The sequence below is a fragment of the Bradyrhizobium retamae genome (assembly GCF_001440415.1).
Lineage (GTDB): Bacteria > Pseudomonadota > Alphaproteobacteria > Rhizobiales > Xanthobacteraceae > Bradyrhizobium > Bradyrhizobium retamae.
Genome location: NZ_LLYA01000159.1, coordinates 1 through 56,034, shown reverse-complemented (window position 1 = coordinate 56,034; position 56,034 = coordinate 1). Strand labels below are relative to the sequence as shown.

Below are 56,034 nucleotides of genomic sequence, written 5' to 3'. Positions count from 1 at the left end.
ATCAGGTGCTCGTCCACGGTATAATGATGGTACATGTTGAACTGCATCATCGACACGATCTTGCCGAAGGCGCGGATGAAGTGACCGAGCACGCCAGTCTCGTTCATCCGCCGCAGCACGGTCTCGGCGTCGTTCGACGTCAGGATCTCCATGAACAGCCGGTTGGCTTCCGGGTTTTCACGGAGCTGGCTGTTCACCAGTTTCAGCGAGCGCGTCACCGTCCGCATCGCGTCGGGGTGGAAGGCGAGGTTGTTCTTCTGCGCCAGATGGAAGATGCGGATCAGGTTGACCGGGTCGTGCTTGAAGACGTCGGGCGCGGCGAGGTTGATGCGGTTGTTGTCGATGATGAAGTCGTCGCTGTCGGGCACCCGCCGCCGCTTGGCGGCCGGCCGCAGCCGCGCCACCATCCGGCTCAAGACCGGCGCGGGCTTGGCCTGCTCCTCTTCCAGCTTGGCGCACAGGATCGCGGTGAGGTCACCGACGTCCTTGGCGACCAGGAAGTAGTGCTTCATGAAGCGTTCGACATCCTGCATGCCGGGGTGCGAGGTGTAGCCGAGGCGGACTGCGATCTCGCGCTGCATGTCGAACGACAATCGCTCCTCGGCGCGACCGGAAACAAAATGCAAATTGCAGCGCACCGACCACAGGAAATCGGCGCAGCGGCGGAAGGTGCGGTATTCCTGCGCGTCGAACACGCCGCGCTCGACCAACTCCCCGGTCTCGCGCACGCGGTAGACGTATTTGGCGATCCAGAACAGCGTGTGCAGGTCGCGCAGTCCGCCCTTGCCGTCCTTGACGTTGGGCTCGACCAGATAGCGCGATTGCCCGGCGCGGCGGTGGCGCTCCTCGCGCTCGGCGAGCTTGGCGGTGACGAATTCGGCAGCCGTGCCCTGCACGACGTTCTTATCGAACCGGGCCACCAGCTCGTCATAGAGCGGCCGGTCGCCGGTCAAGAACCGCGTCTCCAGGATCGCGGTGCGGATCGTCATGTCGCCGCGCGCCTGGCGGATACACTCATCGACCGAGCGCGTGGCGTGGCCGACCTTCAATCCCATGTCCCACAGGCAATAGAGAATGGCTTCGGCGACCTGCTCCCCCCAGGCGGTCTGCTTGTAGGGCAGGATGAACAGCAGATCGATGTCGGATTCCGGCGCCATCAGGCCGCGGCCGTAGCCGCCGGTGGCGACGACCGCCATGCGCTCAGCACCGGACGGCACATGCGAGCGATAGAGGTGCCGCGTCGCGGCCGCATAGAGAATGCGGATGATTTCGTCCTGCATGAAGCAGAGCCGCTCCGCACAGCGGCGGCCATGGCGATCCTTCAAGAGCACGGCCTGCGCGGTGGCGCGCGCGGCGATCATCTCGGCCTTGAGCAATTGCGCCAGCGCCGAGCGGAACACGTCCTCGCGGCCGGCATGTTTTTCGGCCAGCGCATCGACCGCTGCGGTGATCCGCGCGGTATCGAAACGGTCATCCGCCCCGGAGCGGTCCTCTGTCACGATGCTGTCCATGATCTCCCCGATATCGGACGGCGCAGGGGCTGTCACGGGCGATTGTACGATCAACGCAAAGCTATGCCGCCGCCTCGGCGAATGCCAGCCATAACCCGTTGGAAAAGTGGGGATTTTGGATGGGGCATGCCGGCAGCCACGACGGTGTGTGATGACAGCGCATCGATAGCCCGTTATATCCGATGCACAAAAAAATCCGGGAGTAGAAAATGGACGCCGCCGAACTCCGCGCGATGCAGGCCCCGATCAAGGAACGCTACAAGTCCGATCCCTCGGCCGCGGTCATTACCCTCAAAGCCAAAGGCTCGATCGACCGTGAAGGCATCGCCTGCAAGGTCGAGACCGGCCGCGCGCTGGCGGTTGCGGGGCTGCACCCCGCTACCGGCGGCTCCGGCCTGGAGCTCTGCTCCGGCGACATGCTGCTCGAAGCCCTGGTCGCTTGCGCCGGCGTGACGCTGAAGTCGGTCGCCACCGCCACCGATATTCCCCTGAAGACCGGCAACGTCATCGCCGAGGGCGATCTGGATTTCCGCGGCACGCTCGGCGTCGACAAGGAAGCCGCTGTCGGCTTCGAGGAGATCCGCCTGCGCTTCGAGGTCGCAACCGACGCGCCGCAGGACAAGCTCGATCTGCTGCTCAAGCTGACGGAGCGTTATTGCGTGGTCTATCAGACCATCAAGAACGGCCCGAAAGTCTCGGTGTCGATGAAGCGGGTGTGAAGCAATCTTCGGCGTCGTCCCTGCGAACGCAGGACCCATAACCTCCGAAGTCCATTGGTGCGGGAAGTATCAGCCCGCATCTCCCAAAATCGATCAGCCGCGGCGTATGGATCCCTGCGTTCGCAGGGGCGACGGATAGAGCATGTCCCCCGAACTCGCCTTCATCCTGACGCTCGGCCTGCGCATGGCGATCACTGCCGCATTCGTGGTGACGGCTTCCATCGTCACCGAACGCTCAGGCCCCGTCATCGGTGCGCTGATCGCGACGCTGCCGATCTCGGCGGGGCCGTCCTACGTATTTCTCGCGCTCGATCATGACGCAGCCTTCATCGCCGAAGGCGCGCTGGCGAGCCTGCCGATCAATGCCGCAACGATCTTCCTCGGTCTGACCTACGTCGTGTTGGCGCAGCGCCACGGCGCCCTGCTCAGTTGCCTCGTGGCGGTCGCCGTATGGCTCGCGTTCGCCGCGATCATCCGCTCGGTGCAATGGTCGCTGACCGGCGGCCTGATCGCGAACGCCATTGCGTTTGCCATCTGCGTGCCGCTGCTCGCCCGCTACCGCCACGCCAAAATGCCGCCGATCCGGCGGCGCTGGTACGACGTTCCGCTGCGGGCATCGCTGGTCGCGACGCTGGTAGCGACGGTTGTCACGACATCTAGCTGGGTCGGCCCCAAAATCAGCGGCATGATCGCGCTATTCCCGATCGTGTTCACGTCGATGATGCTGATCCTGCATCCGCGCATCGGCGGCCCGCCGACCGCGGCCGTGCTCGCCAACAGCGCCTGGGGCTTGATCGGATTGGGCATCGCCATCGCAGTGCTACATGTGGCGGCACTGCAATTCGGCTCGGCGATCGGGCTGAGCCTGGCGCTGGCGACGTGCGTGGGGTGGAATCTGAGTCTGTGGTTGCTCGGGCGAAGGAAGGCGGCGCCTTAACCGTCATTGCGAGGAGCGAGAGCGACGAAGCAATCCATCGCTCCGCACGCGAGGAGAGATGGATTGCTTCGCTGCGCTCGCGATGACGGGCAGGGAGCGTCAGCCCTTCGGCAGTTTCGCCTTCAGCGCATACAACGCCTCCAGCGCCTCGCGCGGCGACATCTCGTCGGGATGCAAGGCCTTCACCGCTGCCATCAACTGCTCCGCCTCGCTCGGCTGCGACGCTTCGGCGGCAGCGCGGGAGGGGACGGCGAACAGCGGAAGATCATCGGCGAGCGCGCGCGCGGTCTGGCCGCGGTCCTGCGCCTCGAGCTTCGCCAGCACCGACTTGGCGCGTGCGATCACGGCCGGCGGCAGGCCGGCGAGCTTGGCGACCTGGATGCCGTAGGACCGATCGGCCGAACCCGGCAGCACCTCGTGCAGGAATACGACATCGCCCTGCCACTCCTTGACGCGCACGGTGGCGTTGAACATCCGCGGCAGCTTGACGGAAAGCGCGGTCAGCTCGTGATAATGCGTGGCGAACAGCGCGCGGCAGCGATTGGCCTCGTGCAGGTGCTCGATCGCGGCCCACGCGATCGAGAGGCCGTCGAAGGTGGCGGTGCCGCGGCCGATCTCGTCGAGGATGACCAGCGAGCGCTCGCTGGCCTGGTTGAGGATGACGGCGGTCTCGACCATCTCGACCATGAAGGTCGATCGTCCCCGCGCGAGATCGTCGGCCGCGCCGACGCGGCTGAACAGCCGGTCGACGACGCCGATCCGGGCACGCGACGCCGGCACGTAGGAGCCGATCTGCGCCATCAGCGCGATCAAGGCGTTCTGGCGCAGGAACGTCGACTTACCGGCCATGTTCGGGCCGGTGATCAACCAGATCTGACCCGACTTCTGGCCCGGCCCCGGCGAGAGGTCGCAGGCATTGGCAATGAACGGCTGGCCGTCGCGCTTCAGCGCCTGTTCCACGACGGGGTGCCGGCCGCCCTCAACGGCAAAGCCGAGCGAGCCGTCGACCTCTGGCCGCACGTAATTGTCATCTATCGCAAGCTTCGCCAGCGCGGTCGCGACATCGAGCAGCGCGAACGCATGCGCCGCGGCGCGCAGATCGTCGCTGGCGGCGAGCGCCATCGCAGAGAGCCGCTCGAAGATTTCCAGTTCGAGATTGAGGGCGCGGTCGCCGGCATTGGCGATCTTGGCTTCGATCTCGCCGAGTTCGGACGTGGTGAAACGAACCTGCCCCGCCAGCGTCTGGCGGTGGATGAAAGTCGCATTCAACGGCGGCGCCATCAGTCTGTCACCGTGCTGCGCGGTGACCTCGACGAAATAGCCGAGGACGTTGTTGTGCCGGATCTTGAGGGCCTTGATGCCGGTGTCGTCGGCGTAGCGCGCCTGCATCGCGGCGACCACGAGGCGGGAGGCGTCGCGTAAGTTTCGGCTCTCGTCGAGCGCGGGCTCATAGCCCTCGCGGATGAAGCCGCCGTCGCGCTTGATCAGCGGCAGTTGCTCGGCGAGCGCGCGTTCGAATTCGCGCGCCAGATCGCGCGAGGGGCGGCGCAGCGCCTCCATCACGGCGATGATCTCAGCCGGTGCGGCTTCGAGTTGCGCGAGGTGAGCCAGCGCCTGGTCTGCCGCGAGGATGCCGTCGCGCAAAGCTGCAAGGTCGCGCGGGCCGCCGCGACCGACCGACAGCCGCGCCAGCGCGCGCGACATGTCGGGCGCGGCGCGCAGCGTGGTCCTGATATCGTCACGTGCGCGGCTATCGGCAACAAATGTCGCAATCGCATCCAGCCGCCGTGCAATCGCGGCGCTGTCGGTGAGAGGCGCGGCGAGCCGTTGCGCCAGTAGCCGGGAGCCTGCGGCGGTAACTGTGCAGTCAATCGCATCCAGCAGCGATCCGCGCCGCTCGCCAGCGAGAGTCCGGGTCAGTTCGAGATTGGCGCGGGTGGCGGGATCGATCGCCATCGTCGTGCCCGCGGCCTCGCGCGAGGGCGGCGACAGCGGCGGACGTTTGCCGACCTGGGTGCGGTCGATATAGGTGACGGCCGCGGCCGCAGCGGTCGCCTCCAGCCGCGTCATCGCGGAGAGCCCGTCCATCGTCGCCACCGCGAAATAGTCGCACAATCGCCGCTCGGCGGTGGCGCCGTCGAAGACGTCGCGGGTCAAAGGCGTCACTGAGGGCAGTTCGCGCAGCAGCGCGCCCAGATCAGGATCGCCATAGAGCGCGTCGGTAACGATCGCTTCATTCGGATTGATCCGCGCCAGCGTCGCCGCCAGTTCCGCGGTCGAGCATTCCGTGACCATGAACTCCGAGGTCGAGATATCGATCCAGGCGAGGCCAATGCGGTCGCCGCCCGAGGAGGCGCGGGCGCGCGCGATCGCCAGCAGATAATTGTTGGTGCGGGCATCCAGGAGTGTGTCTTCGGTCAGCGTCCCCGGCGTCACCAGCCGCACCACGCCGCGCGCCACCACGCTCTTGTTGCCGCGGGCGCGCGCGGCGGCCGGATTCTCGGTCTGCTCGCATACGGCAACGCGATGGCCGGCATTGATCAGGCGATGCAGATAATCCTCGGATCGTTCCACCGGCACGCCGCACATCGGGATATCCGCGCCCTGATGTTTGCCGCGCTTGGTCAGTACGATGCCGAGCGCCTTCGAGGCGATCTCGGCGTCCTCGAAGAACAGCTCGTAGAAATCGCCCATCCGGTAGAACAGCAAGAGCCCGGGATGGGCGGCCTTGATCTCCAAATATTGTTCCATCATCGGCGTGACGCGTGAAGTTGCATCAGGTGCCGGCGTGGCCTCGGGCGGTGCGGGGGCGGGGATGGACTGCTGGATCGTCATTACGGGCGGCAAACTACAAAATTTCGCCGCGCGGTCCTATTCCCATACCCGCGTTGTCAGAGTTTTCCACGCATCACGCCAGCGGTGAGGGCATGACGGACCTCCCGCGAAAGCGCCGCCCGGGACCGATGCCTCAATTGACCTGCCGCGGGAGCGCTCCTAAAACTCGCCATCAATCTGGGTCAACGCCTAAAGCACGGCATTCAGGGAGAGATTCTATGCGTGATGTATTCATTTGCGATGCCGTCCGGACCCCGATCGGCCGTTTCGGCGGATCGCTCGCCAAGGTACGTGCCGACGATCTGGCCGCAGCCCCGATCAAGGCGCTGATGGCGAAGCATCCCAATCTCGACTGGTCGCAGGTCGACGAAGTATTTTTCGGCTGCGCCAATCAGGCCGGTGAGGACAACCGCAACGTCGCGCGCATGGCGCTGTTGCTCGCGGGCATGCCGGAGCAGGTTCCCGGGCAGACCCTGAATCGCCTCTGCGCATCCGGCCTTGATGCAGTCGGCGCCGCGGGCCGGGCGATCCGCGCTGGCGAAATCGATTTCGCGATTGCCGGCGGCGTCGAATCGATGACGCGGGCGCCCTTCGTGATGGGCAAGGCGCCGGAAGCGTTTGCGCGCTCGGCCGAGATTTACGACACCACGATCGGCTGGCGCTTCATCAATCCCCTGTTGAAGGCGCAGTATGGCGTCGATGCGATGCCGGAGACCGGCGAGAACGTCGCCGAAGAATTCCAGGTATCGCGCGCCGACCAGGATGCGATGGCGATCCGCTCGCAGCAGCGCGCCGGCGCGGCGATCGCCTCGGGCTATTTCGCCGAGGAAATTACGCCGATCCAGGTGCCCGGTGGCAAGGCAGGTCCCATCACCGTTGACAAGGATGAGCATCCGCGTCCCGAAACGACGCTCGAAGGCTTGGCAAAACTGAAGCCGATCGTGCGCAATCCCGGCACGGTGACGGCGGGTAATGCATCCGGCGTCAATGACGGCGCGGCGGCAATGATCCTTGCCTCTGAGCTAGCTGTGAAGAAGCACGGGCTGACGCCGCGGGCGCGCATCCTAGGGTTAGCCTCGGCGGCGGTGCCGCCGCGCATCATGGGCATCGGCCCGGTGCCGGCGACGAAGAAGCTGATGGAGCGGCTCGGCATCAAGATCTCTGACTTCGATTTGATCGAGCTCAATGAAGCCTTCGCTTCCCAGGGCATAGCCTGCCTGCGGCAACTGGGCGTCAAGGACGACGCCGACTTCGTCAACCCGCATGGCGGCGCGATCGCGCTCGGTCATCCGCTCGGCATGAGCGGCGCGCGGCTGGCGCTGACGGCGGTGCACGGCATGGAGACGCGGGGCGGGAAGCTTGCCTTGGCAACCATGTGCGTCGGCGTCGGCCAGGGCGTCGCGGTCGCGATCGAAAAGGTGAATTAAGACAATGGTTTGGGAAGGCAATAAATCGCCCTTTCCCAAATTAGTTATGTCATATAGTGATCCGGCGGCGCGGCTCAGCGACAAAATTGCAAAGCAATTTGCGGCGCGAGTGCGATGCGAGGGAGGAATTCGTCATGACATTGGTCTATCCAGTGCAAAGTCTCGCGGCGCATCCGCCGCGGCTGTCTCCCGCCTACAAGAGCACGGTCAAGCGTTCGCCCTCCAAGCCGCTGATTCCGATGCGTCATACGCTGTCGGAATTGACCGGGCCGGTCTATGGCCACGAGACCGTGCGCGCGAACGATCACGACCTCACCGTTCATGGCAAGGGCGAGCCGATCGGCGAGCGCATCATCGTGCACGGCCATGTGCTCGATGAAGACGGCCGCGGTGTGCCGAACGCGCTGGTCGAGCTGTGGCAGGCCAATTCCTGCGGCCGCTACGTCCATGTCGTCGACCAGCATCCCGCGCCGCTCGATCCGAACTTCACCGGCGCCGGCCGCGCGCAATCCGACGCGCAAGGTTATTATCGCTTCGTCACCATCAAGCCCGGCGCCTATCCCTGGGGCAATCATCACAACGCCTGGCGGCCGGCCCATATCCACTTCTCGGTGTTCGGCCACTCCTTCGTCTCGCGCCTGGTGACGCAGATGTATTTCCCCGGCGATCCGCTGTTTCCGTTCGATCCGATCTTCAATTCGGTCACCGACAAGAAGGCACGCAACCGGATGATCTCGTCGTTCGATCTGGAGAACACAAAGCCGGATTGGGCGCTGTGCTACCGCTTCAACATTGTGCTGCGCGGGCGCAACGCCACGCCGATGGAGAACCGTTAAGTGCCCGAGAACAAACCGGACGGCATCACCCCGTCGCAAACCGTCGGTCCGTATTTCGCCTATGGCCTGACGCCGAACGGCAAATACGACTGGAACGATGCGTTCAACAACAATCTGGTGACCTCGGACACCTCGGGCGAGCGCATTCGCGTCGAGGGCACGGTGTTCGATGGCGACGGCGTGCCGGTGCCGGATTGCATGCTGGAGATCTGGCAGGCGGACACGCAGGGCAGGTTCAGCGATCCGCAGGACAAGCGCGCGCTGCCGAATACGTCGTTGAAAGGATTCGGCCGCATCGGCACCGATGCGAAAGGCGGCTACGCGTTCGATACAATCAAGCCAGGCGTGGTGCCCGATCCCGACGGCAAGCCGCAGGCGCCACATATCGTGCTTGCGGTGTTCGCACGCGGCATGCTCCTGCATAATTACTCGCGAATTTATTTCGACGGCGAGGCCGCCAATGCCTCCGATCCGGTGCTGGCGCTGGTGCCGGCCGAGCGCCGCTCCACGCTGATCGCGACGCGCCAGCCGGGCGGCGGCAATGCGGTCTATCGTTTCGACGTACATCTGCAGGGCGACAACGAGACGGTGTTCTTCGACGTGTAGCCGCGACTGCATCGCAGGGGCGGCGCGACAGGCGAGACTTCGCACATGATGACGCTTCGCCAGGTCGAGGTGATCCGCGCGGTGATGGTGACCGGCACGATCGGCGGAGCTGCGAGACTTCTGAACGTATCGCTGTTGATGTCGATGACGCCAGCACCATGGCACGCGCGGAAGCGCTGCAGGCGCGCACCTTCTATCAGCCGGTAGGGCCGGGCGAGCTTGAAATCCCGGCGGCGAGCCGCACGCTGTCGGCCCGCTTCATCCACGAATTCTTCGGCTCCGGTGTCCAGCACGTCGCGTTCTCCTGCCGCGATATCTTTGCAGCCGTGGCCGACATGCGCGCGCGGGGTGCGGATTTCCTGAAGATTCCTGACAATTACTACGACGATATCGAGGCCAAATACGGCCTCGACGTCACGACGATGGTGGCGCTCCGCGACAATCAGATTCTCTACGACGGCGAAGGCGAGGGCGAATTCTTCCAGGCCTATACCCATGCCTTCGACGAGCGGTTTTTCTTCGAGATCGTCGAGCGGCGCGACTATCACGGCTTCGGCGCTGCCAACGCCGCGATCAGGCTCGCCGCCCAGACCCGGGAATCCCGGCCGTTCACCAAGCCACGGGCCTGAGCGGCTGCGAATTCTCAGTTTGGCGGCGTCGCTTCCTCGGTTCTGAAGAACTCGACCGCCTCGGTCTGCTGATATCGAGCTGATTAGCCGCTCCGAATCCGCCACGAGCGTACGGCATGCCGGGCAGCCCCCGGTTCCTCAGTTGCAGCCAACCTTCACGATTTTCCGACTTGACATAAAAGGATTGTTATATAATAAGTTCGTTATATAACTGGTCGGAGATATTCCATGCTGAACCTCGACGCTGCCTTTTCCGCACTGGCCGACCCGACTCGCCGGGCGATCGTGGCGCGCCTTGCGCTAGGCGAGGCCACCGTCATGGAATTGGCTGAGCCGTTCGAGATGACGCAGCCCGCCATCTCCCGTCACCTCAAGGTCCTCGAAGGCGCCGGCCTTATTCTGCGCCGCGTCGAAGGCACGAAACGGCCATGCCGGCTAGCGCCCGCGGCCGTCGCCGAGATCGACCAATGGCTTGCGATGCTGCGGCAGACGCTCGCGGCAAACTACAACCGGTTGGACGACGTGCTGGCCGAAATGAAAACCAAAGAGTGAAAGGCAATCCCATGAGCAAGTTGACGCTGAAGACCGAAGGCGACACCCACGTCGTGGTTACCAGGCGGTTTGCCGCCACGCCGGAGGCGGTGTTTCGCGCGCACACCGAGCCGGCGCTGATCCAGAAGTGGCTGCTTGGTCCGGAAGGCTGGACGATGCCGGTCTGCGTCAACGAGGCACGCCGGGGCGGCAAGATCCGGTACGAATGGAGCGACGGCAAGGGCGGTGGTTTCCACCTGACCGGTGAATTTATCGAGGTGGTACCGTTCAGCCGCCTCGTACATGTCGAACGGATGCATCTGCCGGACCCGACACCGGATAATCATGTCGAAACCAACTTCGCGCCGGACGGAGCCGGCACCCTGATGACCATGCGAATGACGCTGCCAGATGCTGCGACGCGGACCACGATGCTGGCGACCGGCATGGAGCAGGGAATGGAAGCGAGCTACGCCCGGCTCGACGCGCTGTCAGTGTCGGAGCGGCCGTAACGCGGGCTCCGAATGGCAGCCCTACTCGATCACCGCGTGATCCGGCGCGGTCGACTGCGCGCGCAGCGTCGCCTTGGTCGAGCCGATCATGATGGCGAGAGGGATGGCGCAGGCGGTGAAGATCATCACGAGCTGGTAGTCATACGAGAACGCGATGATCTGCGCCTGTATCTTGACCATCATATCCGCCATGGCGCGGCCCCTGTCGGTGGCGAGATCGATCATGCCGCTCACCGCGGGCATCTGCAGGGCGTGATTGAAGGGGTTGATATGCTCCGACAGGACCGCGTAGGTGTAGCGCGTACCTTGCGTCAGTTGCGAGATCACGAGCGAGATCCCGATCGAGCTGGCGACATTGCGCATCAAGGTCAGCATCGCGGTGCCGTCGGTGCGCAGATGATTGGGTAGCGTCAGGAACGCCACCGTGGAGAGCGGCACGAATACCAGGCCGAAGCCAAAGCCCTGGACCACGCTGATGATCACGATCTCGGTCACGCCGGTCTGGTCGGTCCAGCCGGTCATGTAGAACAGCGACAGGCAGGTGATGCCGAGCCCCGAGACGATCAGCGTCCGCGCCTCGATATGGCGCATCATGCGGCCGACCAGCATCATCGCCACGAACGTGCCGCAGCCGCGGCTTGCCAGCAGAAGGCCCGCGGTAATGATCGGATAGCCGATCACGTTCTGCAGGAACGGTGATGACAGCGCCATGGTCGAGAACAGCACCAGCCCCATCACGGCCATGAATACGCAGCCGCCGACGAAATTCTTGTCCTTGAACAGCGCGAACTGGATGAACGGATGCGACGTGGTTAGCGAATGCGCCAGGAAATAATAGAAGCCGACCGCTGATATGACGAACTCTGCAATGATCTCGTTGGATTCCAGCCAGCCGAGCTGCTCGCCGCGGTCGAGCGCGAGCTGCAGCGAACCGATCGCGATTGCGAGCGCGGTGAAGCCGAACCAGTCGAACCGCAGCTCGAGGTCTTTCTTGGTCTCGTCCATGAAGATGACGAGGCCAAGCACGGTAATAATGCCGAACGGCAGGTTGACGAAGAACACCCAGTGCCAGGAATAGGTTTCCGTCAGCCAGGCGCCGAGCGACGGGCCCATGATCGGCCCCATCATCACCCCCATGCCCCAGATCGCCATCGCCTTCGCGCGCTCGTGCAGCGCGTAGGAATCGAGCATCACGGCCTGCGACAGCGGCACCAGCGCCGCGCCGAACACGCCTTGCAGCAGGCGAAACACCACCATCTGGCCGATGTCCTGCGCCAATCCGCATAACACCGAGGCGATCGTGAAGCCGGCCGAGCAGATGATGAAGACGCGCTTGCTGCCGAAGCGGTTGGCGATCCACCCGACCGGCGCGGTCATGATTGCGGCGGCGACGATATAGGAGGTCAGCACCCAGTTGATCTGGTCCTGCGACGCGGACAAACTGCCCTGCATGTAGGGCAGCGCGACGTTGGCGATCGTCGTGTCCAGCGCCTGCATGATGGTCGCCGTCATGGCGCAGATCGTCACCATGTTCCGGCGCAGGCCGGGAACGGATGCCGATGGCTGGCCCGGCGTCGCCATGGTGCTAATCGTGGTCCTGGTTCGCCGTCGCCGGCGACAGGCCGAGCAGGGCTGAGAGCGAGCGCCGATGGTTGGTGTCGATGGTGGCGTAGACGCTCATGCCGGCCTTCAGCTTGCGGACGAATTTGTCGTTCCTGTCGAAATAGATCCGCACCGGCACGCGCTGCACCACCTTGACGAAATTGCCCGACGCGTTCTGCGGCGGCAGGATCGCAAACTGCGCGCCGGTGCCGGGCGAGAGCGAGCCGACCGTGCCCTTGAACGGGTGGTTGGGGAAGGCATCGACTTCGAGCGTGACGGACTGGCCGACCGCAACATAGGTAAAATCGGATTCCTTCGGGTTGGCGTCGACCCACGGGTTCGAGGTGTCGATGATACTGAACACCGGCGTACCAGCCGTGACGAAGCGGCCGAGCTGGATCTGCTCGACCTGCGTGGCGATGCCGGCCATCGGCGCGCGCATCACGGTGTGGTCGAGATTGCGTTGGGCCTGGTCGAGCGCTGCCTTGGCCTGGGCGTAGGGCGGGAATTCCTCGAGCGGCAGATCGGAATTGCCGAGCAGTTGGGCCTTTGCGGTCGCGATCTTCTGCAGCAGCAACTGATACTGCGCGCTCGCGGTGACGAGGGCGGTCGACGCGTTATCGAGATCGAGCTGCGAGCCGAAATTGTTCTTCACCAGCGCCGACTTGCGCTCCACGTCTCGCCGCTTCAGGTTCATGCCCTGCTGCGAGAGTTCGCTCATCTGGCCATATATCTTAAGGTCGGCGATCAGATTGTCGTAGGTGACCTTGGTTTGCGCGAGATTGGCCTTGGCCTGCGCCACGGCGAGGCGGAACGGCACCGGATCGATTTCGAACAGCACGTCGCCTGGATTGACCTGCTGGCCCTCCTTCACCACGACTTTCTCGATCTTGCCGGAGATGTCGGGCGTGATCAGAACCTTCTGCGCGCCGACATAGGCGTCGTCGGTGGTCACGTATCGGCCGCCGTTGAGATAGAACGTTACGCCGGCGACCAGCGCAGCCAACGGAAACACCACCAACAGCAGAAAGCGCCGGTAGCGACGCATGCCGGCCATCAGCCGGCGGCGCGGCTCGGCCGCGAGTTTCGGCCGTGACGGCGGCGCGGGGGCGCCCTTCTGCTCCGGCGGGAATTTGAGGATGGGATCAGCCATAGCGCTGCTCCTTTCTGGGAGGTTCGCCGGCCGGATTCTGGATCGCGTTGCGAACGTTTTCCTTGATCAGATCGAGTTGGTCGAGCAGGCGGTGGGCATCGGCGGGATTGATGCCGTCGAGCGCGGTCGCCGTCAGTTCGGAGCGAAGCCCGGCGAGCTTGCCGAGCAGCGGCCGCGCGGCCTTGCGCAGATAGAGGCGGTTGACGCGGCGGTCATTCTCGTCGCCGCGGCGTTCGATCCAGCCATTGTCGCAGAGCTTGTCGATCAGTCGCGTCAGCGTGATCGGCTGCATCTCCATCTGTTCGGCAAGTTCCGACTGCTTGAGGCCCTCGGCGCGCTCGACCTTGGCCAGCACCGCCCATTGCGCACGGGTGATGCCATAGCGCGCCGCCTGCCGGTCGGCATAGGCGCGCACCATCCGTTGCACCTCGCCAAGCGTAAACAGGAAGTTCATGTCCACGGGACTGCGCATGCCCAAAACCTCCATAAGCCTGCAATACAATAAGCTTGCTTATGAATTCTGCACGCCCAGTTAATAATGGCCTGATCCGCTTCCTGCACATGGCTGCGAATCAATGCGCACGCGGGCTTTAGGATTGGCCCTCAAACTGGTACAAAGGCCTGATGAGCCTGACAAAGCCGACATTTCCTGCGCCCGATCATGATCACGGCCGCTGCACTGCGGACGCGATCGCGCATGCCGAACAGGTTTGCGCGCGGCGGGCGCAGAAATTTACCCCGATCCGGCGTCAGGTGCTGCAGGCGCTACTGTCGAGCCACCGCCCGCTCGGCGCCTATGAGGTGATCGACGAGCTCGCCAAATCGATGCCGCGGCCGGCGCCGATCACGGTCTACCGCGCGCTCGATTTCCTGATGGAAAACGGCCTCGTCCACCGCATCGAGAGCCGCAATGCGTTCCTTGCCTGCGCACATGACCATGACGAGACCTCGATGGTGGCGTTCTTGATCTGCGAGCTCTGCGGTTCCGTCGGCGAAATCCCCGCAGCCCCCGTGGCGCAAAGCCTCAATGCGGCGGCGCGCGCCTCCGGATTCGCGCCAAAACTCTCCGTCGTCGAGATCGCCGGCATCTGCGCGCATTGCCAGAAATAACGAGAACACGGCGCCAAGCCGGCCACGAGGATAGATGTCGTCCAAGCCAGTAGAACCTTCCGCCGGGCGTGCGCTCACCCCGGGCGCCATCGCCTTGATGCTGATGCTGTGCCTGAGCTGGGGCTTCAACCAGATTGCGGTCAAGCTAACGCTGCCCGATGTGCCGCCAATGCTGCAGGCCTTGATCCGCTCGGCCGGCGCGTTGCCGGTAATGCTGCTGGCCGGTTGGCTGCGCGGCGTGAAATTCTTCGAGCGCGATGGCTCGCTCGGTCCCGGCCTGTTGGCGGGCACGTTGTTCGGTATCGAATTCGTGCTGATCTTTAGCGGGCTGGTGTTCACATCGGCGTCGCGCGCCGCCGTGTTCCTCTACACCGCACCGTTCTTCGTCGCGCTCGGCTCCTACCAGTTTCTCGGCGAGCGCCTGAGCATGATGCAATGGGGCGGACTGGGCCTCAGCTTCGCCGGTGTGGCGCTGGCAATCGGCGTGCCGCAGGCAAATGTCGACGCGAAAGTGTTGCTGGGCGACCTGCTGGTGGTCGGCGGCGGCGCGCTGTGGGGCGCGACCACGCTGATCGCCAAGGGCACGAAACTTCGTAACGCGGCGCCAGAAAAGGCGCTCGGCTATCAGGTGGCCGTGTCGATTCCGATCCTGGGCTGTGCATCCCTGCTGTTCGGCGAGAAGATCACCCACATGCCGAGCGCGCTGTCGATCTCGCTGTTGGCTTATCAGGCGATCTGGGTGGTGGGCTGCACCTTTGTGCTGTGGTTCGCGCTGGTGAAGACCTATTCACCGAGCAAACTGTCGTCGTTCACCTTCGTCACGCCATTGTTCGGCGTCGTAGCCGCCTATTTCATCCTGCACGATACGCTGACCCTTGCCTTCGGTATTGCAGCGCTGCTTGTCATCGCCGGGCTCTATCTCGTCAACAAGCCCGACCCGAAGGTGGTGCCGGATCCGAACGTGCCGGCGTGATGGTTTCGCTATCTTCCCATCATTGCGAGGAGCGATAGCGGCGAAGCAATCCATATCTCCTCATTCTCGCAATGACGGGCAGAGGGTCTACCCCGTCTCGATCGGCAAAGACGCATCCTTGGCCCATTCGCCCATCGACCCATCATAAAGGGCGAGATTGTCGTAGCCGAGACGGTGCAGCAGGAATAGGTCAACCGTCGCCGAGATGCCGCCGCCGCAATAGGCGACGACGCGCTTATCCTTGGTGATGCCCTGCGCCTTGAATTTTGCTTCCGCCTCGCCAAGCGGGACGAAGGCCTTGGTCTTGGGGTCGAGCAGTGTGGCCGCCGAGACGTTGCAACTGCCGGGAACGCGGCCGGGCCGGCCATAGCGGCTGGGCTCGAGGCCCTTGTGAAATTGCGGGCCGAGCGCGTTGACGATGACGGTGCCTCGCTCGGACGTGGCGGCAAGCGTTTCGTGCTTGTCGACGAAGAAACCTGGCCTCGGATTGGCCGTGAATGTTGCCGGCTCGTATCCTTTCGCCGGCCCGGTTTCGAGCGGGCGTCCTTCGAACTTCCATTTGTCGAGGCCGCCATCGAGCAACGCGACCTTCTCGAATCCGAGCGATTTGAGCATCCACCAGAACCGAGTCGCCCACATCGGCGTGCCGATGCTGTACAGCACCACGCGGCTGCTAATGGACACGCCGTGATCACCGAACGCCAGTTCGAGCCGCGCCACATCAGGCATCATGAAGCGAAGTTCGGTATCGGGATCGGAGAACTCGCCCTGCAGGTCGAGAAAATCTGCGCCCGGAATATGGCCGGCTTCGAAGCTGTGCCGGCCGGGCACGGTGAGATAGGGCAGACTGGAGCCTTCAGGGGCGGGTTCGAGGTAGGTGGTGCAATCGAACAGGCGCAGATCGGGTTGGCTGAGAATGTCAGTGAGTTCCGCGGTCGTGATCAGCTCGTTTCGCGCCGGCATGCCCGCCTCCCATTATTTATGTTTCGGCAATGCTAGGGCTCGCATCGGCCTATGAAAAGGCGGCCCAACGCATGCTCGCCCTTTCAATTCGGCGATTCCTGTCCAATATAGCGGTTAACGAAGACTGAGGTCTTTTGCCCTGCTTTCGGCCGCTGCGACTGGCCTAAGCTGTTGAACACACAAGATAAAAATCCGCTATGTGACAGGGCGCACACTGCCTTCGCCGCCCCCTTGGTACATGTCACCAAAACCTGATATTCGAGGCCCCATGAACAAGCCCGAAATAATCCCGCAAGACGACGTCGCCGGCCCGAAGGCCCGGCACAAAACCACCCAGGTCATGGTCGGCAATGTTGCCGTCGGTGGAGGGGCGCCGATCGTCGTGCAGTCGATGACCAATACCGATACTGCCGATGTCGAAGGCACAATCGCGCAGGTCGCGGCACTGTCGCGCGCCGGATCGGAGATGGTGCGCATCACGGTCGACCGCGAGGAAGCTGCTGCCGCCGTTCCGCACATCCGCGATGGGCTGCGCAAGCGCGGCATCACCACGCCCCTGATCGGTGACTTTCATTATATCGGCCACAAGCTGCTCGCCGAATATCCGGCCTGTGCCGAGGCGCTGGACAAGTATCGCATCAATCCCGGCAATGTCGGCTTCAAGAACAAGCGCGACACGCAGTTCGCCGATATCATCGAGATCGCCAACAAGAACAACAAGCCGGTGCGTATCGGCGCCAATTGGGGCTCGCTGGATCAGGAGCTGCTGACCAAGCTGATGGACGAGAATACGGCCTCGGCCAACCCGCGCGATGCGCGCGCGGTGACGCGCGAGGCCATGGTGCAGTCGGCCTTGCTGTCGGCCGCCCGCGCCCAAGAGCTCGGCATGGCCAAGAACCGAATGATTTTGTCGGCAAAGGTTTCCGCCGTGCAGGATCTGATTGCGGTCTATCAGGAGCTGGCGCGCCGCTCGGATTACGCCATCCACCTCGGCCTGACCGAGGCCGGCATGGGATCGAAGGGCATCGTGGCTTCATCCGCCGCGCTCGGCATCCTGCTGCAGGACGGCATCGGCGACACCATCCGCATTTCGCTCACGCCCGAGCCCGGCGGCGACCGCACGCTGGAAGTTCAGGTCGCGCAGGAATTGCTGCAGACCATGGGTTTCCGCACCTTTGTGCCGCTGGTCGCGGCATGCCCGGGCTGCGGCCGCACCACCTCGACCACATTCCAGGAACTGGCGCGCTCGATCCAGGATTTCATCCGCGAGGAAATGCCGGCCTGGAAAACGCAATATCCCGGCGTCGAGCAGCTTAACGTCGCGGTGATGGGCTGCATTGTCAACGGCCCGGGCGAATCCAAGCACGCCAATATCGGCATCTCCCTGCCCGGCACCGGCGAAGCGCCGGCCGCGCCCGTGTTCGTCGACGGCAAGAAGTTCCGCACCCTGCGCGGTCCGACCATTGCCGCCGATTTCAAGGCGCTGGTGATCGACTATATCGACCAGCGCTATGGCAAGGGCAGCAAGACGCCGGTGACCGCGGCGGAGTGATCGGTCAATTTCGATCGGGCTGCTCGTAGACCTTGCACCACTCGGGATCTGCCGGCGCGGTCAAATCAACCGCGGGCGGAACGGACGTAAGACCCTCCAACGCGCTGAACAGCGGATGACGTCCGCGTCGGCTTGGTGTTGCACGGATCGAAGGGTCGTTTGACTGATCATCCTGGTCCATTGGTTTGTGTCTCCGCCAGCTCGTGTGCCTGCATAGCAGACTATACGTCCACCTGCATTGCGCGTTGCCGCATGCGGGCTACGATGGCTGAAAACTACAAGCCATCGGAGAACGCCCATGTCATCGCTGTCCGGCAAGCAGGGACCGCGCTACCGGCACGTCGCCGACGAAGCTGAACCTTACAAGACCATTGCGGTCGAGAAGCTGACGCCCATCATCGGCGCGGAAATTTCCGGCGTCGATATCGGCAAGCTCGTCTCGGACGACGCGCGCTCCAACCGGCAGATGGACGAAATCCATCGCGCGCTTGCCGAAAACCTCGTCATCTTCTTTCGCGACCAGCATATCACCCCGCAGCAACATCTCGCTTTCGGGCGCAAGTTCGGTGAACTGCATGTGCATCCGGCTGCGCCCAACGAGGGTGACCCGGCGCTGATGAAGATCTATGCCGATAAGGATTCGCCGCGCGCCAATGGCGAGGGCTGGCACACCGATGTGTCCTGCGACGTCGAGCCGCCGATGGGATCGATCCTCTACATCAAGCAATGCCCGCCGCGCGGCGGCGATACGCTGTTTGCCAACATGTACGCCGCCTATGAGGCGCTGTCGGACCGGATGAAGACCTATCTCGACGGGCTAACCGCATTGCACGACGGCGAGCAGACCTATCGCGGGCTCTACGCCAACTATGGCGTCGCCGATCGCCCGGAATATCCGCGTGCGGAACACCCCGTGGTGCGCACGCATCCCGTCACCGGCAAGAAGGCGCTCTACGTCAATCGCGGCTTCACCCGTTATATCATGGGAGTCCCGCGCGACGAGAGTGATGCGATGCTCGCCTATCTCTACCAGCACGCGGAGAACCCGCTGTTCCAATGCCGCTTCCGCTGGACGGAAAACGCCATCGCGTTCTGGGACAACCGCTGCGCCCAGCACCGAGCGATGTGGGACTACTGGCCGCATACGCGGTCAGGCACGCGGGTGACGGTGAAGGGCGAGCGGCCGGTTTAGAGACGCGTTGACCTATCGCGCCCCCTGCGCCAAGCTTGGCCAAAAGCAATAACAAATCCGGAGGACGCCCCATGCTCCGCGCCGAAGACAACAAATTCCTCACCGAGAGCGGCGCAGGCACCGGCATGGGCGAATTGCTACGCCGCTTCTGGATTCCGGTGCTGCTGTCGGAGGAGTTGCCTGAGGCCGACGGTCCGCCGAAGAAGATCGTCGTCATGGGCGAGGAACTGCTCGCCTTCCGCGATACGCGCGGCATCGTCGGCGTCATCGATCAATATTGCCCGCATCGCGGCGCCAATCTCTGGCTTGGCCGCAACGAGGAGTGCGGCATTCGCTGCGTCTATCACGGCTGGAAGTTCGATACCTCGGGCGCTTGCGTCGACATGCCGACCTCCTATCCCGATCTCAATGCCAAGAACCTGATCCGCATCAAGTCCTATCCGGTGCGCGAGTGGGGCGAGATGATCTGGGCCTATATGGGTCCCGCCGATCAGGTGCCCGAGCTGCCCGATCTGGAAATGGCGCTGGTGCCGCCCTCGCATCGCTACGTTTCGAAGAAATGGCAGGACTGCAACTGGGTGCAGGCACTGGAAGGCTCGATCGACACCGCGCATTTTACCTTCGCGCATCTCTCCTTCGAAAAGGAAGAGAATGAGATCCTCGATATCAAGAAGCACTTTGTGAATCCGCTTGTGCGCGTGGCCACCGATCACATGCGCTGGATTGCGGAAGATCCGCGCCCCGTCATCAAGATCAACCCGCATGACGCCGGGCTCACGATCGCCGGCGGGCGTCTCACCGGCAGCGATAACATCTACTGGCGCATCGCCCAGTTCCTGATGCCGGTGCATGCCTATGCGCCGAGCGCGATGCCGGGCGAGAACATTTTTGGTCAGAGCTTTGTGCCGGTCACCGATACCAATTGCTGGATCTATACTTATGCCTGGAATCCGGAACGGCCGATTACGGACGCCGAGCGTGAGGCCTACGATCGCGGCAACGGCGTCATTTCGGAAGTCGATGAAAATTATGTGCCGCTGCGCAACAAGTCGAACGATTACCTGATCGATCGCAAGCTGCAGAAGACCCAAAGCTACACCGGCATCAAGGGCGTGTCCGAGCAGGACGCCGCCGTGCAGGACAGCCAGGGCCCGATCGCCGACCGCACGCGCGAACATCTCGGCCCGACCGATCTCGGCATCATGCATTTTCGCAAGCTCGTGATGGACGCCGCCCGCGCGCTGCAGAAGGGCGAGGCTCCGCCGCATCTGAAGCATCAGGACCGCTACGCCGTGCGATCGGGCGCTTGCGTCACCAGCAAAGCCAAGGACCTCGCCGCTGTCATGATCGAGCGGTTCGGCGATGCGGCCGGCTATGTTGGCGGTCCCGGCAGGAACGCGGCGGCGGAGTAGGGGCAGGCTCGATCCATCGTCATTGCTGTCGATGTTCACGGGCGTGCGGGCTTGAGTAAATATTACTCGCGCAGATCGTAGCGGTAGGATTTCGAGACGATCTTCCAGCCGTCGCGCAGTTTCATTGCCACCAGATAATCGGTGAAATAGCGCGGCGGCAACTGGCAGCGCACCTTGATGAAGGCGGTGGATTCGTCCGAGCGGTCTATCGTGACGATGAAATCCTCGCGCGGCTTTCCTTCAGCCTTCGCCGACGGCCGCTTTCGCACGCGATCGAGCCAGTCCGGAACGCTCAGCACCTGCAACTCGCCTTTCTCCAGCCAGCGCAAATCGGCGGAGGGGTCGAAGATCGCGCCCAGCTTGTCGGCATCGCCCTCATAAAGGCCATCGAAATAGTTCTGCACCACGGCTTCGACGGTCGATCGGTCATGACTCACAGCTATTCCTCCCCGGCATTGGAAATTTGTTCGAGTTGAATTAAGCCACGAACCGGCGCATTGCGCTATGGTGAGTTCATCACAGGTGCGAGGGATTGCGGGTGGCGGGTTCAGCAAAATCGAATGCTCGCATTCTTGCCGGAGAATGCTTCTGTCGCGCGACGCGCTATGCGGTGGCGGACGAATTCGAATATGCCTTGAATTGCCACTGCTCGGATTGCCGGCGCACCACCGGTTCGGCATTCAAGCCGTTTGCCGGCATCGCACGGGACAAGTTTGATGTCACCAAAGGCAAAGACAACATCATGATCTATGGCGATGCGGCGAACCACAACGCGCATTGCCCCGAATGCGGTTCGTTGCTCTATTCCGTGGTGCGCGACGGCGCCTTCGTCCATGTTGCCATGGGCACGCTGATTGACGATCCCTCGATCCGTCCAACGGCCCACATCTTCGTCGGCTTCAAGGCGCCCTGGTTTTTGATCACGGATGACCTGCCGCAATTTCAGGAACATGTCGTGCCGCGGTGATCGCGCGGGCGGACACGTTCGCCGCCATACCCGGCCGGATCCGGCGGAAAAGGTGATTGGCGATGGCCGAACCAGCGGGACACTGGCCAGACTAAGGATGGAGAGGGTGCGATTCACGTCTGCGTGGTTCGTGACCTAACTCACAAAGCCGGCCTGATCCTTCTGATAGGCAGACCGGTGTGGTAAAAAGGTACAAGGCTCCGGAGGAGTCATGATGATGTCTGGATCGCTAAAATTGTGCCGATGGGCACTTGCAGCCGCCGCCTTCCTGCTGGTGAGCGAGCCGGCCTTTGCCGAGAAGCGCGTCGCGCTGATCCTCGGCAATTCCGCCTACCAGAATGTCGCACCGCTCAGCAACCCGGTCAACGACAGTTCCAAAATGGCGGCCACGCTGAAGAACGCCGGTTTTGACGTCGTCGATTCCCGCCGTGACTTGCCGGCGGCCGAAACCCGTCGCGCGCTGCGCGACTTCGCCGATCGTGCGCGCGATGCCGATATCGCCGTGGTCTATTACGCCGGCCACGGGATCGAAGTTGACGGCGCGAATTACCTGATTCCCGTCGATGCGCGGCTGGAACGCGATACCGACATTTATGACGAGGGCCTTTCGCTCGATCGCATCCTGATCGCAATCGAGCCCGCCAAGAAGCTGCGGCTCGTGATTCTCGACGCCTGCCGCGACAATCCGTTTGCCCGCACCATGAAGCGCACCGTCGCGTCGCGCGCGATCGGGCAAGGCCTGGCCAAGGTCGAGCCGACCAGCCCCAACGTCCTGATCGCCTATTCGGCCAAGGCCGGTTCGACGGCGGCCGATGGTGATGGCCAGAACAGCCCGTTCACGGCGGCGCTGTCGAATCATTTGACCAAGCCCGGGCTCGACGTCCGCCGCGCGTTCGGCTTTGTCCGCGACGAGGTGCTCAAGACCACCAATAATCGGCAGGAACCCTTTGTGTATGGTTCGCTCGGCGGTGAAGACGTGCCGCTGGTGCCGGCACCGCGCGCGGCGCCGGCGGCCGCTGCGCCAGCTCTGAGCGCGCAGGCCGAAGCTCGCCGCGATTACGAACTCGCGCTGCAGATCGGCAACAAGAGCGCGCTCAACGCCTTCCTCGCGCAATATCCCGACGGCTTCTATTCGAGCCTCGCAAAACTTCAGCTCGACAAGATCGCCGCCGAGGAGGCGCGGGTCGCCGCGACCGAGAAGGCGCGGCTGGCCGAGCAGGAGCGGGCGCGGCTCGCCGCCGAGGGCGCCCAGAAGTCGCAGCAGGCAAAGGCCGAAGCGGAAGCCAAAGCCGCCGAGCAGGCGCGCGTCGCGGCTGAAAAGGCCAAGCAGGTGGCGCAGGAGCAGGCGGCCGCGGCCGAGCAGAAGCGCGTCGCCGCCGAAAGCGCTGCCGCCGACAAGGCGTCCGCCCCGGCATCCGCTGACAAGGACAAGACCGTGAACGTTGCTGCCCTCACGTCAGGGCCGCCGCAGGCCGACGTCACCAAGTCGGTACAGGCCGAACTGCAACGCGTCGGCTGCCTGACCGGCAACGCCGATGGCAACTGGAATCGCGCCTCGCAGCGGTCGCTGACCCTGTTCAACCGCTACGCCGGAACCAAGCTCGACACCAAGGTCGCCAGCGTCGATACGCTCGATACGATCAAGCTGAAATCGGCGCGCGTGTGCCCGCTGGTCTGCGAGCACGGCTTCAAGGCCGAGGGCGAGCGCTGCACCAAGATCACCTGCGCGGAGGGCTCGTACCTCAACGACGACAACGAATGCGAGAAGCGTAGCGCCAGGAAGCCGGTCGCCAAGCGCGGGAAGCCCGAACCGCGGCAGGCGCTGGAAGCCAGGCCGTATCAGGCGCCGCGGGCCAGGCAGGCCACCGCCGGGCGTTATCAGGGACGGGATCCGAGCATCGGGGCCAGTGGGCGCCCGCTCACCGGCCTCGAACGCCAGCAGGGCTGCAATAGCTACCAGGCCATCATGTCGGGGGTGTGCCCGTAACGGCGGCCAGCATCAGATCAAGTCCACATTGGCGCCGCGACAGCGGGGCCAATTGCTTTTCAGATCACGCTCGCCGCGATATTCACCATCAAGGCCAGCAGCGCGGTGTTGAACACGAACGAAATGATGCCGTGCACGGTCGCGGTGCGGCGGATAATCCTGTCGGTAATGCCGACGTCAGAAACCTGCGCGGTCATGCCGATCACGAACGAAAAGTAGACGAAATCCCAGTAATCCGCATCCTTGTGTGCGTCGCCGCTTGGAAACTGCAGGCCGCCGGGCTTTTTGCCGCGATAGAAATCATGGGCGTAGTGCAGTGCAAAGGCGGTATGCACAAGCGCCCATGACAATGCGATCGTCGCCGTCGCCAGGATGAGCCCGGCCGGATTGCCTTTCGAGGCGCCGAGCTCGAACACGATCGCGCCAAGGCTTGCGAGGGCGCCGAACGCGGTCACTAACAGGATCAGGAAACGCCCGTCATCCTGCAACACCGCGCTGCGCCTAATATGGCCGACGTTGCAGCGCAGCATCATAATGTAAGCGAGTACGAGGTACAGCGCGGCGAAGACATCCCAGCCGATGATGAGACGTGTCGCCAGCCGAAGCGTGTCGGGCGCAAGGAAGAATACGGCCACGCCAACCGCGAGCGCGATAAAGGTCCGCGGCCTTCCGTAGACGACGCGGACCGGCATCGGCAGGTTCTGGAAGCGAACAAGGTGTTTCTCGAATTCCTTGTCCATCCGCTGGCCTTCGATACGCGCTAGTTCCTGCGCTCCGCGACAAATCGCGCGGCTGCCCGCAATATGTTGCCCTTCGCGCCGAAGATCGACAGCGCGGAATCGGCGCGCGCCAGGAGATCGCGCACGCGCTGCTTGGCGCCGTCGATGCCGAGCTGGGTAACGAAGGTCGTCTTGCCCAGCGCCGCATCCTGGCCGGTCTGCTTGCCGAGCGCTGCGGCGTCGCCCTCGACGTCGAGCAGGTCGTCGGCGATCTGGAACGCCTCGCCGAGCGCGCGGCCGTAATCGTCGAGCGCCTGGTATTCCTTCGGCGTGGACCGGCCGAGGATCGCGCCGGCGATGCAGCCATAGCGCAACAGCGCGCCGGTCTTCATCTGCTGCAGCCGCGCCACGTCGACCGGCTCGCGGTCGCCGAAGCGGCCTTCGCCGGCGAGGTCGAGGATCTGGCCGCCGACCATGCCGCCGATGCCGGAAGCGCGCGCCAGCGCCCGCGTCAATAGCAGGCGCACATTGGCGTCCTTGTGGATCTCGTCGCGGGTGACGATGTCGAACGCCAACGTCAATAGCCCGTCGCCGGCGAGGATCGCGGTGGCGTCGTCGGTCTTCTTGTGCAGCGTGGGCCGGCCGCGGCGCAAATCGCTGTTGTCCATCGCCGGCAAATCGTCATGGATCAGGGAATAGCAATGGATGCATTCCAGCGCCGCGCCGACCAGCAGCGCGGCCTCGCGCGGGACGCCGAACACCGCCGAGCTTTCAACCACCAGAAAGGGCCGCAGCCGCTTTCCGCCGCCAAGGCTGGAATAGCGCATCGCGTCCATCAGCCGCTTCGGCCGCGCGATCTCGTCGGGCAGCAGGGTATCGGACAATAGCTTCGCCAGCAGTGCTTCGGTGTCCTCCGCGGTCTGGTCCAGTCGTTTGGCGAAATCGGCAGTGGCGGTCGTCATTAAGAATAGCTCCAGATCAATTTGGCCCGGACAATCGTTGATGGCAGAGGCTTCGTCAATTCCATGACGCAGGTCACAAAAGCGCTGGAAAACGCTCGAAATATCATGGAGATGTCACGTGGGTGGGGCCTGTTCAGCGGTCCCGGAGGGCCCGGGGCTGAACCGGAAGCATCCAATTTGCGCATTGTCCGAATTTTAGTGCTGATCCTGCTGGCGGTGCTGTTGCTGCCCTATCTGGTGACGCCGTTCTACCGCACCGGGCATCCGGTCTCGGCCCTGATGGCCTGGCGCTGGCTCAAGGGCGCGCCGGTGTCGCGGCAATGGATCGATTTCAAAGCGATTTCGCCCTACCTGCCGCGCTCGGTGGTCGGCTCCGAAGACGCCAGATTCTGCAGCCATCGCGGGGTCGATTGGGGTGCGCTGCAGGACGCAATCGACGACGCCGAGGACGGCGAGCCCACCCGCGGCGGGTCGACAATTACCCAGCAGGTGGCGAAAAACCTGTTCCTGTGGCCGGGCCGCAGCGTGGTCCGCAAGGTGCTGGAACTACCGCTCGCGATGTGGATCGATCTGGTGCTGCCCAAGCAACGGATCCTGGAAATCTATCTCAACATCGCTGAACTCGGCCCGTCCGGGCAGTTCGGGGCGGAGGCCGGTTCCCTCTACGCCTTTGGCCGGTCGGCCGCGACCCTGTCGCCGCGCGAGGCCGCCTTGCTGGCGGCGATCCTGCCCAACCCTGTCAGGCGCAGCGCCCGCAATCCTGGCCCCGGGGTGCGCCGGCTGGCCGCCACCTACATGGCGCGGGCCAATGCCGCGGCGCTACAGCGCTGCTGGAGCGAGAATCGCGCTTTTTGAGCCAATTTTCGGCCGCTTTTACCGCAACCTGCCCTAGCTTTACGCCGGCCCATCCTCTATAAGCGCGGCCTTATCGGCATCGCAGCCCGTGCGCGAAGCGCTGGGCGGTCTGGTTTCGGACGGATGCCTCCGACAACACCCCTAGAGGACTGTTATGGCCGTTCCCAGAAGAAAAACATCGCCCTCACGGCGTGGCATGCGCCGCTCGGCGGATGCGCTGAAGAAGCCGACCTATGCCGAGGACAAGGATTCGGGCGAGCTGCGCCGTCCGCACCATCTCGACCTGAAGACCGGCATGTACAAGGGCCGGCAGGTGCTGAAGAAGAAGGAATCCTGACCGGATAAGGGGATAGGGCGCCGCTCCCAGTGGCGCCTGCCCGAATTTGGCCAACGAGTGGGCCAACGGTTCCACAGGGCGAAGCGATGCTTTGACCGGGGACATTTCCGGTTTTCCTAGTAAGGCGCGATACCCATGGTCGGTTTTCCGCTGCTTCTGATTCCGCTCGCGATCTACAACATCATCGTCTTCCTGATGCCGGAGGTATCGTTCACCGAGCCGCTGGTGAAGCTGACCTTGATGTCGGGTGCGGAATGGACCGTGACGCTGAGCGACGTGCTGCTCACGCTCAGCATCTTGCTGCTGCTCGCCGAGGTCATCAAAGGCGCGCGGCCCGGCGCGAAATATCTCACCGACCATCTGCTGTCGCTGATCGTGTTCGGAGCGGCGGCGGCTGAATTCCTGCTGTGGCCGAAGTTCGGCACCTCGACCTATTTCCTGATGACGACACTGTCGCTGGTGGATTTCGTCTCCGGCCTCGCATTGCGGACACGACGCCGTGCCGTCGTCGCAGCAGCGGCGCCTGCGCCTGCGCCTCCAGCAAAAGACGCCGAAAAAGCCGAGGCGCGGCCGGCAGCCGAGCCTCGAGCCGAGCCCATAACGGCACCGGCACCGGCATCTTCGCCTGCTGCGTCATCGGCGCCGCCGGCGGCTTCTGTTGCCGAATCGGTATTGAAAGATCGCCCCGAACCGAAACCGGTGCAGCCCGCGACAGCGCCTGAGGCGGCCTCGTCCGCAGCGGCGTCGCCGGAAGGGCCTGCACAAGAGGCCGCTTCGCCCGAAATTCCCTCGCCGGGACTGCAGCCGGGCCCAGGCTCTCCGCCGCCGGATAAGCCTGATACGTCCCAGCGTTGATCTAGATGGTTTGCCGTGTCCGGAAGCCGGTGTTGCAGCACCGGATCTGGCTGGCGCCATAGGCCGTCTGCGCATCCGCCAGCGAGGCCCGCCTCAGGCCGCGGGTTTGCGGTGTCTGATCGGCGGCCGCAATCAACTGCGCGAGGAAGGTCGGATCGGGCCGCGGCATCGCTGCTCGCTGTGACCAGTGTACGGACTGCGCGACCGGCACCAACGCGACGCAGGCCGGCTCGTCGAGGTTGACGAACTCGCCGTCCAAAATTTCGTCTGATCGATCGATATCCAGCATTGCGCACCGCAACCGGCTAAAACTGTCACGTTTCGGGACGAAACGCCCCACTGCGATCTGACCTCGCAAGGCCTATGCCGCTCCCTTCCGCTTCGTTCCCGGCCAACCCGGAAAGTCCGAGAAACATGGTTTCCGGATTATTTATCAACTTTGCCTAGCCTCTCGTCTATCCTTAAGGCCCAAGGGAATCACCCGGTGGTGTCCCGAATCGAGGCGATCTGATGCCCCCTGTCCCGGAAGCCTCCAGCATTCTTGCCTCACTAGGCCAGGCGGCTTTCGTTTGGGACCTGATAGCGGACACCATCGCCTGGAGCGACAATGCCGGCGCGGTTTTCACCGACATTCCGGCGGAAGCGCTGGCGAGTGGCGCCGGATTCGCCCGGTTGATCGAGCCCTCCGGTTCGATCCGGACGGACGCCCTCACTCGAGCGCCACCGCCGCGGGGCGGCGAAGGCGTCGCCTACCGGATCGAATATGGCGTGCGAGCCTCAAGCTCCGCGCCGGTACTCTGGATCGAGGAAACCGGTTGCTGGTTCGCAGGGTCCGACGGCAAGCCAGTGCGCGCGCAAGGCATTGTCCGCATCAACAATGAGCGCCGTGCCCGCGACGAGCAATTGCTGAAGCTCTCGATGCACGATCCGCTGACCGGTGAACTCAATCGCACGCATCTCATCGCCTCGCTGGCGGAAGCGATCGAGGAAGCCATGCGTCTCCGATCGACCTGCGCCTTCATGCTGATCGGCATCGATCATTTGGCGCGCGTCAACGATGCTTTTGGCTTCGATGTCGCGGACGCCGTGATTGCCGAAGTCGGAAAGCGCATCCGTGCCAAGCTGCGCGGCGGCGACGTGCTCGGGCGCTTCTCCGGCAACAAGTTCGGGCTGATCTTGAGGAACTGCACCATCGAAGACGCCAATATCGCGGCCGAGCGTTTCCTGGCAGGGATCCGCGACGAGGTAATCCCGACCAAATCCGGTCCCGTTTCGGTGACTGCCTCCATCGGAGCGATCAGCATCCCCCGTTACGCCCGCAATGCCGATGAGGCCGTCAACCGCGCCCAGGAAACGCTCGATGGCGCCAAGCGCCGCCGCGCCGGATCGTTCGCGCTGTGGAAGCCGAACGTCGAGCGCGACGCCCAGCGCCGCGTCAACATCCGCGTCACCGACGAGATCGTCACTGCATTGAACGAGCGGCGGATCGTCACCGCCTTTGAGCCCGTGGTCGAAGCGCGCTCGCGGCAGCCGGCGTTCTACGAGTGCCTGGTGCGAATGGAGCAGGCGGACGGCCAGGCGCTGCTGGCGCCCGATATCGTTCCTGTCGCCGAACGATTGGGCCTGATCCGGCTGGTCGATCATCGCGTGCTCGAACTCGCGGTCGCCGAACTCGCGGCGTCGCCGAACGTGCGGCTCAGCCTCAACATCTCGCCCGATACCACCATGGACCCGGACTGGTGGACCGGAATCGAATCGCTGATGCAGGCGCATCCCGGCGCCGGCGAGCGGCTGATCGTCGAGATCACCGAAACGGTTGCGATCCAGGACATCGACGATATCAGGGGCTTCATCACACGACTGAAAAGCTTCGGCAGCCAGATCGCGATCGATGATTTCGGCGCCGGCTACACCTCGTTCCGCAACCTGCGCAAGCTCGGCGTCGATATCGTGAAGATCGACGGCGCCTTCGTGCAGAACATCGCCCGCTCCGCCGACGATCGCGCCTTCGTGCACACGCTGATCGATCTTGCCAACCGCCTGCAGATCAAGACGGTAGCCGAATGGGTGCAGGACGAGGAAACCGCCGTGATGCTGCGCGAATGGGGTTGCGACTACATCCAGGGCCGCCTGATCGGACTGGCATCGCCGCAGCGGCCGTGGATGGCGGCAACGGACGCGGTGCTGCCAGCAGCGGGTTAGCTCTCTCCGCGCGTCGTCCCTGCGAACGCATGCGAAAGCAGGGATGACAGCGGAGGCTTAGGAACGAAGAGAAAGAACTACTCTTCCTTCTTCGGCTCTTTCGACATGCGCTCGAGGCGTTCCTGCATTTCCTTCATCTGGCGGCGAAGATCGTCGATATTGTCTCCGTCGGGCGCGGGCTCCGGCACCTTCTCCGGCTCGGGCGAAGTCGATCCGGCGCGCGGCGGCACGAACGGCTTGAACATCGAGAACGTCTGCTGAAACAATTCCATGTTGCGGCGGACATGTTCCTCGAGCGGCGCGAATGGTGTGCCGCTGAAGGTATTGGTGAGTTGCTTGCGGAATTTTTCCTGCTCGCGCGTCAGCGTATCGATCGACTGCTCCAGATATTTCGGCACCACCAATTGCATGCTGTCGCCGTAGAAGCGGATCAACTGCCGCAGGAAAGTGGTGGGCAACAGATTTTGTCCCGCCTTGTTTTCCTGTTCGAAGATGATCTGCGCCAGCACCTGGCGGGTAATGTCGTCGCCGGTCTTGGCGTCGTAGACGAGAAAATCCTCGCCTTCCTTCACCATCGCTGCGAGATCTTCGAGCGTCACATAGGTGCTGGTGCCGGTATTATAGAGCCGCCGGTTGGCGTATTTCTTGATCGTCGTAGGTTGGTCTGACTTTGCCATAAGCTCACACATCGACACCGAGAGCAGGGAACCCGGCGGCTTCGCCGACGGGCAGACGAGCAACGCAAACGCAGCAAAGTAAGCATTTTCAATGCGGTTCGGCTACCGTTTTGTGCGGCACGGTTAATTCCAAGGCATGGACGCTGCTATGGAAACCCCTTGGGGAGCAATTTGAATGCGCCGCGGCAGGATTTTGGGCACCGGCCGATTGACATGGGTCAATGAGGTTAACAACATAAGGTGAGAGACAGGCACGCCACCCCGGCCGCCCGCCGTCCAACAACCTCAAGCCCAAGAAACCCCATAAGGAGATGTCCATGTCAGACGATGTCGTCATCGTCAGCGCCGCCCGCACTCCGGTCGGCAGCTTCAACGGCGCGTTCGCCACCACCCCGGCCCATGACCTCGGCGCCATCGCCATCAAGGCCGCGCTGGAGCGGGCGGGTGTCGAGCCGGGCCAGGTCTCCGAAGTCATCATGGGCCAGATCCTGACCGCGGCGCAGGGCCAGAACCCGGCCCGTCAGGCCTCGATCAACGCGGGCATTCCGGTGGAGAGCCCGGCCTGGGGCGTCAACCAGCTCTGCGGCTCGGGCCTGCGCTCGGTCGCGCTCGGCTATCAGGCGCTGCTGAACGGCGATTCCTCGATCGTGGTCGCGGGCGGCCAGGAATCGATGAGCATGGCCCCGCATGCGCAATATCTGCGTGGCGGCGTGAAGATGGGCGGCCTGGAGCTGGTCGACACCATGATCAAGGACGGCCTGTGGGACGCCTTCAACGGCTATCACATGGGTAACACTGCCGAGAACGTCGCCAAGCAGTGGCAGATCACCCGCGCCCAGCAGGACGAGTTCGCCGTCAGCTCGCAGCAGAAGGCCGAAGCCGCGCAGAAGGCCGGCAAGTTCAAGGACGAGATCACCGCCGTCACCATCAAGACCCGCAAGGGCGATGTGGTGGTCGATACCGACGAATATCCCCGTCACGGCGCGACGCTGGAGTCGATGGCCAAGCTGAAGCCCGCCTTCGAGAAGGACGGCACCGTGACCGCCGGCAGCGCGTCGGGCATCAATGACGGCGCGGCCGCCGTGGTGCTGATGACCGCCAAGGAAGCGGCCAGACAGGGCAAGAAGCCGATCGCCCGCATCGTCTCCTGGGGCCAGGCCGGCGTCGATCCCAAGATCATGGGCACCGGCCCGATCCCCGCGTCGCGCACTGCGCTGAAGAAGGCCGGCTGGAACGTCGGCGACCTCGACCTGATCGAGGCCAACGAGGCGTTCGCGGCGCAGGCCTGTGCGGTGAACAAGGATCTCGGCTGGGACACCAGCAAGGTGAACGTCAATGGCGGCGCGATCGCGATCGGTCACCCGATCGGAGCGTCGGGCGCGCGCGTGCTAGTGACGCTCTTGCACGAGATGCAGAAGCGCGATGCCAAGAAGGGCCTCGCCACGCTGTGCATCGGCGGCGGCATGGGCATTGCGATGTGCGTCGCACGCGACTGAACTAAAGGCAGACTGGTCGGTTGAATGATGAAAAGATCATCTCGCAACCACGGCTCGAATTGGTAAAGATGAAATGCCCGGTCTCGCGCCGGGCATTTTCATCTTGTGCAGGCGTTTCCAAGAGCGCCTGCAAAACGGAAAATTGAAACTCGTCAAAAGACCGGGACAATTCCGGCGTACCAAGAAATTACCAAGGAGGACTACGACATGGCACGTGTTGCATTGGTTACGGGAGGTACGCGGGGCATTGGCGCTGCGATCAGCAAGGCGCTGAAAGCCGCGGGCTACAAGGTTGCGGCGAGCTACGCCGGCAACGACGCTGCCGCCGAGAAGTTCAAATCCGAGACCGGCATCCCCGTCTACAAATGGGACGTCTCTTCGTTCGACGCCTGCGCCGACGGCATCAAGAAGGTCGAGGCGGACCTCGGGCCGATCGACGTACTGGTCAACAATGCCGGCATCACCAAGGACGGCGCCTTCCACAAGATGACGCTCGAGCAATGGAACGCGGTGATCAACACCAATCTCGGCTCGCTGTTCAACATGACGCGCCCGGTGATCGAGGGCATGCGCGCCCGCAAATTCGGCCGCATCATCAACATCTCCTCGATCAACGGCCAGAAGGGACAGTTCGGCCAGGTCAACTATTCCGCCGCCAAGGCCGGCGACATCGGCTTTACCAAGGCGCTGGCGCTGGAGAATGCCAAGGCCGGCGTGACCGTGAACGCGATCTGCCCCGGCTACATCAACACCGAGATGGTGCAGGCGGTGCCGAAGGACGTGCTTGAGAAGAGCATTCTGCCGCTGATCCCGATCAATCGTCTCGGCGAGCCCGAAGAGATTGCCCGCGCAGTGGTTTTCCTGGCTGCCGACGAGGCCAGCGGCATCACCGGGTCGACCATGACGATCAACGGCGGCCAGTACTTGGTGTGACCTGAGCGTCACGATCGTGTCGTAGTTAGAACGTCTTTATGCCCGGGCAAAAGCGCGAAGCGCGTCTTCGCGCTAGATGTCCCGGGCATCCACGTCTTTAAAGCCGTCCGACGACGAAGAATGGATGGCCGGGACAAGCCCGGCCATGACGGAAAGTACCTGCATAAATGACCGCCCGTAGCGCCACACTGATCGGACTGACTGCGATCCTGATGTGGTCGCTGCTGTCGGTGTTGACCGTTGCGACCGGAAAAATTCCGGCGTTCCAGCTCGCCGCCATGACGTTTGCGATCGGCGCCCTGGTCGCTTTCGCAAGTTTCCTGTTCAGGCCCTCCGCTTTCGGCGCCTTGAAGCAGCCGCTGGTCGCCTGGGTCGTCGGCGTCGGCGGATTGTTCGGCTATCACGCGCTGTATTTCCTCGCGTTGCGGTTTGCGCCGCCGGCCGAAGCCGGCTTGCTGAATTATCTCTGGCCGCTCCTGATCGTGCTGTTCTCGTCGCTGTTGCCGGGCGAACGGCTGGCGCCACATCACATCATCGGTGCGTTGCTCGGGCTTGCCGGCACGGTGCTGCTGTTTGCCGGCAATACCGGCAGCTTTGCGGCAGGCCAGATCCCAGGGCTGGCTGCGGCCTTCGTCGCCGCCTTTGTGTGGGCCGCCTATTCGGTGATGTCGCGCAAGCTCAAGGCGGTGCCGACCGATGCGGTGGCCGGCTTCTGCCTTGCCACCGCACTGTTGGCCGCGCTTGTGCATGCCATGGTGGAGAAGACGGCGTGGCCGGAGACGATCGGGCAATGGCTTGCCGTCATCGCGCTCGGCGTCGGCCCTGTCGGCGCGGCGTTCTTCGTCTGGGACATCGGCATGAAACGCGGCGATATCCGCGTGCTAGGAGCGGCGTCCTACGCGACGCCCCTCCTATCGACCTTGTTTCTGATCCTCGCCGGCTTCGCGCAGCCGACTGCCACGATCGCCATTGCCGCGATCCTGATCGCCGGCGGCGGCCTGATCGCGGCGAAGGACATGGTGCTGAGAAAAAGATTGTAGGATGGGTAGAGCGAAGCGAAACCCATCATGCTTCGGCATGCTATGGTTGATGGGTATCGCTTCGCTCCACCCATCCTACGAAGACTGATCGCGGCGAAGAATATGATGTGGCGGAAGCAAGGGCTCAGTGCGTGCGTTAGCCTGTCACGCTTTCATGCGCAAGGAAGCAAGTGTTGCGGCACAAAACGCCAGCAACGTCACGCCCGCATTAACGGCGTGGGAATACTCCCAGTGCCGGCGCGAGGTTTGCCAGTCCTCAGGGCGCACAGTCCAGTTGTCGGTGGCGACGTTGACCGGGTTGGTCCAGGTCAGGAAAATTGCCAGATTGACAATGATGAGAGCAATTGCGGCGCCTGCAAGCCAAAGCGCCAGTTTGTCAGCTCTGACTTGGACCGCGAGAGCCAGATTGGCGATCAACGACGCCGGCAAGAACAGGCCGACCACCCACCAGCCGACATAGATGCGCTGGACCACGAAGTAGTCCTGCTCCGACATCTGCATCTTGTGGCGCAGTTCGAACAGATGCGCGGCCGGAGCGATGACGGCAAGGCCGGTGAGAATAATCGCCAGGAATCGAATGATCATCGAAGCGGCTTCCGTCGTGCAACCGAGGACGGCGCGCGCCCGTTCTCTGGCGTGCCGAGATACCGGATTGGGCCGCGGCTCGCCCGCGGGCGGCTTTCGCTACCAACATCGTCGCCCGGCCGGCGTTCCAGCGGTTGCTGGTTGGGGAGGCCGCGTGGCTGTTCGCGCGCGACCCCGGCACCTCACCGCGCAGGGAACCAGTCCGGTTTTGCCAGCTCAAACTTCGCAAATTCGAATCCGGGGGCGACGGTGCATCCCACCAGCGTCCAGTCGCCGCTGCTTTCAGCGGATTGCCAGGCGTGCGGAGGCACAACGGCTTGCGGAACCTCGCCGCCAGCGAGATCGGGCCCAAGTTTGACGCGGCGCCGGCCGCCGTCATCTGCGATCTGCAGCGTCAGCGCCGCGCCCGCGTAATAATGCCAGACCTCGACCGCATCGATACGATGCCAATGCGAGCGTTCGCCGCGTGCCAGCAGGAAATAGATCGCGGTCGATCGCGAACGCCCGGCGGTGTCCACGCTTTCGTCGCGAAACGTCTCGCGATAATGCCCGCCTTCGGGATGCGGCTTCAGGTCGAGCCGCGCGATGATCTCGGCGGCTTGTTTTGGCAGCGCCATCAGAACTTGTTCTTGCGTTCGCGCAGTTCGCCGAACACTTCGGCGGCGCTGGCGCCCTTCATGTGCAGCTTGGCCGCCACCGACGGCTCGTCGGCGCGCAGGAACACGTTGGCTTTTTTCTCCTCGCCCAACAGCACCGGGATCGTCGGCTTGTTGTCCGCGCGCAGCCGCCTGACTTCCTCGGCGCGCGCTTTCAGCGCCGGATTGTCGCCGTCGACGGTGAGCGCGAATTTAATGTTGGCGGCAGTATATTCATGGCCGCAATAGAGCTTGAAATCATCCGGCAGCGCACGGAGCTTCAACAGGGAATCCCACATCATCGGATAATTGCCCTCGAATACCCGGCCGCAGCCGATCGAGAACAGCGTGTCGGCGGCAAACACCGCCTTTTCGTTGTCGAATACGTAGGAGATATGATCGAGCGTGTGCCCCGGTGTTTCCAGCACCCGCGCCAGCAGGCTTCCCACCTTGACTACGTCGCCATGGGCGGTGCGCAGGTCGACATTGGCAATCTTGGTGGACTTGTCGTGCGGTGCAACGACGCGGCAGTTGTATTTCTGCTTCAACTCGGCAATGCCGCCAACATGGTCGTGATGGTGATGAGTGACGAGAATATCCGTGAGCGTCCAGCCTTCGCGCTCCAGCGCCTTGATGATCGGGGCGGCTTCGGGCGCGTCGACCGACGCGGTGGCCTTGGTCGCGGGATCATGGATCAAATAGCCGAAATTGTCGTTGAGGCAGGTGAAGGTACGAATTTCCGCGGCCATGACAGCTCCGTGGTTAAGGCTTTCAGCCCCGCTAATCCGAAAGAAATATGGCGTTAACGCTTGCGCGGCAATGGCATTTTCGGCGCGCCGCAATGAAACACGGTATGGTAGATTGTGCCCATGACCATCGACGTCATCGATCTCCGGGATTTCTATTCGCAGCGCCTCGGCATCGTGGCGCGGCAGTTGATCAACCGCGGCATTCGGGCGCGCTGGTCCGATGCGGCGGGGCAGCGCGTGCTCGGACTCGGCTATCCGACGCCCTATCTCGGGCTGTTTCGCGAGGATTCGGAGCGCTGCATCGCTTTCATGCCGGCGGCGCAGGGCGTCCTGAAATGGCCGACGGGACGGCCGGCGCTGGCATCTCTGATCGATGAATTCTCGATGCCGCTGCCGGACGCCGCGATGGATCGAATCTTGCTGGTTCACGCGCTGGAGATGTCGGACGATCCGGAGCGCTTGTTGCGCGAGGTGTGGCGGGTGCTGGCGCCGTCCGGCCGGCTGATTGCGGTGATCCCGAACCGGCGGGGCGTGTGGACGCGCACCGACAATACGCCGTTCGGTCACGGCCGGCCCTATTCGCGCGCGCAGATCACGCAATTGCTGCGGCAGACCTGGTTTACGCCGGCGGCGTGGGGCGAGGCGCTGTTTCTGCCGCCGGTCGGCAATGGCTGGTTTCTGCGCTCGGCGATGGCGTGGGAGCGTGTCGGCGCCGCGCTGTCGCTGCCGTTCGCCGGCGTCCATATCGTGGAAGCGACCAAACAGGTCTATCGCGCGATCCCCGCGGGCCGCGAACGTACGCGGCTGATTCCGTCGCTGGAGCCGGCGCTGGTGCCGTCATCGACGGCAACGCGGGATAAGCTGGGCGAATCGTAGGTAGGCAAAGGCGCGCATGCGCCGTGCCCACCATTTCGTGCGCAGTTTTCAAGCAAGTTGGTGGGCACGCTAGCGCTTTGCCCACGCTTACGAAATCGGACGCCTACTCATTCCCCGGATTGAAATCTTCGCTTGGCGCGGCGGGCGCGGCCATGCTGTCGGGGCGCGGGCCGTGCGGCCGGCGGCGCCGGCGCGGGAAACGCTCGCCGCGGCCCTCTTCATATCCGCCGGGCGCACCGTTCACCTGAGGCTGCGGTCCGGTGATGAAGGAGGGCAGGCGATCGACGCCGCCGGTGTCGGCAATCACCGGCTGCGGCTGGGTTTGCGGCTGATACTGCGGCTGCGGACGGTGCTCGCGTTCGCGATGGTGTTCGCGCGGCTGTTGGTCGCGCTGGTAGGGCTGGTTGTCGCCGCGCTGTTCGCGCGGATTTTCGCGCGGATTGTTGTCGCGGATATATGGCTGTGGCTGCTGAGGGACGAAGCCCGGCTCCTGGCCGAAATGCGAAAAACTCTCGCCGTCGTCGTCACCGTCTTCCGTCGGCTGCGTTTCGGTGTCGATGCGCGGCTGCGGCTGGTTCTGCCGGAACTGCTCCTGCGCAGCAGCGATCAGGCGGAAATAATGCTCGGCGTGCTGGTAGTAATTCTCGGCCGCGACCGGGTCGCCGGAAGAGCGCGCGTCGCGCGCTAGCTGAACGTATTTTTCCGCAACGTGCGAAGCGGTGCCGCGGATCTTGATGTCAGGCCCGTTGGATTCGAATACCCGGGTCATCGGGTTCTGACCGCGCCGGCCATCGTTCCGGTTACTGCCTTGGTTCCGGTTACGCATCCGCTTGTTGTTTTGACCGTTTCTCATGTCTCGCCTTTATTCCAGCCCTGATGTTTTGCAGTTGCCGTCGTAGCCTGATCCGATCGGGCGCGCACTCAGGCGCACCGAATCACGATGCCGTTCAAATTCATGTCGTCGATTTCGCCAACCCTCGCGTTCAGCAAAGACGCGTTCCCCAATCGGCGGCACATTTGCCCGCCGGATCAAATCATTCAGCCTGCCAAAACCAGTCTAACCGTCTTGCGTGACGGCTTCGCGTGACTGGCTGTTGCGTAAGTATTCAAGCGCAATATCAGGCTTTCGTTCGCTTTACGGTCGAGAGCAGCACAGCTCCAGCTATTGCGCTCAATTCGACCTGCGTTTGGAACCTTTCACCCGGCGGGCTCTCGTTTCGAGAAACTCTGGCCTCACCCGTATGATTTACGGGGCCAGCAGCCCTGGACCGATGTTGTGAACGGAACGTAGTCGCTCCGGGGGAATATTCCAAGGGGTTTTTTTGCGTTCCAGAAGGACTTTATCGGGCCATTTTGTGGCCCGCGACCGCCCTTGGAATGCCCGCCAGATCGGCCTTGGGGGCTGTCGCGGGCGTTAACCCTGCGCTTGTCATCAGGGCCTGGATTGGGCCGCTTTGGCCCTCTCCGGCCTCCACGACCAAAGCCGCCCCCGGGGCGAGGAGGCCGGCCGCCTGAGGGATCAACGCGCGATAGGCGTCCAGCCCGTCGGCGCCACCATCGAGCGCGGCGAGCGGGTCGTGGTTCCTGACCTCCTCGGCCAAGTGAGCGATGTCCGCCGAGCGAATGTAGGGCGGATTCGAAACAATCAGATCGAACGTGCCGGATAATCCGCCGGCATAATCGCAGGCGACGAACGTCGCGCGATCAGATAGCGCTGAACGCGCCGCGTTGGCGGCGGCGGTCTGCAGGGCGGCTTCCGAAATGTCGGTCCCGAATCCATGCGCCGCTGGCAGCTCCGACAAGAGCGCCAGCAGGATCGCGCCGGAGCCGGTGCCGAGGTCCGCGATGCGTAAGGGACGATTGAGGTCGCCGCCGGCGCGCAACAGTTCCAGCGCCAGTTCGACCACCGTCTCGGTATCGGGCCGCGGCACCAGCGTTGCGGCTGAGAGTCGCAAGGGCAGACCCCAAAATTCCTTTTCGCCGATGATGCGGGCGACCGGCTCGCCTGCGAGACGTCGGCGCATGAAAGCTTCGAGGCGGGCGGATTCGTCCGAGGTGAGCTCGCGCTGTGCAGCCGATATCAAGCCGGTCAGGTCGAGGCCAAGTGCATGGCCTGTCAGAATCCGTGCGTCGAGCTCGGCGGATTCCATGGCGGCGGCTTTGAGTCTCGCTGCGAGCGCGCGTCGGGCGGCCTCGACGGTCGGCGCTCTCACGCCGCCGCGCCCTGTGCGGCGAGCTGGGCGGCCTGGTGCTCGGTCGTCAACGCGTCGATCAGTTCGCCCAGCGCTTCGCCCGAAATCACCTGCGGCAATTTGTAGAGCGTCAAGTTGATGCGGTGATCGGTGACGCGGCCCTGCGGGAAATTATAGGTGCGGATGCGCTCGCTTCGGTCGCCGGAGCCGACCTTCTCCTTGCGGTCAGCGGAGCGCGCGGCATCGGCGCGCTGGCGCTCGGCGTCGTAGATGCGCGAGCGCAGGATGTTCATCGCGGAAGCGCGGTTTTTGTGCTGCGAGCGGCTGTCCTGCATCATCACCACGATGCCGGTCGGAATGTGCGTGATACGGATCGCGGATTCAGTCTTGTTGACGTGCTGGCCGCCGGCGCCTTGCGCGCGCATGGTTTCGATCCGCAGATCTTCATTCTTGATGTCGACATCGACATCCTCGACCTCGGGCAGAACCGCCACCGTTGCAGCCGAGGTGTGAATCCGCCCCTGTGTTTCCGTGTCGGGCACGCGCTGCACGCGGTGCACGCCGGATTCGAATTTCAGCTTGGCGAACGCGCCGCGGCCCTGCACCTCGGCGATGATTTCCTTGTAGCCGCCCACGGTACCTTCCGAGGCCGAGATCACCTCGACTTTCCAGCCCTGCAAGGCGGCAAACCGCTCATACATGCGGAACAGGTCGCCGGCGAACAGCGAGGCCTCGTCGCCGCCGGTGCCGGCGCGGATTTCCAGCATTACGTTGCGGTCGTCCATGGCGTCCTTGGGCAGCAGCGCCACGCGAATCTTCTGCTCGAGGTCAGCGACGCGCGCCTGCAGCGTTTCGAGCTCGGCTTCGGCCATGCTGCGGATTTCGGGATCGGTGCCGGCATCAGCCAAGAGCTGTTCGGCGCCCGCAATCTCGGCACGCGCCGTTCGATACGCCTTGACCGCATCGATCAGCGGATTGAGCTCGGCGAGCTCGCGCGTGATCTGGACGTATTTTTCGGAATTGACCTGGCCCAGCAGCGCGGCCTCGAGCGAGGCATGATGGGCGAGCAGGATATCGAGTTTGGCTTCGGGCAACATGGCGTATTTCTCAGGCAGCGGATACGGAAGGGTGGCGTTGTCGGGACAGAGCCTCGCTACAACGACAGCCCCTCGGCTTCCGCGAACTCCGTCAGCTTCTGCCGGATCGAGACGCTGCCGGACGGCGCATCGAGCAGCGGCATCAGGACAGCTTCCGCCTTTTTGGCGTCGAGGTCGAGGATCATGGCCTTGACCGGGCCGTGCGCGGTGGCCGACAGCGACAGCGAGCGGTAGCCGAGCGCGATCAGCGCCAGCGCGCCGAGCGGCTTTGAGGCCATCTCGCCGCATAGCGAGGCCATCTTCTTCGCAGCTTGCGCTCTCCGCACGATATCGCGCAGCGCACGCAGGATCGGCACCGACATGGTGTCGAACCGTTCGGAAACTTTTGCGTTGCCGCGGTCGACCGCAAACAAGAACTGGAACAGGTCGTTCGAACCGACCGAAACGAAATCGACCTTCTTCAAGAGTTCGTCGAGTTGGTAGAGCAGCGCCGGCACTTCCACCATGGTGCCGACGTCAATACGTTCCGGCAACGCGTGGCCATGCTGGCGCAGGTAGGTCAATTCGCGTTCGACGATGGCCTTGGCCTGGTCGAATTCGGCGACTTCCGAAATCATCGGAAACATGATCTTCAGCGCGCGGCCGCCGCCGGCCCGCAGCAGCGCACGAATCTGGCCGCGCAACAGTCCCGGCCGGTCGAGCCCGAGCCGGATCGCGCGCCAACCGAGCGCCGGGTTTTCCTCGATCACGGTCTCCATATAGGGCAGCGCCTTGTCGCCGCCAATATCGAGGGTGCGGAACGTGACCGGCTTGGAGCCGGCGGCGTCCAGCACGGTGCGATAGAGCGCGAGTTGGTCGGAAGCGCGCGGCAGGCTCTGGCCGACCATGAACTGCAACTCGGTGCGGAACAGCCCGATGCCCGCGCTGCCGGTGTCGTCGATATGCGGCAGGTCGACGACGAGGCCCGCGTTGATCATCAGCTCGACCGACTGGCCGTCCTTGGTCACACAGGGTTTGTCGCGCAGCGCGGCATACTGTGCCTGTCGCCGCGCGCGAAACCGCACCCGCTCGGCATAGGCCGATTCGATCTCGGCCGAGGGGCGGACATAGATCGAGCCCGAGGTGCCGTCGACGATGATGGGATCGCCGGGGTCGGCAATGCCGGGCGCGTTCGGGATTTCGCCGACCGCAGGGATTCCGAGCGCGCGCGCCACGATCGAGACGTGGGAATTCGCGGTGCCTTCCTCCAGCACCAGGCCGCGCAGCCGCTTACGATCGTAGTCGAGCAGCGCCGCCGGTCCCATCGCGCGCGCGATCAGAATGGCGTTTTCGGGAAGCTGCTCGCGCGAGGGCGCGTGATCCTGGCCGACCAGTTGCCGCATCAGGCGATGGCCGAGGTCTTCCAGGTCGTGCAGGCGGTCGCGCAGATAAGGATCGGTCGAGCGCAGCATGCGCGCGCGAGTGTCGGACTGCACGCGCTCGACCGCGGCTTCCGCGGTGAGGCCGGTAGCGACCGCCTCATGCAGCTTGTGCGACCAGCCGTGGTCGTTGGCAAACATCCGGTAGGCTTCCAGCACCTCGCGGTGCTCGCCGCCATCGGCGACGTCGCCGCGCTCCAGCATGCGGTCGAGATCGGCGCGCAGCTTGGTCAGCGCTGCATCCAGCTTCTTGACTTCCTTCGGCAGGTCTTCGGCGATGTAGTTGGTGATGACGACACGCGGCTCGTGCAGCACGACATGGCCCAGCGCGATGCCGTCGGAGAGGATCGCGCCGGTTTTGTGCAGCGAATGCCGCGCCGCCGGTTCCGCGCCGGGCTGCGCCAGCGCCGCCAGTTCGCCCGAGGCGATCATTTCCGCCAGCACCATGGCGGTGGTCTGCAGCGCCTCGACCTCTTCCTCGACATAGGTGCGCTTGGCGCGGTTCTGCACTACCAGCACGCCGAGCGTGTTGCCGGCGCGCAGGATCGGCACGCCGAGGAACGAATGGTAGATTTCTTCGCCGGTTTCCGGGCGGAACGAGAAGGCCGGATGGCTCTGCGCGTCCGAGAGGTTGAGCGGGCTGGCCTCGCTGGCGACGAGGCCGACGAGACCCTCGTGCGCGTTCAGCACCGTGCGGTGCACCGCGTCGCGGTTCAGACCCTCGGTGGCGTAAAGTTCGAGCGTGTTATCGATGCGCAGCACGTAACAGGAGCAGACCTCGGCCACCATGTTGGCCGCGATCAACACCACGATCTTGTCCAGGCGTTCCTGCGCCGAGACCTTCTCCGCCATGGTTTCGCGGAGCCGTCTCAACAAGACGCGGGGACCTCCCGACGTGCTCCGCATGTGCTGGTATCCTCCCCCGCAAGGCCAGCCCGCCGGGTGGCCGGCAGCTGGCGTGAAACGCACGAAACCGTACAATTATATTCATTCGGCGCCGCCGCTAGCCGCCTATCCAGGCCGAATCGAGATCGCCTGTGGTGCAGTTTGCGGCAACGCACCTCACAGGCCGTATAGCCAATCGAGGCTTGCTTTGCCAAGCAAAACGCCTGCCAGAAGCAATAACGTGTGGGTCAGGGCCGATGTTGCGCCGGCGAAACGCTTGATCCGGCAAACCAAGCCGGTCTGGGATCAGACCATGCGCTAAATTTGAGAGAAAATCGTTCTAAGTCTGATCGAGCCCGTAGAGCGTGTGCAGCGTGCGCACCGCAAGTTCGGTATAGGCGGCGTCGATCAGCACCGAAAACTTGATCTCGGAGGTGGTGATGGCGCGGATGTTGATGTTGCGCAGGGCTAGCGCGGTGAACGCCTGCGCGGCGACGCCGGCATGGCTGCGCATGCCGCTGCCGATCACCGAAACCTTGGCCACGTCGGTGGCGGTGTCGAGCCGGGCATAGCCGATCTTGGCCTTGGCCGAAGTGATGGTGTCGCGGGCGCGGGTATAATCGGAGGCCGGCACGGTGAAGGTGAGATCGGTGGTCTTGCCGTCCTCGGAGACGTTCTGGACGATCATGTCGACATTGATGTTGGCTTCCGCGAGCGGGCCGAAGATCGCCGCCGCAACGCCTGGCTTGTCCTCGATCTGGCGCACGGAAATCTGGGCTTCGTCCTTGGAGAAGGCGATGCCGGTGACGACGTGGCTTTCCATGATTTCCTCCTCGCTGCAGATCAGCGTGCCCGGCGGGGTGCCGTGCGGGTCGATATCCTCTGGCTTGTCGAAGCTGGAACGAACGAACACGGGCATGTTGTGCACCATGCCGAGTTCCACCGAGCGCACCTGCAGAACCTTGGCGCCCTGCGAAGCCAGTTCCAGCATGTCCTCGAAGGCGATCTTGTCGAGCCGCCGCGCCTTGGGAACCGCCCGCGGATCGGTGGTGTAGACGCCATCGACGTCGGTGTAGATGTCGCAGCGGTCGGCCCGGATGGCGGCGGCGATCGCCACCGCCGAAGTATCTGAGCCGCCGCGCCCAAGCGTGGTGATCCGGTTGGTCTGCGGGTTGATGCCCTGGAAGCCGGCAATGACGGCGACCTCCTGGCGATCCTTAAAGCGAGCGGTGATCTCGCTGCCGTCGATCTCGAGAATCCGTGCCGAGGCGTGGGCGTCCGAGGTCTTGATCGGGATCTGCCAGCCCTGCCATGAGCGGGCCTGGATGCCCATGCCCTGCAGCACGATCGCGAGCAGGCCCGAGGTCACCTGTTCGCCGGATGCCACCACGGCGTCATATTCGCGCGCATCATGCAGCGGCGAGGCGTCGCCGCACCAGTCGACCAGCTCGTTGGTCTTGCCGGCCATGGCCGACACCACGACGGCGACATCATGCCCGGCGTCGACTTCGCGCTTGACGTGGCGCGCGACGTTGCGGATTCGGTCGATGTTGGCGACGGACGTGCCGCCGAATTTCATCACGAGGCGGCCCATGACGACGCGTGCATTCCCTGTGAGGATAAGTTAGGTGACCCGCACGGAAAGTGGAGCGCCCGGGCCGAAAGCGGCGTATACATAGCGACGCGGTCCGGGGCAAGCACCCCCGGTTCCGTTTTCGACCCAAAATGACGGGAATTGCTGTGGTGGCGGGTTAATTCAGGGCGAGCGTATGGGGCGTTATATCGATGATATTCTGCAGCCCGGCGAGAGGGTGCTGTATTCGACCAATGCGCATTGGATATTTTTCTTGCCGGCGATCATCGGCTGGATTGTGGCGGGCGTATTCCTGGTGATCTCGGGTATGGTGCCAGCGGGCCCATCCGTACTGATCTGTCTGTCGCTGGCGGGGATATCAGCCATCGCTGCGTTGTACAAAACGGTCACCGCCTGGTTCCATCGATGGACCACCGAGACCGACGTCACCAATTTCCGTGTGGTCCACAAGACCGGCTTTGTTCAGCGGCAGACGTTCGAGATGAGTGTGGACAAGGTCGAGAGCGTCGACGTCAACCAGAGCATCCTCGGCCGCATCCTCAACTACGGCGACGTAACGGTCTCGGGGGTCGGCGAGGGTGGCAAGACCCTCGACACCATTGCTTCGCCACTGGCATTTCGCAATGCCATCACGGCACGACCGGCCGGTACGTAAGTCATGGCCATGCAGCAAAACGCTTCCGCCACAGGCTCTACCGTCGATCCGGCCGAGGTCGCGAAATTTTCGAAATTGTCGGATGAGTGGTGGGACCCCAAAGGCAAGATGGCCCCGCTGCACAAGATCAACCCGCTGCGGCTCGCCTATATCCGCGACGCCGCCTGCCGCAAGTTTGAGCGTAACGCCAGGAGCTTGAGTTGTCTCTCGGGCCTGCGCATCCTCGATATCGGTTGCGGCGCTGGCCTGTTGTGCGAGCCGTTGACGCGGCTGGGCGCGCAGGTGATCGGGATCGATCCGTCCGCGACCAATATTGCGGCTGCCAAGCTGCACGCCGACAAGGGGCATCTGTCGATCGATTATCGCTGCACTACCGTCGAGCAGATGGACCATCGCGAGCGGTTCGACGTCGTGCTGGCGATGGAAGTGATCGAGCATGTCACCGATGTCAGCGCGTTCCTCGCCCGCTGCGCGGCGATGGTCAAGCCGGGCGGGATGATGGTGGTCTCGACACTGAACCGCAACTGGAAGAGTTTTGCGCTAGCGATCGTCGGCGCCGAATATGTGCTGCGCTGGCTGCCGCGCGGCACCCATCAATGGGACAAGTTTGTCACTCCGGACGAACTCGCCCGCCATCTCGCCAGCAACCGCCTCACCATCACCGAGCAGGCCGGCGTGGTCTATAACCCGCTCGCCGATCGATGGAGCATCTCGTCCGACATGGACGTGAACTACATGGTGGTGGCGGAAGGGGTGTGAGTTTGATGCGGGAATCTTGACCGCATAACCAGTGTCGTCCCTGCGAACTGCATGCGAACGCAGGGACCCATAACCACATCGGTTTGTTGTCGCACGAAGGCCGTCGGCCAGCGGAATAGCTTGAGAGGCCGCGGCGTAGCGATGAGCGCACGCGCTCACGCTTGGGGTCCCTGCTTTTCGCAGGGACGACAGCGTGTTTGTGGCGCGCGCATTCCAGTCATGACGCCGCTCCGGTTGACCGCCTTCGTTGCGCCCGGCACGGTGCAGCAGCATCCCGCCGGTATTTCCCATGCTCTCCGTCGCCACGCTCTGGATTCCCTTCACCATCATCGCTGCGCTGGGACAGGTCGCGCGCAATGCGATGCAGCGGTCGTTGACGGGACCGCTCGGGACTTGGGGCGCGACCAATATCCGCTTCCTGTTCGGCTTTCCGTTTTCGATTCTGTTCCTGGCCGTGGTGCTGGCGGCGACCGGCGACAAGGTGCCGTGGCCGGCGCCCGTGTTCTGGCCGTGGCTGCTGCTCGGTGCGCTCAGCCAGATCGTCGCCACCGGCATGATGCTAGTGGCGATGAACGACCGCTCCTTCGTGGTGACCACCGCGTATCTCAAGACCGAGGCGATCCAGGCCGCGATCTTCGGCTTCATCTTCCTTGGCGATCACCTCACTTGGCTCAAGGTGATCGCGATCGTCATCGCGACGGTGGGCGTGGTGATCACGGCGCTGCGGCCTGGCGGCGAAAAGAGCTTTGCGGAGATCAGGCCGACCATCGTCGGTCTCGTCGCCGCAGGCTTCTTCGCATTGTCGGCGGTCGGCTTTCGCGGCGCCGTTATTTCCGTGCCCGGCGTGACGTTCGTAACGGCAGCGTCCTGCACGCTGGTGTTCGGCCTGTTCGTGCAGACACTGGTGCTGACGATCTATCTGCTCGCCCGCGCGCCTGACGTGCTGAAGGCAATTTTGGGATTGTGGAAGCCCTCGATGCTCGCGGGTTTCATGGGTGCGTTCGCCTCGCAGTTCTGGTTTCTGGCACTTGCACTGACGGCAGCGGCAAACGTGCGCACGCTGGCGCTGGTCGAAGTGCTGTTCGCGCAGGCCGTGTCGTATTACTCGTTCAAGCAGCCGATGTCGGCACGTGAGCTGTTCGGCATCGTGCTGATTGTGATCGGCGTGGCGCTGCTGGTGGCGGTGTAGCTCACGGAGTCATTCCGGGGCGATGCGAAAGCATCGAACCCGGAATCTCGAGATTCCGGGGTCACGCGAAGACGCGTGCCCCGAAATTACGCCTCGCGTCAATTCCGGTCGTCCGGCAGTACCGGCAGCGGGGAGACCTCGACGCCTTCGTCGATCAGCGCGCGCGCCTCATCCGGCGTGGCTTCGCCGTAGATCGGGCGATGCTCGATGTCGCCGTAATGCATCTTGCGGGCTTCGTTGGGAAAGCGCTCACCGACATTGTCGGCATTCTTGACGATGTGATCGCGCAATTCCTTCAGCTTGGCGCGCAGCTCGCGCTCCTGCGCCATCAACAGCGGCGTCGATTCCGATCCGGTTGCTTCCGCAGGCGCGGCCGGCGTAGGCGCGGCTTGCTCGCGGCCTTTCCTGCTGACGATCTGCGGAGCCATGATGGCGCGCTCGACCTTGACCGAGCCGCAATTCGGGCAGCTCACCAGCCTGCGCTTTTCCTGGGTCTCGTAAGCCGCGGAGCTTTGAAACCAGCTTTCGAAAGCATGGCCCTTCTCGCAGCGAAGGTTGTAGCGGATCATGCCGAGCCCCGGACGAGGTGCAGATGCTCGGGGCCGGCCTTGGGATCGGCAATGCCGAAGCGCCTGCCATGCTGCAGCGACGGCACGGCTCTCCGAGCCGTCTCGACCCTCGATGTGTCGATCTTGGCGAGGAACACGCCGGGCTCGACGCCGCCCTCGGCGAGGATCTCGCCCCAGGGGTCGATGATCAGTGAATGCCCGTAGGTCTCGCGCTTGTTCTCATGCATGCCAGCCTGCGCCGCGGCGAAAACGAAGCAGCCGGTCTCGATGGCGCGGGCGCGCAATAGCGTGTGCCAATGTGCCTCGCCGGTTTTCCTGGTGAAGGCCGAGGGCACGGTGAGGAACGACGCGCCGGCCTCGGCCAGCGCGCGATAGAGCGCCGGAAACCGCACGTCATAGCAGATCGTCAGTCCGATCCGCCCCCACGGCAGATCGGAAATCACGGCAGTTTCGCCCGGCTGGTAGTTGGCGGATTCGCGATAGCTTTCGCCGCCGGGCAGGTCGATATCGAACATGTGGATCTTGTCATAGCTGGCGCGCAAGTTGCCGTCGGGCCCGATCAGGAACGAGCGGTTGACGGCGCGCTCGGGCGAGAAGCGCAGCGCCAGCGAGCCGATGTGAAGATAAATCTTCAGCTCCGCCGCCAGCGCGCGATAGGCTTTCAGCGAGAGGTCGTCTGCTTCCGATGCAAGATGCTCGAACAGCGCTCTGCGATTCAGTTGCATCATGTTGCTTACTTCGGGCGTGAGCACGTAATCGGCACCTTGCGCCGCGGCCTCGCGGATCAGGTTGACGCCCTGTTCGAGGCTCGGTTCGGGCAGCAGCCCGGTGCGCATCTGCACCATGGCAGCGGTGAAGGTGGAACCAGCGCTCATGAGGGGGCCTTTTCTCCCGCCAGCAAGGCGTCGAGCTTGCCCGCGCGGTCCAGTGCATAAAGCTCGTCACAGCCGCCGACATGCGTTGTGCCGATGAAGATCTGAGGGAAGGTCGAGCCGTGGCCTGCGCGGTCATACATCTGCTCGCGATAGGCCGGGTCGGTGGCCACGTTCAGTTCGGTGAACGCGGCGCTCTTGCGCGTCAGCAGCGATTTGGCGGCGGTGCAGTAGCCGCAGCCCGGGCGGGTATAGATTTCAATGGCAGTCATAGCGCGCTCTGATTTGCAAGTCTTTGAATTACAAGTCTTTGAATTATATGGGAGCCCGGTGGCTGTCCACAACCCGCGCGAATACCAGCACGTCGACCTGCGCGGCCTTGGCGCGCAGTAACGCCCGGGCGCAAGCGTCGGTCGTGGCGCCTGACGTCAGCACGTCGTCGATCAGGATGACGCGGCGGCCCTGGATGTCGGCCACGCGGTCGGCGGCGACCTTGAAGGCGCCCTGCACATTGCTGGCGCGCTGTGGTCGGGACAGCCCGATCTGCTGCTCGGTCGCGCGAATGCGACGAAGCGCCTCAGAGGCCAGTTTGACGCCGGTTTGGCGCGAAATCACCCGCGCCAGCGCGCCGGACTGGTTGTAGCGGCGGCTCCAGCCGCGTCGCCAGTGCAGGGGAACTGGGACCAGCACGTCAGCTTCATCAAGTAATTCCTTGCCCGCCCGGGCCATCCAGCGGCCCATCGCGGGCGCCAGATCGGTGCGATCCTGGTACTTCAGCGCATGAACCAGGGTTCGCGCGACGTCGTCATAGCGCACCGCGGCGCGGGCGCGCTGGTAGGCCGGCGGATTAGCGATCGCCTCCATCGACAGCAATTCGGGGCCGGGATCGTAGACGAAGGGGATGCCGAGTCGCGGACAGAATGGTGGTGCGATGAACGACAGTTTGGCCCAGCATGCCGCGCAAACGCCCTCGCCATGAACCGGTTCGCGGCAGGAAACGCATTGCGTCGGCAGTGCGATGTCGAGCGCGAGCCGCGGCAGATGCGCGAATGCGTCGCGGCAGGCGCTCAGCGCGCCGCGAAGCTGGCTGGAAATGGAGCGTGGTGGTGATGCCTCAGCGTCCATGGCGTGAGGCTAGCGCCGTGCCGTGCGCGGCTCAAGCACGGCATTGCCAGAGATAGGCAGCCAGCGTACCAACCGGCATGGCTTCGAACCCGGCCAGCGCGCCCATCCTGTTCGACCGTGCGCTCTTGCGCGCGCGGCTTGACCGCGCGCGGCGCGGCGGGCCGGCGACATTCCTGCTCGATCGTATCAGGGAAGATTTCGAAGAGCGGCTGCAGGCGGTGACGCGAAGTTTTGCCGATGTGGCCGAGATCTGGACGCCGGGCGAGCTCCTGCAGAAGCCATTGGCCGGTCGCTTCTCATCCATCACCCGCATCGATGTCGATCAATCCGAAACGCTGCGCTTGCCGCCGCAATCGCTCGATCTTGCGGTTTCCGCGCTCGCATTCCAGTTCGTCAACGATCTACCCGGCGTTCTGGCCCAGATCCGCCGCGCGTTGAAGCCGGATGGGCTGTTGCTGGCGGCGATGATCGGGGGCGATACGTTGACGGAGCTTCGGCAGAGCTTTGCCGCGGCGGAAGCCGAATGCGAGGGCGGGGTATCGCCGCGCGTCGCGCCGTTTGCGGATTTGCGCGACATCGGCAGCCTGCTGCAGCGCGCAGGGCTTGCGCTGCCGGTCACCGACGTCGATCGCGTCGTGGTGCGCTACGACAGCGCGTTTGCGCTGATGGCTGATATCAGGCGGATGGGTGCGACCAATATCCTGATCGAGCGGCGGCGCACGCCGACCCGCCGCGCCACCATGCTGCGGATGGCGCAGATTTACAGCGAGCGTTTTGCGGATGCGGACGGCCGTATCCGCGCGACCTTCGATGTGATCTGGCTGTCAGGCTGGGCGCCGCATGAGAGCCAGCAGAAGCCGTTGAAGCCCGGCTCGGCGAAAGCAAGCCTGGAAGCGGCCGTGAAGAAAACTGCTCCCAAATAGACGACCTGAAGCGGGATGAGATTAGGTTAGGCCGTGACGACGGACCATTTTTCTTCTCGTACCCCGGACGCAAGCAGCACGCGTGCGGCGAGCCGGCCCCATTCGACTTTGCATGGGGTTGTTTTCGCGTTTTTGTGTCTGGGCTCTGCGTGCCGCCGAAGAGGCGCTGCGCTCGAAGGCTCTTTGAAGATCGATGGATGCCCGGACCGGGCATGACGGCCGAGTACGCAGCCGCTACATCAGCAAATCGATCAGATGCGGGATCAGCGGAATGTCCGCGGGCGGCATCGGGTATTCGCGCAGCCTGTTGGCGCGGACCCAGGCCAGTTGCTGGCCTTCGCGCGCCATCACCATGCCTTCCCAGCGCCGGCAGATGTAGAGCGGCATCAACAGATGAAAGCTTTCATAGGCGTGGCTCGCAAACGTCAGCGGCGCCAGGCATGGCTCGCTGACGTCGATGCCGAGCTCTTCATGCAGTTCGCGGATCAGGGTCTGCTCCGGCCGCTCGCCGGGCTCGACCTTGCCGCCGGGAAATTCCCATAAGCCTGCGAGCGCCTTTCCTTCCGGGCGCTGCGCGATCAGCACGCGCTTGTCGGCATCGACCAGGGCGCAGGCGACCACGAGGGTGAGCTTGATATCAGCCATGTGCCCCCGTCTCGCTCATGACCGGTAGTCACCATTGATCGCGACATACTCCTTGGTGAGGTCGCAGGTGAGTACGCGATCGCGTCCCTTGCCGAGGCCAAGCGCAACCTTGATCTGGATCTTCGGGTTCTTCATCACCTCGGAAACCTCCGCCTCGTTGTAGGACGGATCGCGCGCGCCGCTCTTGGCGACGCGAATGCCGTTGAACGAGATCGAAAGCTTGTCGCGGTTGGCGGGCTCGCCAGCCTTGCCGACCGCCATCACCACGCGGCCCCAATTGGCGTCTTCACCCGCAATCGCCGTCTTCACCAGCGGCGAATTCGCGATCGACATGGCGATCTTGCGCGCGGAGTTCTTGGTGGTCGCGCCTTCGACGATAACCTCGACCAGTTTGCGCGCGCCTTCGCCGTCGCGGGCCACCTGTTCGGCAAGGTCGGCCAGCACACTCTGGAAAGCCCTGGCAAACGCCTTCAGCCGCGGATCGCTGGCGCGGCTGATCTTTGGCGCGCCATCGTCGGCGGCCGCGCCGGTGGCGAAGGCCAGCAGCGTATCCGAGGTCGAGGTGTCGCTGTCGATGGTGATGGCGTTGAAAGTGTCCTCGACGCCGCTCTTGAGCAGCGACTGCAGCACGGCGGACGACAGCGGCGCATCGGTGAACACGAAGGACAGCATGGTCGCCATATCTGGCGCGATCATGCCGGCGCCCTTGGCCATGCCGTTGATCGTGACCTTGGCCTTGCCGAGCTTCACCGTGGCGGTTGCGACCTTCGGAAAGGTGTCGGTTGTCATGATGGCCTTCGCCGCATCCATCCAATGGTCGGGCGTGGCGGTATCCGCCAGCGTTGCCAGCACGCCGTCGAACTTGGTGGCGTCGAGCGGCTCGCCGATCACTCCGGTGGAGGCGAGGAACACGTCGGCGGTGGTGCAGCCAACCGCCTTTGCGGCGGTTTGCGCGGTCAGCGCCGTCGACTGCTTGCCGGTCTTGCCGGTGAATGCGTTGGCATTGCCGGAATTCACCACCAGCGCGCGGGCTTGTCCCCGGCCGAGCTTGGCGCGGCACCATTCAACCGGCGCGGACGGGCATTTCGATTTGGTGAACACGCCGGCGACCGTGGTGCCCTTGTCCATGACGGCGAGCAGCACATCGGTGCGCCCCTTGTAGCGGATGCCGGCGGCGGCGGTGGCAAGCTTCACACCCGCGATCGCGGGCATCTCCGGGACATCGGTCGGGGCGAGGGGGGAAACGGTGGTGGACATGCGAGCACCTCTTCGACCAGATCAACCATCGCCGGATCTACGCCGGCATCGACGTCTTCAGGGCCTGTCAACCGGTCCCCGGACATGGAACGGCCGGGCGCTTCGGCCCGGCCATGACGATGGTAGATACTATCGGTCTCGAAGAAGTGACAGCGATTTTTTACTTCTTCGGCGGCGCCATCTTGGAGTCCGCGGGCTTGGCGGCATCCGGCTTGGTGGCCTCGGCCGGCTTATCCATGCGCTCGACCTTGGCGGCTTCGCGCAGCTTGGCGACGTATTCGGCCTGCGCCTTGCGCGTCACATAGGTCTCGATCTGGGCCTTGACCTGCTCGAACTCGGGCGCCTTGCGGGCGCGCTTTTCCTCGACCTTGATCAGGTGCCAGCCGAATTGCGACTTGACGGGATCGGAGATCTTGCCGGGTTCGAGCGTGAAGGCGACGGCGGAGAATTCCGGCACCATCTGTTCCTTCGTGAAGAAGCCGAGATCGCCGCCATCGGAGGCGCCGGGGTCCTTGGACTTCTTCTTCGCCAGTTCGGCGAAGTCGCCGCCCTTCTTCAGCTCTTCCGCGATCGTCTTGGCCTCGTCCTCCGTCTCGACCAGGATATGGCGGGCGTGGACCTCCATTTCGCCGGTGATCTGCTTGGCGGCCTCCTCATAGACCTGCTTCATGGCCGCGTCGGTGGTCGCCGCCTTGCCCTCGGTGGCCAGCAGGCTGTCCATCAAAAGGCGGCTGCGCGTGAACGCCAGACGCTTCTTGAAGTCTTCGGAATTCTCGACCTTCTTGTCCTCGGCGGCCTTGGCGACGATTTTCAGGTCGATCAGGAACGCCAGCACGTTATCCTTCTTGGTCGCCGGGTCCATTTGCGCGAGGCTGGGGCCGAGTTCCTCTTCCGCGAGCGCGACGTCGCTCTGGCGGATCTCTGCACCGTTAACCTTGGCGAGAACGGGGTTGTCCTGGGCACGAACCGGCAGGCCGGCGGCAAGAACCGCAGCCAGACAGGCCATTACGGCCAAAGAACCCCGTGAGCAGGCCGTGCCGAAGCGCAGGCCGGTTTTCGTTTCCGGGAACGAGGTGGTCATGGAAAATCCTTGTCTTGAAGAGGGGCGCCAAAGGCGGCGGGACACTCGCCCAATCATGCGGCCTTGGCAACGCGAAAAGTCTGTCAAAATGATGAATTCCTTGACATATGGACCCACGTTGACAAGGCCCGAACCCGGCCATATCTGTGCCGGATCGTACAGCGGCGATAGCGCTTATTTTACTGCGTTTTTTGCCGTTGAACCTTGGATTGCTTAATTCCCACTCATTAGGCGGATGACGCCCCGGAACGGGTATTTGCCGACGTGCGTCACGGTGAGTTGATAGGCAACTTGGTGGTCCATTACGGCTTGCAACGCAAGTAACGGCAAAGGCAGGAATTGGCATGATCGGCGCGCTCGCCCGCAAGTTTTTCGGCTCCGCCAACGACCGGCGGGTGAAGGGATATCAATCCCGCGTCAACGCCATCAACGCGCTTGAGCCCGAGCTCGCGAAACTCTCGGATGAGGCGCTGAAAGCCCGCACCGCCGAATTCCGCCAGCAGCTCGCCGACGGCAAGACGCTCGACGACATTCTGGTTCCAGCCTTCGCGACCGTCCGCGAGGCCGCCAAGCGCACCCTCGGCCAGCGGCATTTCGACGTCCAGTTGATCGGCGGCATGGTGCTGCATGAGGGCGACATCGCCGAGATGAAGACCGGCGAAGGCAAGACGCTGGTGGCGACGCTCGCGGTCTATCTCAACGCACTGGCCAGCCGGGGCGTCCACGTCGTCACCGTCAACGACTATCTCGCCCGCCGCGACAGCGAATGGATGGGCCAGATCTACAATTTCCTCGGCTTGACCGTCGGCGTCATTGTCCATGGTCTCGATGATGGCGAGCGCAAGGAAGCCTATTCGCGCGACATCACCTACGGCACCAACAACGAATACGGTTTCGATTATCTGCGCGACAATATGAAGTACCGGCTGGAGGACATGGTCCAGCGCGGTCATTTCTACGCCATCGTCGACGAAGTCGACTCGATCCTGATCGACGAGGCGCGCACGCCGCTGATCATCTCCGGCCCGCTCGACGACCGCTCGGATTTCTACAACACCATCGACACCTTCTTCCCCAAGCTCGACAAGACCGACTACGAGGTCGACGAGAAGCAGCGCACGGTGACGCTGACAGAAGCCGGTATGGAGAAGATCGAGACGCTGCTGCGCGACGCCGGCCAGCTCAAGGGCGAGTCGCTCTACGACGTCGAGAACGTCTCGGTCGTGCACCACATCAACCAGGCGCTGCGGGCGCATTCGCTGTTCACCCGCGACAAGGACTACATCGTCCGCGACGGCGAAGTCATCATCATCGACGAGTTCACCGGCCGCATGATGCCGGGACGGCGCTATTCGGAAGGCCTGCACCAGGCGCTGGAAGCCAAGGAGCACGTTCAGGTCCAGCCGGAAAACCAGACGCTGGCCTCGATCACGTTCCAGAACTATTTCCGGATGTACGAAAAGCTCGCGGGCATGACCGGTACGGCCGCGACCGAAGCCGACGAATTGTTCGACATCTACAAGCTCGAGGTCGTGGAAATCCCGACCAATCTGCCGGTGGCGCGTCTCGACGAGGACGACGAGGTCTACCGCACCCAGACCGAGAAATACGCCGCCATCCTGGCCGAGATCGAGCGCGCCAATGCACGGCTGCAGCCGGTGCTGGTCGGCACCGCCTCGATCGAAAAGTCGGAAGTGCTGGCCGACTATCTGAAGAAGCACGGCTACAAGCAGATCGATTTCGGCAACGACGTCGCGCTGGAAAAGCTCTATGCCGCGGCGCGCGCCGGCAAGCCGGCAAAACTGTTTGCGGTGCTGAACGCGCGCTTCCACGAGCAGGAAGCCTATATCGTTGCCGAGGCCGGCGTGCCCGGTGCGATCACGATCGCGACCAACATGGCCGGCCGCGGTACCGACATCAAACTCGGCGGCTCGCTCGAGATGCGGATCCTTCAGGAGACCGCCGACATCACCGACGAGGCCGAGAAGGCCAAAAAGATCGAACAGATCAAGGCCGACATCGAGCGCTTCCGCGAGATCGTGCTGAAGGCCGAGGAAGTGGTGGAGCTCGAGCCTGCCAAGGGCTCAAAGGCGGCCAAGACCGTGACCAAGCCCGGCGGGCTCTACATCATGGGCTCGGAGCGACATGAATCCCGCCGCATCGACAACCAGCTCCGCGGCCGTTCCGGTCGCCAGGGCGATCCGGGCCGCTCAAAGTTCTTCCTGTCGCTGGAAGACGATCTGATGCGGATCTTCGGCTCCGACCGGCTCGATACCATGCTGCAGCGGCTTGGCCTGAAGGAGGGCGAGGCCATCATCCATCCGTGGATCAACAAGGCGCTGGAGAAGGCGCAGCAGAAGGTCGAGGCGCGCAACTTCGATATCCGCAAGAACTTGCTCAAGTTCGACAACGTCCAGAACGACCAGCGCAAGGTGATCTTCGACCAGCGCGTCGACTTGATGAAGAGCGACAGCGTGGCCGAAATGGTTGCGGACATGCGCCATGACTTCATCGACGACATCGTCGTCAAGCATGTGCCGGAACACGCCTATGCCGAGCAGTGGGATGTCGCCGGCCTCAAGGAGGAATTGAAGCGCGTGCTCGACATCGATCTGCCGGTCGATGAATGGGCCAAGGAGGAAGGCATTGCCGACGAGGAACTGCTGACGCGGATCGAGCAGCGCGTCGACGAGCACATGGCGGCCAAGGTCGCGCAATGGGGTCCCGACGTGATGCGCTATGTCGAGAAAACCATCCTGTTGCAGACGCTCGATCACCTCTGGCGCGAGCACCTGATCATGCTCGATCATCTGCGTCAGGTGATCGGCCTGCGCGGCTATGGCCAGCGCGATCCCTTGCAGGAATACAAGTCGGAAGCCTTCGGCCTGTATGAGGCAATGACCGCGCATCTGCGCGAGGCGGTGACGGCGCAATTGATGCGCGTCGAGATCGTGCCGCCGGAAGAGCAGCAGCCGGTGCTGCCGGCGATGGAAGCGCACAAGTTCGATCCCGATACCGGCGAAGACGAGATGGCCTTTGCCAACGCCTCGCTGGTGCCCCAGGCTCCGGCCGCCGATCGCGATCCGAAAAACCCCGTAAGCTGGGGCAAGGTCGGCCGTAACGAGGATTGCCCTTGCGGAAGCGGCAAGAAGTACAAGCACTGCCACGGCAAGTACGCGTGAGCGCAACGCAGCGCGGCTTCCGCACTTGCAAGTGTCCCGGAGTACCGGACGCTTCGCCGGAGCCTGTCATCGGGCGGCCATTCGGCCGACCCGTTGGCGGGCCATGACGATTGAATGCGTACGCGAATTTAGCTGATCGCTGCGAAGGCGCGGATCATCCTCTAAAGCGGGATGAGTTTAGGCTGAATCGATTTGGGATTCCCAAATCAGCGGGTT

General features: G+C 63.6%; 53 protein-coding genes and 1 pseudogene (1 of these 54 only partly in view). 28 read left to right on the top strand and 26 right to left on the bottom strand.

Translation table 11 applies throughout. The features are described 5' to 3' along the window. Window positions 1-1,511, bottom strand: partial view of a [protein-PII] uridylyltransferase gene (locus CQ13_RS20430; protein ID WP_057844856.1) — the 5' portion only. It extends 1,285 nt beyond the left edge of the window; the window shows 1,511 of its 2,796 coding nt (coding positions 1-1,511); its start codon is at window positions 1,509-1,511; its stop codon lies beyond the left edge, outside the window. Between the two features lie 209 nt (window positions 1,512-1,720). Between CQ13_RS20430 and CQ13_RS20425 the strand changes: the two genes are divergently transcribed. Together CQ13_RS20425 and CQ13_RS20420 are read left to right on the top strand one after the other, a co-directional pair. After that, entirely contained in the window at window positions 1,721-2,230 is a 510-nt protein-coding gene (locus tag CQ13_RS20425; RefSeq protein ID WP_057844638.1) for an OsmC family protein, read from the top strand. 142 nt (window positions 2,231-2,372) lie between these two features. Then, window positions 2,373-3,167, top strand: coding sequence for a hypothetical protein (locus CQ13_RS20420; RefSeq protein WP_057844637.1), 795 nt, complete (start codon window positions 2,373-2,375; stop codon window positions 3,165-3,167). A gap of 99 nt (window positions 3,168-3,266) precedes the next feature. Here the strand turns inward: CQ13_RS20420 and mutS are convergent, their stop codons facing one another. Beyond that, window positions 3,267-6,002, bottom strand: a complete 2,736-nt coding sequence (gene mutS / locus CQ13_RS20415; protein ID WP_057844636.1) for a DNA mismatch repair protein MutS — start codon at window positions 6,000-6,002, stop codon at window positions 3,267-3,269. Window positions 6,003-6,220: 218 nt separating this feature from the next. On the opposite strand from mutS, the gene pcaF reads away from it, so the two are divergent. The 6 genes and pseudogenes from pcaF (at window position 6,221) to CQ13_RS20385 (ending at window position 10,543) form a co-directional block, all read left to right on the top strand. After that, on the top strand, window positions 6,221-7,429 hold the full coding sequence (gene pcaF, locus CQ13_RS20410; protein WP_057844635.1) for a 3-oxoadipyl-CoA thiolase: 1,209 nt from the start codon (window positions 6,221-6,223) through the stop codon (window positions 7,427-7,429). Between the two features lie 134 nt (window positions 7,430-7,563). Beyond that, entirely contained in the window at window positions 7,564-8,265 is a 702-nt protein-coding gene (gene pcaH, locus CQ13_RS20405) for a protocatechuate 3,4-dioxygenase subunit beta (protein ID WP_057844855.1), read from the top strand. After that, window positions 8,266-8,871 carry a protocatechuate 3,4-dioxygenase subunit alpha gene (gene pcaG, locus CQ13_RS20400; protein ID WP_057844634.1) on the top strand — a complete coding sequence of 202 codons (606 nt, stop codon included), beginning with the start codon at window positions 8,266-8,268 and terminating at the stop codon, window positions 8,869-8,871. A gap of 128 nt (window positions 8,872-8,999) precedes the next feature. Further along, window positions 9,000-9,500, top strand: a pseudogene (locus tag CQ13_RS20395) (VOC family protein); the annotation flags it as partial. 228 nt (window positions 9,501-9,728) lie between these two features. Then, complete coding sequence (locus CQ13_RS20390; protein WP_057844632.1) at window positions 9,729-10,052, top strand: ArsR/SmtB family transcription factor; 324 nt, start codon at window positions 9,729-9,731, stop codon at window positions 10,050-10,052. An 11-nt stretch (window positions 10,053-10,063) separates the two neighbouring features. Beyond that, on the top strand, window positions 10,064-10,543 hold the full coding sequence (locus tag CQ13_RS20385) for an SRPBCC domain-containing protein (protein ID WP_057844631.1): 480 nt from the start codon (window positions 10,064-10,066) through the stop codon (window positions 10,541-10,543). 21 nt (window positions 10,544-10,564) lie between these two features. On the opposite strand, the gene CQ13_RS20380 is transcribed toward CQ13_RS20385, so the two are convergent. From CQ13_RS20380 to CQ13_RS20370, 3 genes are read right to left on the bottom strand one after another with little or no spacing between them, the layout of a single operon-like run. Then, window positions 10,565-12,124, bottom strand: coding sequence for an MDR family MFS transporter (locus tag CQ13_RS20380; RefSeq protein WP_057844630.1), 1,560 nt, complete (start codon window positions 12,122-12,124; stop codon window positions 10,565-10,567). Between the two features lie 4 nt (window positions 12,125-12,128). After that, window positions 12,129-13,298: an HlyD family secretion protein gene (locus CQ13_RS20375; RefSeq protein ID WP_057844629.1), complete on the bottom strand. Its 1,170-nt coding sequence runs from the start codon at window positions 13,296-13,298 to the stop codon at window positions 12,129-12,131. Then, window positions 13,291-13,770 carry a MarR family winged helix-turn-helix transcriptional regulator gene (locus CQ13_RS20370; protein WP_156433779.1) on the bottom strand — a complete coding sequence of 160 codons (480 nt, stop codon included), beginning with the start codon at window positions 13,768-13,770 and terminating at the stop codon, window positions 13,291-13,293. The genes CQ13_RS20375 and CQ13_RS20370 overlap by 8 nt, the downstream gene beginning before the upstream one ends. Before the next feature lie 152 nt (window positions 13,771-13,922). Between CQ13_RS20370 and CQ13_RS20365 the strand changes: the two genes are divergently transcribed. After that, a complete protein-coding gene (locus tag CQ13_RS20365; RefSeq protein ID WP_057844627.1) occupies window positions 13,923-14,408 on the top strand; it encodes a Fur family transcriptional regulator in 486 nt (161 codons plus the stop codon). 34 nt (window positions 14,409-14,442) lie between these two features. Then, window positions 14,443-15,381, top strand: a complete 939-nt coding sequence (locus tag CQ13_RS20360) for a DMT family transporter (RefSeq protein ID WP_057844626.1) — start codon at window positions 14,443-14,445, stop codon at window positions 15,379-15,381. Window positions 15,382-15,468: 87 nt separating this feature from the next. Here the strand turns inward: CQ13_RS20360 and CQ13_RS20355 are convergent, their stop codons facing one another. Next, on the bottom strand, window positions 15,469-16,344 hold the full coding sequence (locus tag CQ13_RS20355; protein ID WP_057844625.1) for a sulfurtransferase: 876 nt from the start codon (window positions 16,342-16,344) through the stop codon (window positions 15,469-15,471). A gap of 268 nt (window positions 16,345-16,612) precedes the next feature. Here CQ13_RS20355 and ispG point away from each other — a divergent pair, with 268 nt between their 5' ends. From ispG to CQ13_RS20340, 3 genes are all read left to right on the top strand, one after another. Beyond that, entirely contained in the window at window positions 16,613-17,896 is a 1,284-nt protein-coding gene (gene ispG / locus CQ13_RS20350) for a flavodoxin-dependent (E)-4-hydroxy-3-methylbut-2-enyl-diphosphate synthase (protein WP_057844624.1), read from the top strand. A gap of 298 nt (window positions 17,897-18,194) precedes the next feature. Continuing rightward, window positions 18,195-19,088, top strand: coding sequence for a TauD/TfdA dioxygenase family protein (locus tag CQ13_RS20345; protein ID WP_057844623.1), 894 nt, complete (start codon window positions 18,195-18,197; stop codon window positions 19,086-19,088). A gap of 71 nt (window positions 19,089-19,159) precedes the next feature. Further along, window positions 19,160-20,500, top strand: a complete 1,341-nt coding sequence (locus CQ13_RS20340; protein ID WP_057844622.1) for a Rieske 2Fe-2S domain-containing protein — start codon at window positions 19,160-19,162, stop codon at window positions 20,498-20,500. 62 nt (window positions 20,501-20,562) lie between these two features. On the opposite strand, the gene CQ13_RS20335 is transcribed toward CQ13_RS20340, so the two are convergent. Next, window positions 20,563-20,937 (bottom strand): nuclear transport factor 2 family protein, encoded by a 375-nt coding sequence (locus CQ13_RS20335; protein WP_057844621.1) that lies wholly within the window; start codon window positions 20,935-20,937, stop codon window positions 20,563-20,565. Window positions 20,938-21,038: 101 nt separating this feature from the next. Here CQ13_RS20335 and CQ13_RS20330 point away from each other — a divergent pair, with 101 nt between their 5' ends. Together CQ13_RS20330 and CQ13_RS20325 are read left to right on the top strand one after the other, a co-directional pair. After that, a complete protein-coding gene (locus CQ13_RS20330) occupies window positions 21,039-21,467 on the top strand; it encodes a GFA family protein (protein ID WP_057844620.1) in 429 nt (142 codons plus the stop codon). A 217-nt stretch (window positions 21,468-21,684) separates the two neighbouring features. Then, the gene (locus CQ13_RS20325; RefSeq protein WP_082637566.1) at window positions 21,685-23,454 is read left to right on the top strand and encodes a caspase family protein; all 1,770 of its coding nucleotides are present in this window, start codon (window positions 21,685-21,687) and stop codon (window positions 23,452-23,454) included. Window positions 23,455-23,513: 59 nt separating this feature from the next. Here CQ13_RS20325 and CQ13_RS20320 read toward each other — a convergent pair whose 3' ends face one another. Together CQ13_RS20320 and CQ13_RS20315 are read right to left on the bottom strand one after the other, a co-directional pair. Continuing rightward, entirely contained in the window at window positions 23,514-24,194 is a 681-nt protein-coding gene (locus tag CQ13_RS20320) for a DUF1345 domain-containing protein (protein ID WP_057844619.1), read from the bottom strand. A gap of 20 nt (window positions 24,195-24,214) precedes the next feature. Beyond that, a complete protein-coding gene (locus tag CQ13_RS20315) occupies window positions 24,215-25,135 on the bottom strand; it encodes a polyprenyl synthetase family protein (RefSeq protein WP_057844618.1) in 921 nt (306 codons plus the stop codon). Between the two features lie 177 nt (window positions 25,136-25,312). On the opposite strand from CQ13_RS20315, the gene mtgA reads away from it, so the two are divergent. From mtgA to CQ13_RS20300, 3 genes are all read left to right on the top strand, one after another. Next, window positions 25,313-25,990, top strand: coding sequence for a monofunctional biosynthetic peptidoglycan transglycosylase (gene mtgA, locus CQ13_RS20310; RefSeq protein ID WP_057844854.1), 678 nt, complete (start codon window positions 25,313-25,315; stop codon window positions 25,988-25,990). Window positions 25,991-26,144: 154 nt separating this feature from the next. After that, a complete protein-coding gene (rpmF, locus tag CQ13_RS20305) occupies window positions 26,145-26,327 on the top strand; it encodes a 50S ribosomal protein L32 (protein WP_028347701.1) in 183 nt (60 codons plus the stop codon). A gap of 135 nt (window positions 26,328-26,462) precedes the next feature. After that, a complete protein-coding gene (locus tag CQ13_RS20300; protein ID WP_057844617.1) occupies window positions 26,463-27,182 on the top strand; it encodes a hypothetical protein in 720 nt (239 codons plus the stop codon). 1 nt (window position 27,183) lies between these two features. On the opposite strand, the gene CQ13_RS20295 is transcribed toward CQ13_RS20300, so the two are convergent. After that, window positions 27,184-27,471 carry a hypothetical protein gene (locus CQ13_RS20295; RefSeq protein ID WP_057844616.1) on the bottom strand — a complete coding sequence of 96 codons (288 nt, stop codon included), beginning with the start codon at window positions 27,469-27,471 and terminating at the stop codon, window positions 27,184-27,186. A gap of 221 nt (window positions 27,472-27,692) precedes the next feature. Here CQ13_RS20295 and CQ13_RS20290 point away from each other — a divergent pair, with 221 nt between their 5' ends. Beyond that, complete coding sequence (locus CQ13_RS20290; RefSeq protein ID WP_156433778.1) at window positions 27,693-29,384, top strand: putative bifunctional diguanylate cyclase/phosphodiesterase; 1,692 nt, start codon at window positions 27,693-27,695, stop codon at window positions 29,382-29,384. Between the two features lie 77 nt (window positions 29,385-29,461). Here CQ13_RS20290 and phaR read toward each other — a convergent pair whose 3' ends face one another. Further along, a complete protein-coding gene (gene phaR / locus CQ13_RS20285; RefSeq protein WP_057844853.1) occupies window positions 29,462-30,061 on the bottom strand; it encodes a polyhydroxyalkanoate synthesis repressor PhaR in 600 nt (199 codons plus the stop codon). 317 nt (window positions 30,062-30,378) lie between these two features. On the opposite strand from phaR, the gene CQ13_RS20280 reads away from it, so the two are divergent. The 3 genes from CQ13_RS20280 (at window position 30,379) to yddG (ending at window position 33,530) form a co-directional block, all read left to right on the top strand. Next, window positions 30,379-31,557: an acetyl-CoA C-acetyltransferase gene (locus tag CQ13_RS20280; protein WP_057844614.1), complete on the top strand. Its 1,179-nt coding sequence runs from the start codon at window positions 30,379-30,381 to the stop codon at window positions 31,555-31,557. Between the two features lie 207 nt (window positions 31,558-31,764). Then, the gene (gene phbB, locus CQ13_RS20275) at window positions 31,765-32,490 is read left to right on the top strand and encodes an acetoacetyl-CoA reductase (protein WP_057844613.1); all 726 of its coding nucleotides are present in this window, start codon (window positions 31,765-31,767) and stop codon (window positions 32,488-32,490) included. A gap of 167 nt (window positions 32,491-32,657) precedes the next feature. After that, window positions 32,658-33,530 (top strand): aromatic amino acid exporter YddG, encoded by an 873-nt coding sequence (yddG, locus tag CQ13_RS20270; protein ID WP_057844612.1) that lies wholly within the window; start codon window positions 32,658-32,660, stop codon window positions 33,528-33,530. Between the two features lie 144 nt (window positions 33,531-33,674). On the opposite strand, the gene CQ13_RS20265 is transcribed toward yddG, so the two are convergent. The 3 genes from CQ13_RS20265 to gloB all read right to left on the bottom strand — a co-directional run bounded on the left by CQ13_RS20265 (window position 33,675) and on the right by gloB (window position 35,499). Beyond that, window positions 33,675-34,115, bottom strand: coding sequence for a hypothetical protein (locus CQ13_RS20265; protein ID WP_063800113.1), 441 nt, complete (start codon window positions 34,113-34,115; stop codon window positions 33,675-33,677). A 182-nt stretch (window positions 34,116-34,297) separates the two neighbouring features. Continuing rightward, window positions 34,298-34,732: a cupin domain-containing protein gene (locus CQ13_RS20260; protein ID WP_156433777.1), complete on the bottom strand. Its 435-nt coding sequence runs from the start codon at window positions 34,730-34,732 to the stop codon at window positions 34,298-34,300. Continuing rightward, window positions 34,732-35,499, bottom strand: coding sequence for a hydroxyacylglutathione hydrolase (gene gloB, locus CQ13_RS20255; RefSeq protein WP_057844611.1), 768 nt, complete (start codon window positions 35,497-35,499; stop codon window positions 34,732-34,734). Before gloB ends, CQ13_RS20260 begins: the two co-directional genes overlap by 1 nt. A gap of 120 nt (window positions 35,500-35,619) precedes the next feature. On the opposite strand from gloB, the gene CQ13_RS20250 reads away from it, so the two are divergent. Beyond that, on the top strand, window positions 35,620-36,375 hold the full coding sequence (locus CQ13_RS20250) for a methyltransferase domain-containing protein (RefSeq protein WP_156433776.1): 756 nt from the start codon (window positions 35,620-35,622) through the stop codon (window positions 36,373-36,375). Between the two features lie 103 nt (window positions 36,376-36,478). Here the strand turns inward: CQ13_RS20250 and CQ13_RS20245 are convergent, their stop codons facing one another. The 5 genes from CQ13_RS20245 to CQ13_RS20225 all read right to left on the bottom strand — a co-directional run bounded on the left by CQ13_RS20245 (window position 36,479) and on the right by CQ13_RS20225 (window position 43,561). Beyond that, window positions 36,479-37,228, bottom strand: coding sequence for a DUF4167 domain-containing protein (locus tag CQ13_RS20245; RefSeq protein WP_057844610.1), 750 nt, complete (start codon window positions 37,226-37,228; stop codon window positions 36,479-36,481). Between the two features lie 487 nt (window positions 37,229-37,715). Beyond that, window positions 37,716-38,588 (bottom strand): peptide chain release factor N(5)-glutamine methyltransferase, encoded by an 873-nt coding sequence (gene prmC, locus CQ13_RS20240; RefSeq protein ID WP_057844609.1) that lies wholly within the window; start codon window positions 38,586-38,588, stop codon window positions 37,716-37,718. Then, a complete protein-coding gene (gene prfA, locus CQ13_RS20235) occupies window positions 38,585-39,664 on the bottom strand; it encodes a peptide chain release factor 1 (RefSeq protein ID WP_057844608.1) in 1,080 nt (359 codons plus the stop codon). Before prfA ends, prmC begins: the two co-directional genes overlap by 4 nt. Window positions 39,665-39,720: 56 nt before the next feature. Further along, a complete protein-coding gene (gene ptsP, locus CQ13_RS20230) occupies window positions 39,721-41,988 on the bottom strand; it encodes a phosphoenolpyruvate--protein phosphotransferase (protein ID WP_057844607.1) in 2,268 nt (755 codons plus the stop codon). 319 nt (window positions 41,989-42,307) lie between these two features. Continuing rightward, window positions 42,308-43,561 carry an aspartate kinase gene (locus CQ13_RS20225; RefSeq protein WP_057844606.1) on the bottom strand — a complete coding sequence of 418 codons (1,254 nt, stop codon included), beginning with the start codon at window positions 43,559-43,561 and terminating at the stop codon, window positions 42,308-42,310. A 175-nt stretch (window positions 43,562-43,736) separates the two neighbouring features. Here CQ13_RS20225 and CQ13_RS20220 point away from each other — a divergent pair, with 175 nt between their 5' ends. From CQ13_RS20220 to CQ13_RS20210, 3 genes are all read left to right on the top strand, one after another. Further along, window positions 43,737-44,216 carry a PH domain-containing protein gene (locus CQ13_RS20220; protein WP_057844605.1) on the top strand — a complete coding sequence of 160 codons (480 nt, stop codon included), beginning with the start codon at window positions 43,737-43,739 and terminating at the stop codon, window positions 44,214-44,216. 3 nt (window positions 44,217-44,219) lie between these two features. Further along, the gene (ubiG, locus tag CQ13_RS20215) at window positions 44,220-44,975 is read left to right on the top strand and encodes a bifunctional 2-polyprenyl-6-hydroxyphenol methylase/3-demethylubiquinol 3-O-methyltransferase UbiG (RefSeq protein ID WP_057844604.1); all 756 of its coding nucleotides are present in this window, start codon (window positions 44,220-44,222) and stop codon (window positions 44,973-44,975) included. 289 nt (window positions 44,976-45,264) lie between these two features. Then, entirely contained in the window at window positions 45,265-46,164 is a 900-nt protein-coding gene (locus CQ13_RS20210) for a DMT family transporter (RefSeq protein ID WP_057844603.1), read from the top strand. A 98-nt stretch (window positions 46,165-46,262) separates the two neighbouring features. Here CQ13_RS20210 and CQ13_RS20205 read toward each other — a convergent pair whose 3' ends face one another. Genes CQ13_RS20205 through CQ13_RS20190 form a run of 4 tightly spaced genes read right to left on the bottom strand, consistent with a single transcriptional unit; the run spans window position 46,263 to window position 48,730 of the window. After that, entirely contained in the window at window positions 46,263-46,733 is a 471-nt protein-coding gene (locus tag CQ13_RS20205) for a DUF1178 family protein (protein WP_057844602.1), read from the bottom strand. Further along, complete coding sequence (locus tag CQ13_RS20200; protein WP_057844601.1) at window positions 46,730-47,608, bottom strand: carbon-nitrogen hydrolase family protein; 879 nt, start codon at window positions 47,606-47,608, stop codon at window positions 46,730-46,732. Before CQ13_RS20200 ends, CQ13_RS20205 begins: the two co-directional genes overlap by 4 nt. After that, complete coding sequence (gene grxC, locus CQ13_RS20195; RefSeq protein ID WP_057844600.1) at window positions 47,605-47,877, bottom strand: glutaredoxin 3; 273 nt, start codon at window positions 47,875-47,877, stop codon at window positions 47,605-47,607. Before grxC ends, CQ13_RS20200 begins: the two co-directional genes overlap by 4 nt. A 43-nt stretch (window positions 47,878-47,920) precedes the next feature. After that, window positions 47,921-48,730: a ComF family protein gene (locus CQ13_RS20190; protein ID WP_057844599.1), complete on the bottom strand. Its 810-nt coding sequence runs from the start codon at window positions 48,728-48,730 to the stop codon at window positions 47,921-47,923. Window positions 48,731-48,807: 77 nt separating this feature from the next. On the opposite strand from CQ13_RS20190, the gene CQ13_RS20185 reads away from it, so the two are divergent. Then, a complete protein-coding gene (locus tag CQ13_RS20185) occupies window positions 48,808-49,653 on the top strand; it encodes a methyltransferase domain-containing protein (protein WP_057844598.1) in 846 nt (281 codons plus the stop codon). 234 nt (window positions 49,654-49,887) lie between these two features. On the opposite strand, the gene CQ13_RS20180 is transcribed toward CQ13_RS20185, so the two are convergent. From CQ13_RS20180 to CQ13_RS20170, 3 genes are all read right to left on the bottom strand, one after another. Beyond that, window positions 49,888-50,298, bottom strand: a complete 411-nt coding sequence (locus tag CQ13_RS20180) for a (deoxy)nucleoside triphosphate pyrophosphohydrolase (RefSeq protein WP_057844597.1) — start codon at window positions 50,296-50,298, stop codon at window positions 49,888-49,890. A 15-nt stretch (window positions 50,299-50,313) separates the two neighbouring features. Continuing rightward, window positions 50,314-51,555: a bifunctional glutamate N-acetyltransferase/amino-acid acetyltransferase ArgJ gene (gene argJ, locus CQ13_RS20175; RefSeq protein WP_057844596.1), complete on the bottom strand. Its 1,242-nt coding sequence runs from the start codon at window positions 51,553-51,555 to the stop codon at window positions 50,314-50,316. 160 nt (window positions 51,556-51,715) lie between these two features. After that, window positions 51,716-52,636: a peptidylprolyl isomerase gene (locus CQ13_RS20170; RefSeq protein ID WP_057844595.1), complete on the bottom strand. Its 921-nt coding sequence runs from the start codon at window positions 52,634-52,636 to the stop codon at window positions 51,716-51,718. A gap of 344 nt (window positions 52,637-52,980) precedes the next feature. Here CQ13_RS20170 and secA point away from each other — a divergent pair, with 344 nt between their 5' ends. Next, window positions 52,981-55,818, top strand: a complete 2,838-nt coding sequence (gene secA / locus CQ13_RS20165) for a preprotein translocase subunit SecA (protein ID WP_057844594.1) — start codon at window positions 52,981-52,983, stop codon at window positions 55,816-55,818. Window positions 55,819-56,034: the final 216 nt, after the last annotated feature.

Coding starts and splice junctions, on each gene's coding strand:
- CQ13_RS20375 (WP_057844629.1), bottom strand. CDS start 13,298: ATGGCTGATCCCATCCTCAAATTCCCGCCGGAGCAGAAGGGCGCCCCC.
- gloB (WP_057844611.1), bottom strand. CDS start 35,499: ATGGCCGCGGAAATTCGTACCTTCACCTGCCTCAACGACAATTTCGGC.
- grxC (WP_057844600.1), bottom strand. CDS start 47,877: ATGACTGCCATTGAAATCTATACCCGCCCGGGCTGCGGCTACTGCACC.
- rpmF (WP_028347701.1), top strand. CDS start 26,145: ATGGCCGTTCCCAGAAGAAAAACATCGCCCTCACGGCGTGGCATGCGC.
- CQ13_RS20170 (WP_057844595.1), bottom strand. CDS start 52,636: ATGACCACCTCGTTCCCGGAAACGAAAACCGGCCTGCGCTTCGGCACG.
- CQ13_RS20280 (WP_057844614.1), top strand. CDS start 30,379: ATGTCAGACGATGTCGTCATCGTCAGCGCCGCCCGCACTCCGGTCGGC.
- pcaH (WP_057844855.1), top strand. CDS start 7,564: ATGACATTGGTCTATCCAGTGCAAAGTCTCGCGGCGCATCCGCCGCGG.
- CQ13_RS20200 (WP_057844601.1), bottom strand. CDS start 47,608: ATGAGCGCTGGTTCCACCTTCACCGCTGCCATGGTGCAGATGCGCACC.
- CQ13_RS20385 (WP_057844631.1), top strand. CDS start 10,064: ATGAGCAAGTTGACGCTGAAGACCGAAGGCGACACCCACGTCGTGGTT.
- phbB (WP_057844613.1), top strand. CDS start 31,765: ATGGCACGTGTTGCATTGGTTACGGGAGGTACGCGGGGCATTGGCGCT.
- ubiG (WP_057844604.1), top strand. CDS start 44,220: ATGGCCATGCAGCAAAACGCTTCCGCCACAGGCTCTACCGTCGATCCG.
- CQ13_RS20365 (WP_057844627.1), top strand. CDS start 13,923: ATGAGCCTGACAAAGCCGACATTTCCTGCGCCCGATCATGATCACGGC.
- argJ (WP_057844596.1), bottom strand. CDS start 51,555: ATGTCCACCACCGTTTCCCCCCTCGCCCCGACCGATGTCCCGGAGATG.
- CQ13_RS20315 (WP_057844618.1), bottom strand. CDS start 25,135: ATGACGACCGCCACTGCCGATTTCGCCAAACGACTGGACCAGACCGCG.
- CQ13_RS20360 (WP_057844626.1), top strand. CDS start 14,443: ATGTCGTCCAAGCCAGTAGAACCTTCCGCCGGGCGTGCGCTCACCCCG.
- prfA (WP_057844608.1), bottom strand. CDS start 39,664: ATGTTGCCCGAAGCCAAACTCGATATCCTGCTCGCCCATCATGCCTCG.
- CQ13_RS20425 (WP_057844638.1), top strand. CDS start 1,721: ATGGACGCCGCCGAACTCCGCGCGATGCAGGCCCCGATCAAGGAACGC.
- CQ13_RS20265 (WP_063800113.1), bottom strand. CDS start 34,115: ATGATCATTCGATTCCTGGCGATTATTCTCACCGGCCTTGCCGTCATC.
- CQ13_RS20295 (WP_057844616.1), bottom strand. CDS start 27,471: ATGCTGGATATCGATCGATCAGACGAAATTTTGGACGGCGAGTTCGTC.
- CQ13_RS20320 (WP_057844619.1), bottom strand. CDS start 24,194: ATGGACAAGGAATTCGAGAAACACCTTGTTCGCTTCCAGAACCTGCCG.
- phaR (WP_057844853.1), bottom strand. CDS start 30,061: ATGGCAAAGTCAGACCAACCTACGACGATCAAGAAATACGCCAACCGG.
- CQ13_RS20260 (WP_156433777.1), bottom strand. CDS start 34,732: ATGGCGCTGCCAAAACAAGCCGCCGAGATCATCGCGCGGCTCGACCTG.
- CQ13_RS20185 (WP_057844598.1), top strand. CDS start 48,808: ATGGCTTCGAACCCGGCCAGCGCGCCCATCCTGTTCGACCGTGCGCTC.
- yddG (WP_057844612.1), top strand. CDS start 32,658: ATGACCGCCCGTAGCGCCACACTGATCGGACTGACTGCGATCCTGATG.
- CQ13_RS20325 (WP_082637566.1), top strand. CDS start 21,685: ATGTCTGGATCGCTAAAATTGTGCCGATGGGCACTTGCAGCCGCCGCC.
- CQ13_RS20355 (WP_057844625.1), bottom strand. CDS start 16,344: ATGCCGGCGCGAAACGAGCTGATCACGACCGCGGAACTCACTGACATT.
- CQ13_RS20205 (WP_057844602.1), bottom strand. CDS start 46,733: ATGATCCGCTACAACCTTCGCTGCGAGAAGGGCCATGCTTTCGAAAGC.
- CQ13_RS20220 (WP_057844605.1), top strand. CDS start 43,737: ATGGGGCGTTATATCGATGATATTCTGCAGCCCGGCGAGAGGGTGCTG.
- CQ13_RS20250 (WP_156433776.1), top strand. CDS start 35,620: ATGACCATCGACGTCATCGATCTCCGGGATTTCTATTCGCAGCGCCTC.
- CQ13_RS20245 (WP_057844610.1), bottom strand. CDS start 37,228: ATGAGAAACGGTCAAAACAACAAGCGGATGCGTAACCGGAACCAAGGC.
- ispG (WP_057844624.1), top strand. CDS start 16,613: ATGAACAAGCCCGAAATAATCCCGCAAGACGACGTCGCCGGCCCGAAG.
- CQ13_RS20420 (WP_057844637.1), top strand. CDS start 2,373: ATGTCCCCCGAACTCGCCTTCATCCTGACGCTCGGCCTGCGCATGGCG.
- CQ13_RS20340 (WP_057844622.1), top strand. CDS start 19,160: ATGCTCCGCGCCGAAGACAACAAATTCCTCACCGAGAGCGGCGCAGGC.
- ptsP (WP_057844607.1), bottom strand. CDS start 41,988: ATGCGGAGCACGTCGGGAGGTCCCCGCGTCTTGTTGAGACGGCTCCGC.
- mutS (WP_057844636.1), bottom strand. CDS start 6,002: ATGACGATCCAGCAGTCCATCCCCGCCCCCGCACCGCCCGAGGCCACG.
- CQ13_RS20345 (WP_057844623.1), top strand. CDS start 18,195: ATGTCATCGCTGTCCGGCAAGCAGGGACCGCGCTACCGGCACGTCGCC.
- CQ13_RS20290 (WP_156433778.1), top strand. CDS start 27,693: ATGCCCCCTGTCCCGGAAGCCTCCAGCATTCTTGCCTCACTAGGCCAG.
- CQ13_RS20225 (WP_057844606.1), bottom strand. CDS start 43,561: ATGGGCCGCCTCGTGATGAAATTCGGCGGCACGTCCGTCGCCAACATC.
- CQ13_RS20380 (WP_057844630.1), bottom strand. CDS start 12,124: ATGGCGACGCCGGGCCAGCCATCGGCATCCGTTCCCGGCCTGCGCCGG.
- pcaF (WP_057844635.1), top strand. CDS start 6,221: ATGCGTGATGTATTCATTTGCGATGCCGTCCGGACCCCGATCGGCCGT.
- CQ13_RS20390 (WP_057844632.1), top strand. CDS start 9,729: ATGCTGAACCTCGACGCTGCCTTTTCCGCACTGGCCGACCCGACTCGC.
- CQ13_RS20370 (WP_156433779.1), bottom strand. CDS start 13,770: ATGCGCAGTCCCGTGGACATGAACTTCCTGTTTACGCTTGGCGAGGTG.
- CQ13_RS20180 (WP_057844597.1), bottom strand. CDS start 50,298: ATGGCTGATATCAAGCTCACCCTCGTGGTCGCCTGCGCCCTGGTCGAT.
- CQ13_RS20210 (WP_057844603.1), top strand. CDS start 45,265: ATGCTCTCCGTCGCCACGCTCTGGATTCCCTTCACCATCATCGCTGCG.
- CQ13_RS20190 (WP_057844599.1), bottom strand. CDS start 48,730: ATGGACGCTGAGGCATCACCACCACGCTCCATTTCCAGCCAGCTTCGC.
- secA (WP_057844594.1), top strand. CDS start 52,981: ATGATCGGCGCGCTCGCCCGCAAGTTTTTCGGCTCCGCCAACGACCGG.
- CQ13_RS20300 (WP_057844617.1), top strand. CDS start 26,463: ATGGTCGGTTTTCCGCTGCTTCTGATTCCGCTCGCGATCTACAACATC.